46 protein-coding genes and 1 pseudogene (2 of these 47 only partly in view) are annotated in these 57,109 nt (G+C 73.4%); 18 read left to right on the top strand and 29 right to left on the bottom strand.

Features of this window, described 5'->3' with window-relative positions:
• The 3 genes from ACFQZ6_RS28445 to ACFQZ6_RS28435 all read right to left on the bottom strand — a co-directional run.
• Positions 1–1,342, bottom strand: the 5' portion of a protein-coding gene (locus tag ACFQZ6_RS28445; protein WP_381614461.1) for a hypothetical protein. The gene continues 176 nt to the left of window position 1, outside the view; only the first 1,342 of its 1,518 coding nucleotides appear in the window; the start codon lies at positions 1,340–1,342; its stop codon lies beyond the left edge, outside the window.
• Positions 1,339–2,163, bottom strand: coding sequence for a hypothetical protein (locus tag ACFQZ6_RS28440; protein ID WP_381614458.1), 825 nt, complete (start codon positions 2,161–2,163; stop codon positions 1,339–1,341). Before ACFQZ6_RS28440 ends, ACFQZ6_RS28445 begins: the two co-directional genes overlap by 4 nt.
• Positions 2,164–2,247: 84 nt before the next feature.
• On the bottom strand, positions 2,248–3,666 hold the full coding sequence (locus ACFQZ6_RS28435) for a hypothetical protein (RefSeq protein ID WP_381614456.1): 1,419 nt from the start codon (positions 3,664–3,666) through the stop codon (positions 2,248–2,250).
• Positions 3,667–3,791: 125 nt separating this feature from the next.
• On the opposite strand from ACFQZ6_RS28435, the gene ACFQZ6_RS28430 reads away from it, so the two are divergent.
• The gene (locus ACFQZ6_RS28430; RefSeq protein WP_381614453.1) at positions 3,792–5,441 is read left to right on the top strand and encodes a hypothetical protein; all 1,650 of its coding nucleotides are present in this window, start codon (positions 3,792–3,794) and stop codon (positions 5,439–5,441) included.
• Positions 5,442–5,496: 55 nt separating this feature from the next.
• On the opposite strand, the gene ACFQZ6_RS28425 is transcribed toward ACFQZ6_RS28430, so the two are convergent.
• The 5 genes from ACFQZ6_RS28425 to ACFQZ6_RS28405 form a co-directional block, all read right to left on the bottom strand.
• A complete protein-coding gene (locus tag ACFQZ6_RS28425; protein ID WP_381614450.1) occupies positions 5,497–6,648 on the bottom strand; it encodes an XdhC family protein in 1,152 nt (383 codons plus the stop codon).
• Positions 6,649–6,704: 56 nt separating this feature from the next.
• Positions 6,705–8,162: an NCS2 family permease gene (locus ACFQZ6_RS28420; RefSeq protein WP_381614447.1), complete on the bottom strand. Its 1,458-nt coding sequence runs from the start codon at positions 8,160–8,162 to the stop codon at positions 6,705–6,707.
• 111 nt (positions 8,163–8,273) lie between these two features.
• Positions 8,274–10,667: a xanthine dehydrogenase family protein molybdopterin-binding subunit gene (locus ACFQZ6_RS28415; protein WP_381614444.1), complete on the bottom strand. Its 2,394-nt coding sequence runs from the start codon at positions 10,665–10,667 to the stop codon at positions 8,274–8,276.
• Between the two features lie 3 nt (positions 10,668–10,670).
• Positions 10,671–11,192 carry a (2Fe-2S)-binding protein gene (locus ACFQZ6_RS28410; RefSeq protein ID WP_381614441.1) on the bottom strand — a complete coding sequence of 174 codons (522 nt, stop codon included), beginning with the start codon at positions 11,190–11,192 and terminating at the stop codon, positions 10,671–10,673.
• The gene (locus ACFQZ6_RS28405; RefSeq protein ID WP_381614438.1) at positions 11,192–12,082 is read right to left on the bottom strand and encodes an FAD binding domain-containing protein; all 891 of its coding nucleotides are present in this window, start codon (positions 12,080–12,082) and stop codon (positions 11,192–11,194) included. Before ACFQZ6_RS28405 ends, ACFQZ6_RS28410 begins: the two co-directional genes overlap by 1 nt.
• Positions 12,083–12,387: 305 nt before the next feature.
• Between ACFQZ6_RS28405 and ACFQZ6_RS28400 the strand changes: the two genes are divergently transcribed.
• Positions 12,388–14,061: a PucR family transcriptional regulator gene (locus ACFQZ6_RS28400; protein WP_381614435.1), complete on the top strand. Its 1,674-nt coding sequence runs from the start codon at positions 12,388–12,390 to the stop codon at positions 14,059–14,061.
• A gap of 139 nt (positions 14,062–14,200) precedes the next feature.
• Positions 14,201–14,959 carry a hypothetical protein gene (locus ACFQZ6_RS28395; protein ID WP_381614432.1) on the top strand — a complete coding sequence of 253 codons (759 nt, stop codon included), beginning with the start codon at positions 14,201–14,203 and terminating at the stop codon, positions 14,957–14,959.
• 390 nt (positions 14,960–15,349) lie between these two features.
• Here the strand turns inward: ACFQZ6_RS28395 and ACFQZ6_RS28390 are convergent, their stop codons facing one another.
• Positions 15,350–16,066: a GntR family transcriptional regulator gene (locus tag ACFQZ6_RS28390; protein ID WP_381614429.1), complete on the bottom strand. Its 717-nt coding sequence runs from the start codon at positions 16,064–16,066 to the stop codon at positions 15,350–15,352.
• Positions 16,067–16,216: 150 nt separating this feature from the next.
• Here ACFQZ6_RS28390 and ACFQZ6_RS28385 point away from each other — a divergent pair, with 150 nt between their 5' ends.
• Both ACFQZ6_RS28385 and ACFQZ6_RS28380 read left to right on the top strand, forming a co-directional pair.
• Positions 16,217–17,119, top strand: coding sequence for a (2Fe-2S)-binding protein (locus tag ACFQZ6_RS28385; protein WP_381614426.1), 903 nt, complete (start codon positions 16,217–16,219; stop codon positions 17,117–17,119).
• Positions 17,120–17,422: 303 nt separating this feature from the next.
• Positions 17,423–18,478, top strand: coding sequence for a DUF2637 domain-containing protein (locus ACFQZ6_RS28380; protein WP_381614423.1), 1,056 nt, complete (start codon positions 17,423–17,425; stop codon positions 18,476–18,478).
• Between the two features lie 85 nt (positions 18,479–18,563).
• On the opposite strand, the gene ACFQZ6_RS28375 is transcribed toward ACFQZ6_RS28380, so the two are convergent.
• The 3 genes and pseudogenes from ACFQZ6_RS28375 to ACFQZ6_RS28365 all read right to left on the bottom strand — a co-directional run bounded on the left by ACFQZ6_RS28375 (position 18,564) and on the right by ACFQZ6_RS28365 (position 22,409).
• The gene (locus ACFQZ6_RS28375) at positions 18,564–19,034 is read right to left on the bottom strand and encodes an ATP-binding protein (RefSeq protein ID WP_381614420.1); all 471 of its coding nucleotides are present in this window, start codon (positions 19,032–19,034) and stop codon (positions 18,564–18,566) included.
• A gap of 178 nt (positions 19,035–19,212) precedes the next feature.
• Entirely contained in the window at positions 19,213–20,955 is a 1,743-nt protein-coding gene (locus ACFQZ6_RS28370; protein WP_381614418.1) for a pyruvate dehydrogenase, read from the bottom strand.
• A gap of 63 nt (positions 20,956–21,018) precedes the next feature.
• Positions 21,019–22,409 (bottom strand): annotated as a pseudogene (locus ACFQZ6_RS28365) (protein phosphatase 2C domain-containing protein).
• 298 nt (positions 22,410–22,707) lie between these two features.
• Between ACFQZ6_RS28365 and ACFQZ6_RS28360 the strand changes: the two are divergent.
• Both ACFQZ6_RS28360 and ACFQZ6_RS28355 read left to right on the top strand, forming a co-directional pair.
• Positions 22,708–23,691, top strand: a complete 984-nt coding sequence (locus tag ACFQZ6_RS28360) for a helix-turn-helix transcriptional regulator (RefSeq protein WP_381614415.1) — start codon at positions 22,708–22,710, stop codon at positions 23,689–23,691.
• 61 nt (positions 23,692–23,752) lie between these two features.
• Positions 23,753–24,235, top strand: a complete 483-nt coding sequence (locus ACFQZ6_RS28355; protein ID WP_381614412.1) for a DUF456 domain-containing protein — start codon at positions 23,753–23,755, stop codon at positions 24,233–24,235.
• Between the two features lie 5 nt (positions 24,236–24,240).
• Here the strand turns inward: ACFQZ6_RS28355 and ACFQZ6_RS28350 are convergent, their stop codons facing one another.
• The 8 genes from ACFQZ6_RS28350 to ACFQZ6_RS28315 form a co-directional block, all read right to left on the bottom strand.
• Positions 24,241–24,768, bottom strand: coding sequence for a methylated-DNA--[protein]-cysteine S-methyltransferase (locus tag ACFQZ6_RS28350; RefSeq protein ID WP_381614409.1), 528 nt, complete (start codon positions 24,766–24,768; stop codon positions 24,241–24,243).
• Positions 24,759–26,204, bottom strand: a complete 1,446-nt coding sequence (locus ACFQZ6_RS28345; protein ID WP_381618703.1) for a bifunctional transcriptional activator/DNA repair enzyme AdaA — start codon at positions 26,202–26,204, stop codon at positions 24,759–24,761. The genes ACFQZ6_RS28350 and ACFQZ6_RS28345 overlap by 10 nt, the downstream gene beginning before the upstream one ends.
• A gap of 68 nt (positions 26,205–26,272) precedes the next feature.
• The gene (gene rsgA, locus ACFQZ6_RS28340; RefSeq protein WP_381614406.1) at positions 26,273–27,373 is read right to left on the bottom strand and encodes a ribosome small subunit-dependent GTPase A; all 1,101 of its coding nucleotides are present in this window, start codon (positions 27,371–27,373) and stop codon (positions 26,273–26,275) included.
• A gap of 281 nt (positions 27,374–27,654) precedes the next feature.
• Positions 27,655–27,930, bottom strand: a complete 276-nt coding sequence (locus ACFQZ6_RS28335) for a hypothetical protein (protein WP_381614403.1) — start codon at positions 27,928–27,930, stop codon at positions 27,655–27,657.
• Positions 27,931–28,061: 131 nt separating this feature from the next.
• Positions 28,062–29,249: a helix-turn-helix domain-containing protein gene (locus ACFQZ6_RS28330; RefSeq protein WP_381614400.1), complete on the bottom strand. Its 1,188-nt coding sequence runs from the start codon at positions 29,247–29,249 to the stop codon at positions 28,062–28,064.
• Positions 29,250–29,322: 73 nt separating this feature from the next.
• Entirely contained in the window at positions 29,323–29,964 is a 642-nt protein-coding gene (locus tag ACFQZ6_RS28325; RefSeq protein WP_381614397.1) for an HAD family hydrolase, read from the bottom strand.
• Between the two features lie 150 nt (positions 29,965–30,114).
• Positions 30,115–31,608 (bottom strand): cellulose binding domain-containing protein, encoded by a 1,494-nt coding sequence (locus ACFQZ6_RS28320; RefSeq protein WP_381614395.1) that lies wholly within the window; start codon positions 31,606–31,608, stop codon positions 30,115–30,117.
• Positions 31,609–31,781: 173 nt separating this feature from the next.
• Entirely contained in the window at positions 31,782–33,101 is a 1,320-nt protein-coding gene (locus ACFQZ6_RS28315; protein ID WP_381614393.1) for a radical SAM protein, read from the bottom strand.
• Positions 33,102–33,315: 214 nt separating this feature from the next.
• On the opposite strand from ACFQZ6_RS28315, the gene ACFQZ6_RS28310 reads away from it, so the two are divergent.
• From ACFQZ6_RS28310 to ACFQZ6_RS28285, 6 genes are all read left to right on the top strand, one after another.
• Positions 33,316–34,569 carry an FAD-binding protein gene (locus tag ACFQZ6_RS28310; protein WP_381614390.1) on the top strand — a complete coding sequence of 418 codons (1,254 nt, stop codon included), beginning with the start codon at positions 33,316–33,318 and terminating at the stop codon, positions 34,567–34,569.
• 78 nt (positions 34,570–34,647) lie between these two features.
• Entirely contained in the window at positions 34,648–35,901 is a 1,254-nt protein-coding gene (locus tag ACFQZ6_RS28305; protein ID WP_381614388.1) for an ROK family transcriptional regulator, read from the top strand.
• Between the two features lie 263 nt (positions 35,902–36,164).
• A complete protein-coding gene (locus ACFQZ6_RS28300; RefSeq protein WP_381614385.1) occupies positions 36,165–37,445 on the top strand; it encodes an ABC transporter substrate-binding protein in 1,281 nt (426 codons plus the stop codon).
• Between the two features lie 27 nt (positions 37,446–37,472).
• On the top strand, positions 37,473–38,363 hold the full coding sequence (locus ACFQZ6_RS28295) for a carbohydrate ABC transporter permease (protein WP_381614382.1): 891 nt from the start codon (positions 37,473–37,475) through the stop codon (positions 38,361–38,363).
• Positions 38,360–39,193, top strand: coding sequence for a carbohydrate ABC transporter permease (locus ACFQZ6_RS28290; RefSeq protein WP_381614379.1), 834 nt, complete (start codon positions 38,360–38,362; stop codon positions 39,191–39,193). The genes ACFQZ6_RS28295 and ACFQZ6_RS28290 overlap by 4 nt, the downstream gene beginning before the upstream one ends.
• A gap of 12 nt (positions 39,194–39,205) precedes the next feature.
• Positions 39,206–42,082, top strand: coding sequence for a glycoside hydrolase family 2 TIM barrel-domain containing protein (locus ACFQZ6_RS28285; protein WP_381614376.1), 2,877 nt, complete (start codon positions 39,206–39,208; stop codon positions 42,080–42,082).
• 190 nt (positions 42,083–42,272) lie between these two features.
• Here the strand turns inward: ACFQZ6_RS28285 and ACFQZ6_RS28280 are convergent, their stop codons facing one another.
• A complete protein-coding gene (locus ACFQZ6_RS28280) occupies positions 42,273–42,788 on the bottom strand; it encodes a hypothetical protein (protein WP_381614373.1) in 516 nt (171 codons plus the stop codon).
• A complete protein-coding gene (locus ACFQZ6_RS28275) occupies positions 42,785–44,491 on the bottom strand; it encodes a PHP domain-containing protein (RefSeq protein ID WP_381614370.1) in 1,707 nt (568 codons plus the stop codon). Before ACFQZ6_RS28275 ends, ACFQZ6_RS28280 begins: the two co-directional genes overlap by 4 nt.
• A gap of 194 nt (positions 44,492–44,685) precedes the next feature.
• On the opposite strand from ACFQZ6_RS28275, the gene ACFQZ6_RS28270 reads away from it, so the two are divergent.
• From ACFQZ6_RS28270 to ACFQZ6_RS28260, 3 genes are all read left to right on the top strand, one after another.
• Entirely contained in the window at positions 44,686–45,288 is a 603-nt protein-coding gene (locus ACFQZ6_RS28270; protein ID WP_381614367.1) for a TetR/AcrR family transcriptional regulator, read from the top strand.
• Positions 45,289–45,415: 127 nt separating this feature from the next.
• Positions 45,416–46,876, top strand: a complete 1,461-nt coding sequence (locus ACFQZ6_RS28265) for a hypothetical protein (RefSeq protein WP_381614364.1) — start codon at positions 45,416–45,418, stop codon at positions 46,874–46,876.
• Between the two features lie 37 nt (positions 46,877–46,913).
• Entirely contained in the window at positions 46,914–47,648 is a 735-nt protein-coding gene (locus ACFQZ6_RS28260) for a hypothetical protein (RefSeq protein WP_381614361.1), read from the top strand.
• On the opposite strand, the gene ACFQZ6_RS28255 is transcribed toward ACFQZ6_RS28260, so the two are convergent.
• The 6 genes from ACFQZ6_RS28255 to ACFQZ6_RS28230 all read right to left on the bottom strand — a co-directional run bounded on the left by ACFQZ6_RS28255 (position 47,629) and on the right by ACFQZ6_RS28230 (position 54,415).
• Positions 47,629–48,054 (bottom strand): NUDIX hydrolase, encoded by a 426-nt coding sequence (locus ACFQZ6_RS28255; protein ID WP_381618700.1) that lies wholly within the window; start codon positions 48,052–48,054, stop codon positions 47,629–47,631. The genes ACFQZ6_RS28260 and ACFQZ6_RS28255 overlap by 20 nt on opposite strands.
• Before the next feature lie 105 nt (positions 48,055–48,159).
• Positions 48,160–48,924, bottom strand: a complete 765-nt coding sequence (locus tag ACFQZ6_RS28250) for an isocitrate lyase/PEP mutase family protein (RefSeq protein ID WP_381614358.1) — start codon at positions 48,922–48,924, stop codon at positions 48,160–48,162.
• A gap of 10 nt (positions 48,925–48,934) precedes the next feature.
• A complete protein-coding gene (locus ACFQZ6_RS28245) occupies positions 48,935–50,704 on the bottom strand; it encodes a DUF2264 domain-containing protein (RefSeq protein WP_381614355.1) in 1,770 nt (589 codons plus the stop codon).
• Positions 50,705–50,781: 77 nt separating this feature from the next.
• Positions 50,782–51,831, bottom strand: coding sequence for a rhamnogalacturonan acetylesterase (locus ACFQZ6_RS28240; RefSeq protein WP_381614352.1), 1,050 nt, complete (start codon positions 51,829–51,831; stop codon positions 50,782–50,784).
• 83 nt (positions 51,832–51,914) lie between these two features.
• Positions 51,915–53,324 carry an RICIN domain-containing protein gene (locus ACFQZ6_RS28235; protein ID WP_381614349.1) on the bottom strand — a complete coding sequence of 470 codons (1,410 nt, stop codon included), beginning with the start codon at positions 53,322–53,324 and terminating at the stop codon, positions 51,915–51,917.
• Positions 53,321–54,415 carry a glycoside hydrolase family 43 protein gene (locus ACFQZ6_RS28230; RefSeq protein ID WP_381614346.1) on the bottom strand — a complete coding sequence of 365 codons (1,095 nt, stop codon included), beginning with the start codon at positions 54,413–54,415 and terminating at the stop codon, positions 53,321–53,323. Before ACFQZ6_RS28230 ends, ACFQZ6_RS28235 begins: the two co-directional genes overlap by 4 nt.
• 143 nt (positions 54,416–54,558) lie before the next feature.
• On the opposite strand from ACFQZ6_RS28230, the gene mmuM reads away from it, so the two are divergent.
• Together mmuM and ACFQZ6_RS28220 are read left to right on the top strand one after the other, a co-directional pair.
• Positions 54,559–55,509, top strand: coding sequence for a homocysteine S-methyltransferase (gene mmuM, locus ACFQZ6_RS28225; protein WP_381614343.1), 951 nt, complete (start codon positions 54,559–54,561; stop codon positions 55,507–55,509).
• A 65-nt stretch (positions 55,510–55,574) separates the two neighbouring features.
• On the top strand, positions 55,575–56,798 hold the full coding sequence (locus ACFQZ6_RS28220; RefSeq protein ID WP_381614340.1) for a PH domain-containing protein: 1,224 nt from the start codon (positions 55,575–55,577) through the stop codon (positions 56,796–56,798).
• 25 nt (positions 56,799–56,823) lie between these two features.
• On the opposite strand, the gene ACFQZ6_RS28215 is transcribed toward ACFQZ6_RS28220, so the two are convergent.
• Positions 56,824–57,109 carry the final stretch of a helix-turn-helix transcriptional regulator gene (locus ACFQZ6_RS28215; RefSeq protein WP_381614337.1) on the bottom strand. Its footprint extends 695 nt past the window's final position, so only the last 286 of its 981 coding nucleotides appear in the window; its start codon lies beyond the right edge, outside the window — the gene reads right to left on this strand; it ends in the stop codon at positions 56,824–56,826.

Below are 57,109 nucleotides of genomic sequence, written 5' to 3'. Positions count from 1 at the left end.
TCATGACCTGCCGCGCCGTCAGGGGCCGTGGTCCCCGGGGCTGCACGATCCCGAGGTCGGCCTCACTCAGCGGGGGGAACCCGCCCAGCTCCCGCATCCCCTCCTCGAACGCGCGGTAGGCGCCGCTGTCCGTCTCCCACTCCCCCGGCGACTCCCGCAGGGTCAGCAGCATCGTGGAACCAGCGCCGGTGCCGTCGTCCTCGCCCGTGGCCATCCGGCGGCAGGTGGCCGAGGAGGCGCGGACGAGACGGGTCACCGGATGCCCCTCACCGAGCACCCGCCCCGAGCGTGCCGCCTGCCGGGCCAGCGACTCGGCGGTGCGTTCCGCCTTGCCCGGCTCCTGGGCGGCGACCACCGACTCCACCTGCGCGGTGACCAGGTTGGCGAGGGCGGCGACGGACCGGGGATGGGCGGGCCCGAGCCGGGTCTCCAACCGCTCGACCACCGACCGCAGCGCCCCCACCGCCCGCTCCAGCCGCGCCGCCGACCGGGCGGCCCGCGCCGCTTCCACCTGGACGGCGGCCAGATCGGCCCGCACGACGAGCACCTTGGGGTGGTCGGCGCCGAGCAGGGCGGCCAGTCGCTGCACGGCGACCTCCAGGGCCGTCAGGGCCGACTCCAGCGTGTCCTGGTCGCCACTCAGGACGGCACCCTCGGCGCGGGCGACGGCGAGGTGCGCGACGGCGAGGAACGCCTCGGGGCTGTCGCCGCCCCGCTCCTGGATCATCTTCCGGACGACGTAGGCGAGTCCGGTGTACAGCCGCGCCTCGCCGCGCCGTCCGGTCGCCCTGGCGAGCCGCAGGTTGACGGTGGCGAGCACCCGGTGAATCTCCCGTAGCTCGGCGGGGTTGTCCTCCGACAACAACCGCCGGGCGCTGCGGACATGGCGGCTCGCCCACGCCGGTTCGCCTCGGCCCAGCTCCAGCACGGCGAGGTTGGCCAACGTGGTCAGGAGAAGCCCGTCCTCGGCCTCTCCTGCCTGGACGACGGCGTGCAGGAGTGCCCTCGCGTCCGTCAGCCGCCCCAGTGCCGCCCCGACCGCCGCGAGGGCGTTGGCGGGCCCGGCGACATCGGCGGGCGAGGTGATCAGCGAGCGGGCGAGATACCCACGCAGCTCATCGAACAACCGCCCGGCCTCGCCCCGCAGCCCCAGCTCAAGCAGGCGCCGACACAGCCGCACCCCCGCCATGACCTCGTCCGGCCCCCAGTCGGCCGGGGACTCCTCGGCCCGCACCGCGTCCACGAACGCCACCAGACTGGGCAGGTAAGTGAAGCGCAGCCCGCCCGGGTCCCGCAGTGCCTCCTCCGCGGACGCCACCGCGGCGGAGAACGAGTCGATCACGACGCCTCCTCCCCCTGCGCGGTCCGCACCACCCACTCCATCAGCCGGATCTGCATCGGCGACACGAACGCCGGGTCGACCAGGCCCTCGTCGGCCATGTCCTTGAACTCCCGCAGCACATGGCGGGTCGTGCCGAGGGAGTGGTCCACCGCGACCGGCGGCGGCACTGTCGGCACGCGTTCGGCCTCGGCCTCCTGGGGCAGCGCCCCGAGCATCCCCAGCAGGCTCTGAGCCGACAGCGTCTCGAACAGCCCGACCGCGCTGTCGATCGCGCACGCCGCCAGCGGCTCCTCCGCGCCCTCCCGCAGCCGCACGGCGCGTTCGGGGTCGAGGACGACGCCCACGACCGCCGGTTCGGCCCCCGTCGTGCGCCGTTCGACGGGACCGCCCGCGTAGTCGCCGTACTCCACGGCGGGCCCGGCGCTGGCGAGTTCGACGACGCTCACGGCACGGCCGTCACCGTCGCGCCGGTCGTGGACGACCCCGTCCACGGTGCCGCTCAGGAAGCGCGCGGTGATGTCCGGCCGGAAGGGCGCGTGCCAGGGGTCGCCCTTGACGGCGCGGTCGGCGCCCGGGGTGGCGTAGTCCACCCGCGGATCCGGCAGTACGCCGATCAGCGCGAGCCCGACGTCGTCGGCCACCTCGGCCACCCCGGCGCGCAGCAGCACGCCCTCGGCCGTCCGCACGTCGACCGGGGCCCCGCACCCCAGCCCGCGCAGGCGGGCGGCGGAGGTCAGGACGTAGGACCGGGTCACGAAGAACCCGCCGCCGAGCACCTGGTCGCCCTGGGAGAGGACGACCCAGTAGTCCTCGTGTGTCATGGAGTACCTCTGACCCCGTCCGTCACCAACACCCCCTGCCGCGCCCCGCGTTCACGCCCGGGCACACGCGGACGAGCGTACCGCTCACCCCCGCGCCAGCACCCGCCGCGCGCCCGCGATCACCGCGGTGGCCAGTACCCAGCCGGAGACGGTCAGGAAGACGGCGACGGCCTTGTCGGCGCCGACCGGGTCCCAGGCCGCGCGGTGGCCGAGGCTGGCGACGGGGATCAGCAGGTCCAGGCTGTACAGGACGGGGTCCCAGGCCAGCGCGGGCTTGCCGCCCGCCGCGCGGGGCGGGTGCCGGGCGAACCACACCGAGCCCGCCGCGGCGAGCGACACCAGCCACACCAGCGCCCGGCGCGGCACGTAGCCGTACCCGAACAGCGCGTCCTGGACGGCGCCCCACACCCGCCCGGTCAGACTGTCCCGGCGCCGCAGGTGGCGTTCGCGGGCGTGCCGTACGGTGCGGGCGGCGCGGTCGTCCCCGGCGGCCTCGTACGACCTGGCCAGTTGCTCGAAGGTACCGGCGCCCGCGTGCGGGTCCCGGGTCAGCCAGCCGAGCCGGGCCCGTACGCCGACCGGGCGGGCGCTCTCCAGCCGCTGGTAGGTGAGGCCCTCCAGGTGGAGCGCGCCGGGCGCGGCCCAGGTGTCGTCGGAGTCGACGAGGACGTCGACGGTGGCGTCCTGGAGGACGACCTGCCCGTGCGGGGGCTGGCGCAGGTCGACGCGGAGGCGGGGGACGCGTATCCGGCTGAGCAGCAGCGCGCCCGCCGGGGCGGCGAGGACGCTGTCGTGGAAGGTGACCACGCCGCCGACGTCGGCCGACCGCAGCAGCACCTGCCCGGCGCTGCGGAAGCCCCAGTCGGCGTAGAAGCCGCCGCCGCACACCAGGCCGGTGGCGTCGACGCCGCCGACGTCGGCGGCGTGCAGGTTGACGGCGTAGGTGACGCGGGCGTCGCGCACGTACAGCGCGCCGGACGTGGTCAGCTCGCGGGCGTGCACCGAGCCGCCGACGGAGAGCCGGGGCGCGAGCAGCGACCAGGCGCCGCCGCCGGTGACGGTCGCCTCCTCCAGCAGCAGGTTGCCGCCGATCCGGGCGTCGGCGAGCCGCAGCACCCCGCTGGCGGCGCCCTCCCGCAACCGGCGCGGCGCCCGCGCCCCGGCGGCGCCGACGGGCTCGGTCAGCGGGTGCGGGGTGGGGTCGCCGTCGCCCAACCGCGCCCCGGTCAGGCGCAGTTCGCCGTCCAGGGCGAGCTGGTCGGCGTGCAGGGCGGGCAGCCGGGACCCGGAGAGGTCGACCGCCACCCCCGTGAGCCCCGTCAGCTCCACCGGGGAGTCGAACTCACACCCCGTCAGCGCGAGCGGCACCTCCAACCGGCAGTGCGCGAGGTCGAGTCGGCCGGTGACGCGCAGACCGTCGTGGGCGACGGCCGCGGCACCGGAGTCCGCCGCGTCGGTGATCGCGGCGCGCAGGGCGGCGGCGTCGACCGTGCCGCTGAGCACCCTGGGACGGCGTGGACGGTGACGGCGTACGCGAGCTTGCATGTGGTGATCCCCCTTGTCCGGCACGGTCATTGTGACGCGGGCGCGGGACGGGGAGCCGCGCGCGGGCCCCGCATACTGAACCCATGGACCGCCCCGCCGACCGCGCCCCGCGCGTCTCCGCCGCCGAGACCGTCACAGAGCTGCTCGCCGACTGGACGCGGCAGACGCACCGGGAGCTGAGCGCGGTCACCGAGATCGACGCGGGCGGCAGCGGCGGCGTGCTGGTGTCGGCGTACGTGCGGGAGCTGGACCCCGGGCGGCAGGGCGGCCGGATGATCATCAAGGTGCTCGGCCCGTCGGAGGAGACGGTCGGGGAGCCGGGCCAGCACAAGGCGGCGCTGATCGCGCGCACCGAGGGCAACAAGGACTTCGTCGACCAGCATCTGGTGGGCCTCGGTCCGGAGCCGCACAAGGTGGACGGCACCTGGGTGATGTTCCAGCTCCCCGCCGGTGACGAGGACGCTGTGACGCTGGCGGGCGTGGACCGGCGCAGGCTGCCGCACCTGGCCGCGCGGATCGTCGCCGGGGTGCTGGCGGGCTGGAACCCGGAGGACCCGCAGGTGGTGGAGCGGACGGCGGCGGAGTTCGTCGCGGACATCCTCGACCGGCGTCTCGACCCCGAGGGCCCGCTGCTCGGCTGGGTCAGGGGCCGCCTCCTCGCCCGCCCCGCGGAACCCCCGTGGGTCTCCCTGCCCGGCGGCGACCGCCCGGTGCCCAACCCGCTCAACCTGGGCGCGGGCTCCGACCTGGCCCGGTACCAGCTCGACGTCCCCCAGCGCGGCCGGGCGCACGGGGACCTGCACCCCGGCAACATCATGGTGCCGAGGCAACCGGCCGCCGGGGACGACGACTTCGTCCTGATCGACCTGTCCCGCTTCGCCCCCGACGCGCTGCTGGCCCGCGACCCGGCGCACCTGCTGCTCTGCCTGGTCGCGGGCTACCTGCCGCACCTGGACGACGAGGCCCGCGCCGAGCTGATCCCCGGCCTCCTGCGCGCCCCCTGCGACGGCACGCTGGTCCCCCAGGGACTGGCGGCGCTGGTGGCGACGGTCCACGCGGCCTGGCTCGACTGGGGAGTCCGGCACCGCATCCAGCGGGACTGGCGGCGCCAGTGGTACCTGGCCGTCCAGGGGTGCGCGCTGATGTTCCTCGGCCGCAAGGGCTACTCGGACCGCGACCGCTGGTGGTTCTTCCAGTTGGCGGCGGAGGCGTGCGGGGCGTACCTGGACGAGATGGGGGTACGGCGCCCGCACGACGCCCCACTGGTGGCTTTGGACCCGGCGGTGGAGCCGGTGCCGGTGGCACCCGCCGCTCCCGTGGCCCCGGCCACCGCACCGCCCCCGCCGGACCGGCCAGCGGGCGACCCCGACCCGCTGCTGGGTCTGCTCCAGAAGATCGAGCAGACCTACGAGACCCCCATGCGCCAGTTGACGGCGGCGGACCCGGCGCTGATCCCGCTGGAGTCGGCGATGGCCATCCGGCTGCACGCGCTCACGTTCCGCACCGAGCTACGCGCCGCGTCGGCCGCCAACTACCACGCGCTGGACGTCCGCCCCGTGCGGGACGCGCTGCGCGTGGTGGCCATGGAGGCGCAGGTCACGGAGGCGATGCTGGCGCGCGGGGAGACGTTCCGCAGCGGTCCGGTGCTCCGCGACCTCGTCAGCGCGCTGGACGACCTGCTGGACGCGGTGGCCGCCGCACGCCGCGACCTGCTGACCCCGGCACACCCCTGACCTCCTGCCCCCGGCGCACCCCCGCCCGACCCCGGCGCACCTCTGACCACGGCCGCTACGCCACCGACCCGATCCGCCCCACCGCCCCCGACGGCCCGTCATGGTGGATCGGCGTGTGCGCCCCGGTCAGCGACACCCCGCTGCCGCCCCGCCGCGCGGCGACGATCTCCGCCGCGATGGACAGCGCGGTCTCCTCCGGCGTACGGGCGCCCAGGTCCAGCCCGATCGGTGAGCGCAGCCGCGTCAGCTCCAGATCGGTGACGCCGACCTCGCGTAGCCGGGCCTCGCGGTCCAGGTGGGTGCGGCGCGAGCCCATGGCGCCGACGTAGGCGACGGGCAACCGCAGGGCAAGTTGGAGCAGGGGGACGTCGAACTTGGCGTCGTGGGTGAGGACACACAGCACGGTACGGGCGTCGACGGGGGTGCGGGCGAGGTACTCGTGGGGCCACTCGACGACGACCTCGTCGGCGTCGGGGAAGCGGGCCGGGGTGGCGAAGACGGGACGGGCGTCGCACACCGTCACCCGGTAGCCGAGGAAGGCCCCGACCTTCACCAGGGCGGCGGCGAAGTCGATCGCGCCGAAGACGATCATGCGGGGCGCCGGTACCGACGACTCGACCAGCACCGTGAGCGGCGCCCCGCACCGCGACCCCTCCGCCCCGATCTCCAGGGTGCCGGTGCGCCCGGCGTCCAGGAAGGCGCGGGCCTCGGCGGCGACCGTGCGGTCCAGCTCCCGGTGGGCGCCGAAGCCACCGTCGTAGGAGCCGTCGGGCCGCACCAGCAGGGCCCGCCCGCGCAGTTCGGCGGGGCCGGAGACGACCCGGGCCACGGCGGCCGTCTCCCCCGCCGCGGCGGCGGCCACCGCACCGGCGACCACCGCCCGCACCGCGTCCCCGGCCCGCACCGGCGTCACCAGCACGTCGATGACGCCGCCGCAGGTGAGGCCGACCGCGAAGGCGTCGTCGTCGCTGTAGCCGAACCGCTCCAGCACCGTACGACCATCCGCCAACGCCTGTTGGCACAGCTCGTAGACCGCGCCCTCCACACAGCCGCCGGAGACCGAGCCGACCGCCGTGCCGTCGGCGTCCACCGCGAGGGCGGCGCCGACCTGGCGCGGGGCGCTGCCCCCGACCGCGACCACGGTGGCCACGGCGAAGTCACGTCCCTGCCCGGCCCACCGGTGCAACTCCTCGGCGATGTCCAGCATCTCCCGGTCTCCTTACCGCGACTGGTGTACGTGAACGAGTGCCCCGACGGGCGCGGCTACCGCACGCCCAGCCATCCCTCGATCGGGTTGAGGGCGTAGAAGACGACGAAGACCGCCGTCAGCGCCCACATGAACGCGCCGATCTCCCGAGCCTTGCCCTGCGCGGCCTTGATCGCCACATAGGAGATGACCCCGGCGGCGACCCCGGCCGTGATCGAGTAGGTGAACGGCATCACCACCACGGTCAGGAAGACCGGGATCGCGGTCGCGCGGTCGGCCCAGTCCACGTGCCGGGCGTTCATCATCATCAGCGCGCCGATGACGACCAGCGCCGCCGCGGCGACCTCGCCGGGCACGATCGCCGTGACCGGCGTGAAGAAGAGACAGGCGGCGAAGAACAGCCCGGTGACCACCGACGACAGCCCGGTACGGGCGCCTTCCCCGACGCCGGTCGCGGACTCCACGAACACGGTCTGCCCGGAGGCGCCCGAGACACCGCCGATCGCGCCGCCCGCACCGTCGATGAACAGCGCCCTGGACAGCCCCGGCATCCGCCCCCTGTCGTCGGCCAGTCCGGCCTCCGTGCCGACGCCGATGATGGTCGCCATGGCGTCGAAGAACCCGGCGAGCACCAGCGTGAACACGATCATGCCGACGGTCATCGCGCCGACCTCGCCCCAGCCGCCGAACTCGACGGCACCGAAGAGGCCGAAGTCCGGCATGGAGACCGCGCTGCCGTGCAGCTCGGGCGCGCCCCCGGCCCACTGGTCGGGGTCGATGACGCCGAGCGCGTTGAGGGCCACCGCGAGCACGGTGCCGCCGAGGATGCCGATCAGGATGGCGCCGGGAACGCCGCGTGCCTGGAGCATGAAGATGCCGAGCAGCGTGAGGGCGAACAGCAGCACCGGCCACCCGGCCAGCTCACCGCCCGCCCCCAGGGTGACCGGCGTGCCCCGCCCCTGCTGCACGAACCCGGCCTTGTAGAAACCGATGAGGGCGACGAACAGCCCGATGCCCATGGTGATGGCGTGCTTGAGCGCCAGCGGGATCGCGTTCATGATCATCTCGCGCAGGCCGGTGACGACCAGCAGCATGATGACCACGCCGTAGATCACGCACATGCCCATGGCCTGCGGCCAGGTCATCGCGGGCGCGACCTGCGAGGCGAGCACGCCGGAGACGGACAGTCCCGCGGCGAGGGCGAGCGGCACCCGGCCGAGGAACCCCATCAGCAGCGTGCTGAGCGCGGCGGCGAACGCGGTCGCGGTGATCAGGGCCTGCTGCCCCATGGTGTTCCCGGCCGCGTCCTTCCCGGACAGGATCAGCGGGTTGAGCAGGAGGATGTACGCCATCGCCATGAAGGTGGTGACGCCGCCGCGCACCTCACGCGCGAGGGTCGATCCCCGGTGGGATATGTGGAAGTACCGGTCGAGCCAGGAGCGTCCGGCGGGGACGCGGGTGCCCGCACCCGCGTCGTCCGCGGCGGTCGTCGGCTCCAGGGACTGCTGGGCCATGTGCCCTCTCCCAAGTTTCGTAGGGGTTTGGGATGTGCACGACCCGGGGGACGGCCCGGTACGTACGTTCTTCGGTGCCCCGGCGCCGCTCCCGGCGCCGGGGGAACGGCGTCAGGAAGTCGCCGCCGTGCCGGTGAGGTGCTCGGGACGTACCGGCGTCCGGTTCAGTTCAAGACCGGTCGCGTCGCGGATGGCGGCGAGGACGGCCGGGGTGGAGGACAGGGTGGGCGCCTCACCGACGCCGCGCAGCCCGTACGGGGCGTGCTCGTCGGCGAGTTCGAGGACGTCGACGGGAATGGTCGGCGTATCGAGGATGGTCGGAATCAGATAGTCGGTGAACGAGGGATTCCGCACCTTGGCGGTCACGGGATCGACGACGATCTCCTCCATCACCGCGATGCCCAGCCCCTGCGTCGTACCGCCCTGGATCTGTCCGATGACGGAGAGCGGGTTGAGCGCCTTGCCGACGTCCTGGGCGCAGGCCAGCTCGATGACCTTGACGAGCCCCAGCTCGGTGTCGACCTCGACGACGGCGCGGTGCGCGGCGAAGGAGTACTGCACGTGCCCGTTGCCCTGCCCGGTGCGCAGGTCGAAGGGCTCGGTGGGCCGGTGCCGCCACTCCTCCTCGACCTCGACGGCGTCCTCCCCCAGCACGTCCACCAGGTCGGCGAGCACCTCGCCCGCGTCGGTGACGACCTTGCCGCCCTCCAGCAGCAGCTCGGCGGTGGCCCAGGCGGGGTGGTACGACCCGAACTTGCGCCGCCCGATCTCCAGCACCCGCTCCCGCACGCGTTCGCAGGCGTTCTTGACGGCGCCGCCGGTGACGTACGTCTGCCGGGAGGCGGACGTCGAACCGGCGCTGCCGACCTGGGTGTCGGCGGGCTGGATGGTCACCTGGGCGACGCCCAGCTCGGTCCGCGCGATCTGGGCGTGCACGGTGACGCCGCCCTGCCCGACCTCGGCCATGGCGGTGTGCACGGTGGCGACGGGCTCACCGCCGACGACCTCCATCCGTACCCGGGCCGTCGAGTAGTCGTCGAACCCCTCGGAGAAGCCGACGTTCTTGATGCCGACCGCGTACCCGACGCCGCGCACGACGCCTTCCCCGTGGGTGGTGTTGGACAGACCGCCGGGCAACTGCCGTACGTCGGCGCCCTCGCTGCTCTCCCACTGCCGCTCCGGCGGCATCGGCATCGCCTTGACCCGGCGCAGCAGTTCGGCGACCGGCGCCGGGGAGTCGACGCGCTGCCCCGTCGGCATGAGGGTCCCCTGCTCCATGGCGTTGCGCTGCCGGAACTCCACCGGGTCCATACCCAGCCGCTTGGCCACCTTGTCCATCTGCGCCTCGTACGCGAAGCACGCCTGCACGGCGCCGAAGCCGCGCATGGCCCCGCAGGGCGGATTGTTGGTGTAGAGGGCGATGGCCTCGATCTCCACGTCGTCGACGACGTACGGCCCGACGCCGAGCGACGAGGCGTTGCCCACCACCGCCGGGGACGCCGACGCGTAGGCACCGCCGTCCAGCACGATCCGGCACTTCACGTGGGTGAGCTTGCCGTCCCGGGTGGCGCCGTGCTCGTAGGTGAGCTTGGCGGGGTGGCGGTGGACGTGCCCGAAAAAGGACTCGAACCGGTTGTAGACGATCTTCACCGGCTTGCCCGTCCGCAGCGCCAGCAGACAGGCGTGGATCTGCATCGAAAGGTCCTCCCGCCCGCCGAAGGCGCCGCCGACCCCGGAGAGCGTCATCCGCACCTTCTCCTCGGGCAGCCCGAGCACCGGGGCGATCTGCCGCAGGTCGCTGTGCAGCCACTGCGTGGCGACGTACAGGTGCACGCCCCCGTCCTCGTCCGGCACGGCGAGCCCGGACTCCGGCCCGAGGAACGCCTGGTCCTGCATCCCGAAGACGTACTCGCCGCGCACCACGACATCGGCCTTCTCCCTGGCCTGGGCGACATCGCCGCGCACGATGGGCTGCCGGTGCACGATGTTCGGATGCGGCACGTGCCCGGCATGGTGATCGTCACGCCCCTCGTGCACCAGCACGGCACCCGGCGCGACGGCGGAAGCCTCGTCGGTGATGACGGGCAACTCCCGGTACTCCACCCGGATCTTGGCGGCGGCGCGCCGCGCGGTCTCGGGATGGTCGGCGGCGACGATGGCGACGGGCTCCCCGTGGTGCCGCACCTTGCCGTGCGCGAGCACGGGCGTGTCCCGGATCTCCAGCCCGTAGTGCTTCACTTCACTCGGCAGGTCGTCGTACGTCATGACGGCGTACACACCGGGCAGCGCGAGCGCCTCGCTCGTGTCGATCGACAGGATCTCGGCGTGCGCGACGGTGGAGCGCAGGATCTGCCCCCAGAGCATGTCCTCGTGCCACATGTCGGAGGAGTACGCGAACTCGCCGGTGACCTTGAGGGTGCCGTCCGGGCGGAGCGTCGACTCACCGATGCCGCCCCTGGTCCGCGAGCCCTGGGTGATCTTCGTGGGTGCGCCATTGGTCGGCATGGGTCAGACCGCCTCTCCCTGCCGGGCGGCCGCGAGCCGGACCGCGTCCATGATCTTCTCGTAGCCGGTGCACCGGCACAGGTTGCCCGACAGCGCCTCCCGGATGTCCGCGTCGGACGGGTTGGGGTTGCGCTCCAGCATCTCGTCGGCGGCGACGACCAGCCCCGGCGTGCAGAACCCGCACTGCACGGCACCGGCGTCGATGAACGCCTGCTGGACCGGGGAGAGTTCGTCTCCCGCACCGCTCTCGTCGCAGGACTGGGCGCAGTCCCGCTTCCTGGCGTACTCGGCGAGCCCCTCGACGGTGACGACCTCCCGCCCCTCGACCTGCCCGGCGGCCACCAGGCACGCGCACACGGGAACCCCGTCGAGCCGCACGGTGCACGACCCGCACTCCCCTTGCTCACAGGCGTTCTTGGACCCGGGCAGCCCGAGCCGTTCCCGCAGCACGTACAGCAGGGACTCGCCCTCCCACACGTCGTCGGCTTCCTGCGGACGTCCGTTGACCGTGAAATTGACGCGCATCAGGCGACTCCCTCCGTGGCGCGGGCGGTGCCGCGGTAGGACTCCCAGGTCCAGGTCAGGGTCCGGCGGGCCATGACGCCCACCGCGTGACGGCGGTAGCTGGCGGTTCCGCGCACGTCGTCGATGGGGTTGCAGGCGGCGGCGCACAAGGACGCGAACTCCTTGGCGACGGACGGCGTGATGATCTTCCCGTTCTCCCAGAACCCGCCCTCCTCCAGCGCGGCGTTGAGGAACTCCTCGGCGGCGAGGGCGCGCACGGGGGTGGGGGCGGCGGACCCGATCCCGGTCCGCACCCGACGGCTCGCCGGGTGCAGGGCGAGCCCGAAGGCGCAGACGGCGATGACCATGGCGTTCCTGGTCCCCACCTTCGAGTACTGCTGCGGCCCGTCCGCCCTGTCGATGTGCACGGCGCGGATCAGCTCGTCGGGCGCCAGCGCGTTGCGCTTCACGCCGGTGTAGAAGCGGTCGATGGGGATCATGCGCGAGCCGCGCACCGACTCGACCTCGACCTCGGCACCGGCGGCGAGGAGGGCGGGGTGGGCGTCCCCGGCCGGGGAGGCGGTGCCGAGGTTGCCGCCGACGCCGCCGCGGTTGCGGATCTGCGGGGAGGCCACGGTGTGCGAGGCGAGCGCGAGCCCCGGCAGCTCGGCGCGCAGGTGCTCCATGATCCGGCTGTAGGGCACGGAGGCCCCGAGCCGCACCCGCCGCTCCCCCACCTCCCACTCAAAAAGATCACCCACACGATTGAGGTCCATCAGAAAATCAGGCCGCCGATGATCGAAATTGATCTCGACCATCACGTCGGTGCCACCCGCAATCGGCACAGCGGTGGGGTGCTCGGCCTTCGCGGCGAGCGCCTCCTCCCAACTGGCGGGGCGAAGGAAGTCCATGACCGGCTCTCTTCTTCGTCTCGTGGGTCATTCGGATTGAGCCAATCCGTGTGCGGCGGGCGAGGCTCGTTCATGTGCTGTTCACGCGGAGTGGTGCCAGTACACAGCGCCGTCCTCCGCACGGGTCAGTCACGGAAAACATGAAGGAGTTGGCTGGCCAGGCCGGGCATCTTGTAGATTCGTATGAACGGAGGCGACTGGAAACCTCCGCGTTTTCCTGTGGAAACGTGAGACACGCCGAGGGCGCCCCACCGTCACCCCCCGATCCACCCACTTTTTCGAGACACAGAACGGCGGCGACGAGAATGCGGCTGCGCGCACTGCTGGACACCGATGCGCTGGGGCTGCGGCTGCTCGGCGGCGAGGACGAGCTGGACCGCACCGTGCGGGGCGTGATGACGACGGACCTGCGCGACCCCAGCCGCTACCTCTCCGGCGGCGAACTGGTCCTCACGGGCCTCGCCTGGCGCCGGGACGCCGCGGACTCCGACCCTTTCGTGCGCATCCTGACGCAGGCGGGCGTGGCGGCGCTGGCGGCCGGTGAGGCGGAGCTGGGCGACATCCCCGACGACCTGGTCGTGGCCTGCGCCCGCCACCGCCTCCCGCTCTTCGCGGTGCACGAGTCGGTGGCCTTCGCGACGATCACCGAGCACGTCGTACGGCAGGTCTCCGGCGAGCGGGCGGGCGACCTGGCGGCCGTCGTGGACCGGCACCGCCGCATGATGACGGCGGGCCCGGCGGGCGGCGGCCCGGACGTCGTCCTGGACCTGCTCGGCTCCGACCTGGACCTGCGCGCCTGGGTGCTGTCCCCCACCGGCCGACTGATCGCGGGCCCGAAGGCCAGCGCCCCCCAGCTCCCGCCCGAGACGTGCGCGGCCCTGGCGGCGGAACACCTGTCGGCCACGCGCGCGGGCCGCCGCGCCCCGCACCGCGTCCTCCTCGGCACGTCCACCTACTCCCTCTTCCCGATCCGCGGCACCGGCCGCTCCCCCCAGGGCACCCTGGACATCCGGGAGACGGTCCTGTCCGAGTGGCTGCTCGCCGTGGAGGCGGACGCGGGCGACTGGCCGGAGGAACGCCTGGACCTGCTGTACGGCGTCACGCAGCTCATCGCGGTGGAACGGGACCGCCGCGACGCCGCCCGCACGGTCCGCCGCCGCCTCGCCCAGGAGGTACTGGAACTGGTCCAGGCGGGCGCGGCCCCCGCCGAGATCGCCGCCCGCCTGCGGGTGGCGGCCCCCGTCCTGCTCCCCGGCTCCGGCGCGGCCCCGCACTGGCAGGTGGTGGTGGCCAGCGTCGACTGGCGGGGCGACGACCTGGAGACGGGCGGGACGGCGCAGTCCCTCCTTGAGGAGGTCCTCGTCGACCCCCTCGCCACCGGCCCGGAACCCTCCGACCGGATAGCCGTCGCCCACACCGGCGAGGAGGCGATCGCCCTGGTCCCGCTCCCGGCGGTCTCCACCGAGCACGACGGCTCGGAACAGGGCATCCACGCCGACACCCTCCTGGAGGCGATCCGCGCCCCCCTGACGTCCGGCCTGGACGACGACGGCCGGGTCACCCTCGGCGTCAGCGCGCCCGTGCACTCCGCGGAGGGCCTGCGCGGCGCGCTGGAGGAGGCCCGGCACGCCCGCCGGGTGGCCGCGGCCCGCCCCGGCCGGGTCTGCGCCGCGGGCCACCAGGAACTGGCGTCCCACGTCCTCCTCCTGCCCTTCGTCCCGGACGACGTACGCCGCGCCTTCACCGCCCGTCTCCTGGACCCCTTGCGCGAGTACGACGGCCGCCACCGCGCCGAGCTGATCCCGACCCTGGAGGCGTTCCTCGACTGCGACGGCTCCTGGACGCGCTGCGCCTCCCGGCTCCACCTGCACGTCAACACGTTGCGCTACCGGGTGGGCAGGATCGAGCAGTTGACGGGCCGTGACCTGTCGCGCCTGGAGGACAAGCTGGACTTCTTCCTGGCGCTGCGGATGAGCTGAAACCTGATCGACCGAATCTCCCCCCACTTTGTGAATTCTTTCACCCGCCCCCTTGGCCCGGCGCCCTGATCGGTGCTGGAATGCGACCACTCAACAGCTCGATGGCGCGCTCGGGGAGGGCAACGTGGCGCATCCCGCCATGTCTGGTACCGGAACGACCTCAGAGAACGATCCCCTCCAGACCGCGGTATGGCGGCTGCGATCGCGGGCCTGCTGGGCCGACGCGGCAGCCCTGCTCCGCCCGGACACCGCGGACTCGGCACTGCAACGGGCGGCACTCCTCGTCGAGCGCTGCCTGTACACCGAGAAGGGCTGGGAGGACGCCGAGGACGCGCTGCGCACGGCGGAGGCCCTGGCCCACACCGACGAGGAGCGCGGCGCCGCCGCCTGCGAACGCGGCCAGCTCGCGTACGCCGCCACGCTGCACGGCGTACGCGACCGGGCCGACGAGGCGCGGGCCGCGCTGGGCAGGGCGGCGGCGCTGATCCCGCCCGGGACGCCGGGCCGGGCGGTCCTCGACTTCCGGCGCGGCCTCATGGCCGAGAACCTCACGGGCGCGCCCCAGGCGGCCCGCGCGGCCTACCGCCGCGCCCACGCGGGCGCGACGGCGCACCCCGACGCCCTGCTCCTCTCCTTCACCTGGCGCCACCTCGCGGGGCTCGCCCTGCGCGACGGTGACCTGGCGGAGGCGCGGCACGGCTTCTCGGAGTCCCTGCGCATCCGGGAGGAACTGGGCTACCTCGTCGGTACGGCCCCCGCCCTGGTCTCCCTCGCCGCGACCGAGCCCGAACCGGAGGCGTCCCGCCTCCGCGAGGAGGCCCGCCGCCTGTTCCGCCTCCTCGGCGGCGTCCCCACGTGGCTCACCACCCAACTGGCCCCTCCAGCGGCGACGGCGTGACCCTACCGGCGGTAGCCCACTGTTCTCGCCCCTGCGGAGAGGCCACCCGGCGTGGGCGCTGCCGCGGGGGTGGGTCGCGCGGCCCGGCGCAACGGGGTGCCGCTGCGCCCACCCGTGCCGCCCCAGCGGCACGACTGCCCGCAGCTAAGCGAGCAGGTGGGCCCGCAGCTAGGGCGAGAGCCAGCGACGAGCCGCAGACGCCGTACTACGGAAGGGGACGTGTCGGGGGGTGTCCGCCCGCAGTGGTTCGCGCGCAAGACGCCGTCCACCCCACGACCCAGAGCCCGCGCGGTTCCGAGGACGGACACCCCCCGGCGCGGCCCCGCCCCACCCCCCGGCAGACAGCGCTACGCCCGCCACCCACACCACCCGCGCAGGCCGCCGCAGGCGTCACCGCACGCGAAAGTGCTCCCGCACCAGCGACCGCGCCACATCCACATCCCGATCGATCAGCGCGTCCAGCAACGCCACGTGCTCCGCCGCATCCGCCACCAGCCCCGCCACGTCCCGGACCAGCGGCCACTGCGCACGCCGGTGCAGATCCTCCGCGATCCGCACCAGCTCCGCGTTCCCCGCCAGCCCCAGCACCCCCCGATGAAACGCCCGGTCAGCCTCCACGTACGTAGCCCGGCACCCCGCCCCCGCCGCCCGCACCGTCGCCTCCGCCAACGGCCGCAGCTCAGCCCACCGCTCCCCCGGCACCGACCGCGCCAGCCGCAACACCACCGGCACCTCGATCAGCGCCCGCACCTCCGCGAGCTCCGCCAGCTCCCGCTCCCCCCGCCGCACCACCCGGAACCCCCGGTTCGGCACGACCTCGACCGCCCCCTCCAACGCCAACTGCTGCATCGCCTCCCGCACCGGCGTCGCCGACACCCCGAACCGCTCCCCCAGCACCGGCGCCGAGTACACCTCCCCCGGCTCCAGCTCCCCCGCCACCAACGCGGCCCGCAACGCGTCCAGCACCTGCCCCCGCACGGACGCCCGCTGCACCACCCCCCGAGCCCCCGGCACCGCACCGCCCCCGCCGCCGCCGCGCGTGTGCTCCCCGCGAACCCCCTGAGCGCCCACGGAGCCCCACACCCCCTGCTCCACAGGTCCTCCCACAGCTCCGCATTGTCGGCACTTGGGGCAATTAACGACGTCTTGTTACTCACCCGTCAAGCACCTTAGGCGCACACCCGCCCCCTGCAAACTCCACCCAACCGCGGGTAAGGTAAGCCTTACCTACAAGCAGACGTGAATCGGTGGTCACACATGCCCGCACCCCACTCGGCGGTCACGGACGCGTACACCCGCCTCACCCAGGCATACCCCTACCTCACGATCACGGAGCTGCCCCCGGGCACCCCACCCCCCACCGGCGACGACTGGGTCACCGCCGCGGCCCTGGCCACCGACGCCCCCGCCCTGGACCGCTTCCTCGCCTGGGACGACGAACAGACCCAGCGCGACTACGACCACAGGGCCCGCCCCGACGTCATCGCCAGCTTCGGCCTGCACCGCTACATCTGGCCCGCCTGCCTCCTCTTCACCGTCCCCTGGTTCCTGCACCGCCGCGTCCCCCGCTACCCCGTCACCCACGTCTCGTACGACCGCACGGCGGGCCGCATGGCCCTGCACCCCACCACCACGCCCACCCCCTTCGCCTGCCTCCCGGACGACCCGGCGGCGAAGCTCCCCGGCGCCCGGGTGGTCCCCGACGAAGAGGCCCTGCGAGCCGAGGTCCGCACCGCGATAGCCGAACACCTCGAACCGCTCCTCGCCGCCTTCGGCCCCCGCACGCGCCGCCGCGGAAGGGCACTGTGGGGCATGGTGACGGACGACGTCGTCGAGGGCCTGTGGTACATCGCCCAGCAACTCGGCGAAGGCGAAGAGGACAGGGCCACCCGCGAACTGGAGGCACTGCTCCCCGGCACGGCACGCACGAAGCCGTACGTCGGCACCCCACCGTTCCGTGCCCGGCGCACCCCGGACGGCCGCGCCGAGACGACCCGCGACCGGGTGAGCTGCTGCATGTTCTACACGGTGGCCCCGGAGGACACCTGCGACACCTGCCCCCGCACCTGCGCCCGCCCCACCCAGCGCACCCAAGCCCCCACCCTTGCCCCCGCCCCCACCCCCACCCCCACGCCCACCCCCAGCCCCACCCCCGCCTGACACGACGTCAACAAGCACCACACCGCACATCGAGTAAGATCACCCGCGAGCGTGACACCCGTACGGTTACAGCCGATTCACAATTCCCTCACGCCCCCCGGGAACTTTCCGCGGAACCACCCGTACGGGTAGTCTTATTCGAACTCAACTCCCGCCCGTCAAGCGGCAGTTCGAGCAGAACGCCGCCCTGGACTCCCCTCTCCCCCACCTTGGCGGCCTCTTGCCCCGAAACCCCCTGAGGCGCGGTGGGTTTGGGCCACCATGGCGGGCGTTACGCCCTATCCCAGTTGCAAGGGACCCCAGATGAGACTGACCGACATATCGCTGAACTGGCTGCTTCCGGGCGCCGTACTGCTCCTGGGCATGTTGGCGGCGGTAGCGGTGCTCGCGCGCGGCAAGCGCACCCTGGCCAAGGAGGCGAGCGCGGACGACTCGTGGGAGCGCGCCGAGGAGCGCCGCAGACGCAAGGAGGCCCTCTACGGCACCGTCTCCTACATCCTCCTCTTCTGCTGCGCGGCGGTCGCCGCCGCCCTCTCCTTCCACGGCCTGGTCGGCTTCGGCGAGCAGAACCTCGGCCTGAGCGACGGCTGGCAGTACCTCGTCCCGTTCGGCCTGGACGGCGCGGCGATGTTCTGCTCCGTGCTCGCGGTGCGCGAGGCCAGCCACGGTGACGCGGCGCTCGGCTCCCGGATACTCGTATGGACGTTCGCGTTCGCCGCGGCCTGGTTCAACTGGGTGCACGCGCCCCGCGGCACCGGCCACGCTGGCGCCCCGCACTTCTTCGCGGGCATGTCCCTGTCCGCGGCCGTCCTCTTCGACCGCGCCCTGAAGCAGACCCGCCGCGCCGCGCTGCGCGAACAGGGCCTGGTGCCGCGCCCGCTGCCGCAGATCCGCATCGTCCGCTGGCTGCGGGCGCCCCGCGAGACCTACAAGGCCTGGTCGCTGATGCTCCTGGAGAACGTGCGCAGCCTGGACGAGGCGGTCGAGGAGGTCCGCGAGGACAAGCGCCAGAAGGAGGAGTCGCGCCTGCGCCGCCGGGACCAGCAGCGCCTGGAGCGCGCCCAGTTGAAGGCGATCAGCCGGGGCCACCGCGGCTTCGTCGGCCGGGGCGGTGGACGCCAGGTGGAACTGCCCACCGTGGAGCGCGCCGACATGACGACCACCGCGGAGCCTGCCATAGCGGCGTCACCGACGCCCGAACAGCTCCCGGTCCGCACCCGCCCGTCGCTCCAGCCGGTCCGCACCGCCACTTCTGACCCGGTCAAAGTAGACCTGACCGCGGAGGACGACACGATGGCCCTGCCGCGCCTGGACTCCCTGGAGCGCAAGCTCAAGGACCTGGAGCAGCAGTTCGGCTGATACGGCCACCCCCCGCAGACGAAGGGGCGGGAGCGCGACGGGCAACGTCACGCTCCCGCCCCTTTCCAGCACCTGAACGACTTGCCTACACGCCCATCTCGAACCACACGGCCTTCCCCACCCCGTGCGCCCGCACCCCCCACGCGTCAGCGAGCGCCTGCACCAGCACCAGCCCCCGCCCATGCGTACCGTCGCCACCGCCCCCCTCGCCGCCACCCTCACCGCCGCCGTCCGCCGGAAGCAGCCGGGGCGGCCGGGCCACGAAGTCCCGCACCTCCACCCGCACTCCCCGCTCCCCCACGACGGCCGTCAGGAAGGCTTCGCCGTCGGTGTGCACGAGCGCGTTGGTGACCAGCTCGCTGGTGAGCAGCTCCGCGACCTCGCGCCGCTCGGGCAGGCCCCGGTCCCGCAACAGTTCCCGCAGCGCCCGCCTGGCCTCGGGCACCGCCCGCAGATCGGCCCGCCCCAGCCTGCGCCAGAGTCGTGACGCCTCCGCGGACCCCTGCGCGTCGGTCCCGATGGCCACGGGACCGCCCCCTCGTACCTGCCTCTTCATGACCCCCGCCTGCGTGCCGATGTCGGTTCCCCTCCTGCTCGAACACGTTCACGGAATCCATGCCCCGTGGGTACGGCCCCAGACATGAAGAGCCGTCAACGACCAACGCAAGCCAAAACTGGCCGAAATGCAGAGGCCAGCGACCCACCACCGGCCACCCTCCCTCTCCCTCCCCCCGCTATGGCCGAGGCACGTTCCGCAGGTTGGACCGCGCCATCTGCACCATCCGCCCCACTCCCCCGTCCAGCACGATCTTCGACGCGGAGAGCGCGAACCCGGTCACCATCTCCGCGCTGATCCGTGGCGGAATGGACAACGCGTTGGGGTCGGTGACGACGTCCACGAGCGCGGGCCCCTGGTGCTTGAAGGCGGCCTTCAGCGCACCGGCGAGCTGCTTGGGCTTCTCCACCCGCACCCCGTAGGCCCCGCAGGCACGGGCGACGGCGGCGAAGTCGGGGTTCTTGTTGGTGGTGCCGTAGGAGGGCAGCCCGGCGACGAGCATTTCCAACTCCACCATGCCCAGCGAGGAGTTGTTGAACAGCACGACCTTCACGGGCAGGTCGTACTGCACCAGCGTCAGGAAGTCCCCCATCAGCATGGAGAAGCCGCCGTCCCCCGACATCGACACGACCTGCCGCCCCCGGTCGGTGAACTGCGCGCCGATCGCCATGGGCAGCGCGTTCGCCATCGACCCGTGGGAGAAGGACCCGATGATGCGGCGCCGCCCGTTGGGCGAGATGTACCGAGCCGCCCAGACGTTGCACATCCCGGTGTCCACGGTGAAGACGGCGTCCTCGTCGGCGATCTCGTCGAGCACCGAGGCGACGTACTCGGGATGGATGGGAACGTGCTTGTCGACCTTCCACGTATACGCCTTGACGACCCCCTCCAGCGCGTCGGCGTGACGTTTCAGCATCTTGTCGAGGAACCGCCGGTTCTCCTTCACCTTCACCCGCGGGATCAGACAGCGCAGGGTCTCCTTCACGTCCCCCCACACGGCGAGGTCGAGTTTCGAGCGTCGGCCGAGGTGTTCGGGCCGTACGTCGACCTGCGCGATGGTCACGTCATCGGGCAGAAAGGCGTTGTAAGGAAAGTCGGTGCCCAGCAGAATCAACAAGTCACACTCATGAGTGGCCTCGTAGGCGGCCCCGTACCCCAGCAGCCCACTCATGCCGACATCGAATTCATTGTCGTACTGAATCCACTCCTTTCCCCGAAGCGCGTGCCCCACCGGCGACTTGATCCGTCCGGCGAGTTCCATGACCTCGGCGTGCGCGCCCGCCGTGCCGCTGCCGCAGAACAGGGTGACCTTGTTGGCCCGGTCGATCAGCTCGACGAGCCGGTCGATCTCGGCGTCCCCGGGGCGGACGGTGGGCCGGGAGGTGACGAGGGCGGTCTCGGCGGCCTTCTCGGGCGCGGGCTGCGAGGCGATGTCCCCGGGCAGCGAGACCACGCTGACACCGCTGCGCCCGACGGCGTTCTGGATGGCGGTCTGCACCAGCCGCGGCATCTGCTTCGGACTGGAGATCAGCTCGCTGTAGTGGCTGCACTCACGGAACAACTGGTCCGGGTGGGTCTCCTGGAAGTAGCCGAGCCCGATCTCGCTGGACGGGATGTGCGAGGCGAGGGCGAGCACGGGCGCCATGGAGCGGTGGGCGTCGTACAGCCCGTTGATGAGGTGCAGGTTGCCGGGCCCGCAGGAACCGGCGCAGGCGGTGAGCTGCCCGGTGATCTGCGCCTCCGCCCCGGCGGCGAACGCGGCGGTCTCCTCGTGGCGTACGTGGATCCAGTCGATGCCGGAGTTGCGGCGGATCGCGTCGACGACCGGGTTGAGGCTGTCCCCGACGACGCCGTAGAGCCGTTTGACTCCGGCGCGGACGAGGATGTCGACGAACTGCTCGGCGACGTTCTGCTTGGCCATGGTCCCAGCACCCCTTCACGCCCTGTGGGTCTCTTTGGGTCCATCAATCCACACCCGTCGCGGTTACGCCTCCCAAACGGCGGCGGCCGTACGGTCGTCGGAGTACCCCTTGACCCGCACCTGGGCGTCGGCGAGGAACTCCGCGACGCCGGGCGGCTCGGGCGCGGACCAGCGCCCGGTCAGATGGGCGGCGAGGTCCGGCTCCCCGCGCAGCGGCTCGGCCAGGCCCGCGGTGCAGACCAGCAGGGTGTCGCCCGGCCGGGCGACGGAGGCCCGGAACCGGAAGGGCTCGCGGGGTGGGGCAGGGGCGGGCTCGTAGGGGCTGGGCGGGGTCGGTATGCCGAGGCCATGGTGAGCCGGTCGCCCTCGGGGGTCTCGGACGGCGGCGAGCCGAAGCCGACGACGGGGGCGCCGGTGACGTCCGCGACCGGCGGCTCGATGTCCTGCCACTCGCCGTCCCGCAGCCGGAAGAGTCCGCCCGGTCCGACGCCGAAGAAGACCCGGGTACGGCACTCGGGGTCGGCGGGCAGCAGCAGGCAGCGCAGGCTGGCGGAGTACTCCTCGGGCCGCAGCCCCTGTTCGGCGGCGCCCGCGCGGAGCCTGCCGAGGCTGCGGTCGGTCAGCCGGTGCAGGCCCGACTTCAGGTCGCCGCGCCGCCCGGCCCGGATGTCCTCGGCGAGCCGGGCGTGACTGCGCCCCACGGCCTCGCCTATCCACCGGCACACGTCGGCCGCCGCGCGGTGCGCGCCGGGGGTGGCGCGGGCACCGGTCGCCATCGCCACCAGCACCAGCGCCTGTTCGCCGGTGCCGAACCGGGCGGTGAGCAGGGCGTCGCGGCGGGGTTCGCCCCGGTAGCGCGCGGAGTCCCCGCGCATCGACACGGCCCGCAGGGTGCAGGCGCCGTACCGGGCGCCGTCGAGCACGGTGTCGGCCACGAGGCCGTCGAGATCGTCGGGGTCGGCGGGCGGCAGGTGGGTGGGCTCGGGCTCGTAGGTGGGCGGGCCGGAGCCGACGTAGGCGAGAGCGGGGCCGGGCGGCCGGGGGGCGGCGGTGCCGGTCACCACCGGGTCGGACGGCGGTATGGTCCCGGAACCGGTGGTGGCCGCGGTGGGTCCCTGGGGTTCAAGAGGTCCCCCCTGGGGTTCAAGAGGTCCCTGGGGCTCAGGAGGTTCCCCCGGGGGCTCCGGAGGTCCCCCCTGGCCCTCCCCGGCCCCCCGCTGCCGGAAGATCCCACCGCGCCGCGGCCCCCCGCCCCGCCGGGCGTCCGCGGACACGCCGCCGGAAGCGGACCCGGAACCCTCCCCGGGTAACGCCACCGCCCCGGAAGCCGACTCGAACCGGTCGTCCAGTGAGTCCGGCGCGGCCGTCGGACCGGTGTCCTCGGTGGAGTCGTCGTACAGCTCCCCCCACCAGTCGTCGGACTGACCGGCGGGCCTTCCCCCTTGCTGGCTCATGCCCCCAATTGTCCACCGCCAGGCCGATATGAAAACGGGTCACCGGAAATTCGGGGGTCGCCGGGCGGCTCCACCCCCCACGGGAGAACCGCCCGGCGACGTGGGGTGACCCGGGCCCGGCCCCTGCGCGCCACAACGCGTCACGGACCCGGGTCACGCTCGTGGAGCCCCCGCTGGCACGCGCTGTCCACCCTGGCAGAGCGCGCCTCGCTGCCGTGATGATGTTGCACGGCGGGTTCCCGCCGCGGCAGTTTCCCGCCACCCGGGAACCACGGACCACAGGAGGGACGACGACCTGATGCTGGCGGCGATAGGTCTCGACGGCACCCACGAGACGGCGTACCGCACGCTGGTGGCGGTCGGCGCCGCCGACGTGGCCGATCTGGCGCGGCGGCTGACGCTGGGCGAGCGGGCCACCGAACGCGCGCTGCGCGAGCTGGAGCGGCACGGGCTCGCCGCGCAGTCCTCCACGCGTCCCGGCCGCTGGGTCGCCGCCCCGCCCGCGGTGGCGCTGGGCGCCCTGCTCACCCAGCGGCGGCACGAGCTGGAGCAGGCGGAGCTGGCGGCGGCGCTGCTCGCCGAGGAGTACCGGGCGGCGGCGGCCGAACCGGCGGTGCACGACCTGGTCGAGGTGGTGCTCGGCTCGGCCGCGGTGACGCAGCGGTTCCTCCAGTTGCAGCTCGGCGCGGTCGACGAGGTGTGCGCGCTGGTCACGGGTGACCCGGTCGCCGTCACCGGCATGGAGAACGACGCCGAGGAGCAGGCGGCCGGGCGCGGGGTGCGCTACCGGGTGGTGGTGGAGCGGGCGGTGCTGGACCAGCCGCACGGCGTCACCGAGCTGACGGCGGCGCTCGGCCGGGACGAGGAGGTACGGGTGATCGACCGGGTGCCGACCAAGCTGGTGGTGGCCGACCGTACGACGGCGCTGGTGCCGCTCGGCGCACCGGCCACCGGTCCCGCCGCGCTGGTGGTGCACGCGAGCGGGCTGCTGGAACTGCTGTCGGGCCTGTTCGAGGCGGTGTGGCGGGAGGCGCTGCCGCTGCGCGTCGGCGACCGCGGGGTGCGCGAGCAGGGCCCGGACGCCCCCGACGCCACGGACCTGGAGGTCCTCTCCCTGCTGTTGGCCGGGCTGACCGACGCGAGCGTGGCCAAACAGCTCGACCTGGGCCTGCGGACCGTGCAGCGCCGGGTGAAGCACCTGATGGAGCTGACGGGCGCGACGACCCGACTGCAACTGGGCTGGCACGCCTACGAACGCGGCTGGGTGTCCCGCGACCGGTGACGGGCGAGGCCGGGTGACCGGCCGACCTGCGCGCTCCCGCCCCCTCCTGCACCCTGGGCAGATGGGAGTGTGGGACCTCCTGCTGGCCGGGCTGGTCATCCTGTTCGGCCTGTGCGGAGTGCTGGTGCCCGGTGTGCCAGGGTCGTGGCTGGTGTGGGCCGCGGTGATGTGGTGGGCGCTGAAGGACCCGCGGGCGGTGTCCTGGTTCGTGCTCGTCGGCGCCACGGTCGCGCTGCTGCTGTGCCAGGTGGTGCGCTGGTGCCTGCCGCCCAGACGGCTGCGGATGCGCCGCGCCGACCGTCGGCTGGCGGTCTACGCCGGGTGCGGGGCGCTACTCGGCTTCTTCCTGATCCCCGTACTCGGCGCGATCCCCGGCTTCGTCGGCGGCGTCTACCTCGCCGAACGGCTCCGCCTCGGCCGCCACCGGGAAGCCCGCGCGGCGCTGCGCACGGCGATGCGGTCGGGCGGCTGGAGCGTGCTGGCGGAGCTGTTCACCTGCCTGCTGATCATGGGAGCGTGGCTGGGCGCGGTGCTGTGGGGCTGAGAGGGCTAAGCGCCTGGCGAGGACGGCGAGGACTCAAGGACCCCCTCCAGCCCGAGCAGCCGCCGCTTCCGCTCCAGCCCGCCCGCGTACCCGGTGAGCGTGCCGTCCGCGCCGACCACCCGGTGGCAGGGCCGCAGCACCAGCAGCGGATTGGCGCCGATGGCCCCGCCGACGGCGCGTACGGCGGCCCGGGGCGCCCCGATCCGCGCCGCGATCTCGCCGTACGAGACGGTCGCCCCGTACGGCACCGAGTCCAGGGCGTCCCACACCCGCTCCCGGAACGCGGTCCCGTGCGCGCGCAGCGGCAGCCGGAACTCCTCCAGCTCCCCGGCGAAGTAGGCCCCGAGTTGCTCCTCGGCGTCCCGGAAGAACTCGGGATCATGCCGCCACCCGTCTTCCACCCCGCCCACTTCCCGCCCGCCCTTCTGCCCGCCCATGGACAGCGAGGTCAGCGCGCCATCGGGATCGGCGGTGAGCAGCAGGGGCCCCAGGGGACTGTCCAGCCTGGTCCAGTGCACGGTCGTCACACCCATGTCATCTCCTTCTCCATCACGTTCTCCGTCTCCACCCACCCGGCGACCCGCAGGTGCTGTACGGCGTAGGACCGCCAGGGCCGCCAGGCCCGTCCGGCGTCGGGGACGCCGGTGCCGGGCGGGGCGACGTCGGGGTCGCCGAGCGCGCGGGAGCGGATCACGGCGACGGTACGGGCGTCCAGGCCGGGCAGGCTGAGCAGCGCCGCCTCGGCGTCGTCCCGGTCGGCGCCGGGGTCCAGTCGTACGGTGCCGTCCGCGAGGGCGGCGATGAGCGCGCCGAGGGTGCCGTGCGGCTCGGCCGCGGCGAGGACGGCGGGCTCGGGGAACAGGTGGGTGAGGGTGCCGCAGGGCGCGTCGAGGGCCGTGCCGTACCGCCGTACCAGGCGCTCGGCCTCCGCCCGTCCGGCCGCCACCCGTACCGCCAGCTCGTCCGGGTCGGCGGCGCCGGGGGCGCGGAGTCCGGGGCGGGCGGCGACGAGGGGGGCGAGGCGGGGGTCGGCGGCGAGCCGCTCGTCGACGGCGTACGGGTCGGCGTCGAGGTCGAACAGCCGCCGCAGCCGCTGGACGGCGGTCGTGAGGTCGCGTGGGTCGGTGAGGTGCAGCAGGGCGTCGAGCCAGCCGCCGGGGTGGGCGCCGGAGGACGGCCGCCGGTTGCCGGGGCGTTCGTCGACGGCGGCGATGCCGGTGCCGTAGGGCAGTCGGAGGGTACGGCGGTAGGTGCGGCGGCCTGGTGCGCCGGTCACCTCCTCCACGCCTGGTACGGCCTCGCTGGCCAGCAGGTCGAAGACAGGTCCGGCCTGGTAGGGGCCGCGGTGGGCGAGCCGCAGCGGGATCCCGGCGGTGGGGGTGGCGCGGCGGGCCGCCCGGGCGCCCCTGCCGCCGGGGGCGAGGGCGCGCAGCTCGCTCGGGGTGCGGGCGTACACCTCGCGGATGGTGTCGTTGAACTGCCGGACGCTGGCGAACCCGGACGCGAAGGCGACGTCGGTGACCGGCAGTCCGGTGGTCTGGAGCAGGGTGCGCGCGGTGTGGGCGCGCTGGGCGCGGGCCAGGGCGACCGGTCCGGCGCCCAGCTCGGCGGTGAGCTGCCGCTGTACCTGCCGAGGGCTGTAGCCGAGCCGGGCGGCGAGCCCGGTGACGCCCTCGCGGTCGACGACGCCGTCACCGATCAGCCGCATCGCCCGGCCGACGACGTCGGCGCGCACGTTCCACTCGGCGGACCCGGGCACCGCGTCCGGCCGACACCGCCGACAGGCGCGGAACCCGGAGCCCTGGGCGGCGGCGGCCGTGGCGAAGAAGCGCACGTTCCGCCGCCGCGGGGTGACGGCCGGGCAGCTTGGACGGCAGTAGACCCCGGTGGTGGTCACACCGAAGAAGAAGACGCCGTCAAAGCGCCCGTCGCGGCTGCGCACGGCCTCGTACCTGGTGTCCTCGTCCATCACGCCACCAAGTGTCGACGCCGCGCGCACCCCTCGCTAGCGGAAAACGGACACGGCGCTCAGCACCGTCACCGCCTACGGCCGCCGCCACGCTTGGCCTCCATGGCGGCCCGCCCCTCCGCCATCTTCCGCTTCCAGTCCTTCCTGAGGTCGGCCCGCACCCGGGCGTCGGTCTTGGCGACGATGCGCTGGTTCTCGCGGAGCAGCTTGCGGTAGCTCTCCAGCCGCCGTACCGGAAGGTCACCGGAGTCGATGGCGGCGAGGACGGCGCACCCGGGCTCGGCGTCGTGGGCGCAGTCGTGGAACCGGCAGTCCCGGGCCAGCTCCTCGATCTCGGCGAAGACCTGCCCGACCCCGCTCCCGGCGTCCCACAGGCCGACACCCCGCAGCCCCGGCGTGTCGATGAGCACCCCGCCCCCCGGCAGGGCGAGGAGATTGCGGGTGGTGGTGGTGTGCCGCCCCTTGCCATCCACGTCCCGGGTGGTCTGGACGTCCATGACGTCCTCCCCGAGCAGCGCGTTGGCGAGGGTGGACTTGCCCGCGCCGGACTGCCCGAGCAGCACGGACGTCCCGCCGGAGACCAGGCTGACGAGCACGTCGAGCCCTTCCCCGTGCAGCGCGCTGACGGTGAGCACGGGCACGCCGGGCGCGCTGGTCTCGACGTCCTGGACGAGGTACGCCAGCGTCGTGGGGTCCGGCACGAGGTCGGCCTTGGTCAGCACGACCACGGGCTGCGCCCCGGACTCCCAGGCGAGCGCGAGGAACCGCTCGACGCGGGCGAGGTCCAGCTCGACGGCCAGCGACACGGCGACGACGGCGTGATCGACGTTGGCGGCGAGGATCTGTCCCTCGGACCGCTTGGAGGAGGTGGACCGCACGAACGCGGTACGCCGCGGCAGATAGGCCCGCACGTACCGCGGGCTGCCGCCCTCGGGGTCGAGGACGGCCCAGTCCCCGGTGCACAGCACGCGCAGCGGGTCGTGCGGGGTGACGAACGCGGTGTCGGCACGCAGCACACCGTCGGCGGTGACGACGTCACACTGCCCCCGGTCCACCCGCAGGACCCGCCCGGGAACCAGCCCTTGCGCGTCATACGGGGCGAACTGCCGTGCCCATGCCTCGTCCCAGCCGTAGGGAGCGAGAGCGGAAGAAACAGAAGTGGAAGTCAACGGGTGACCCTTCACATGGGTGACCCCGGCGAAAGCGCGCACACAGGCACGCGAAGAAGGTGGGAGTGTCAGCCGGTGGCCACGGAGGTGGACTTGACGGTCTCACGGAAGCGGGCAGCGCCCATCACAATGACAGCCATCGGTCGACACCTCCTCCTCAGCACGCGGCCAACAACGACGCCCAACAGGTCGCCGCAGGAACAGCCCTCACCTTAGAAGCCCACCGCGTACCCGCGCTACTGCATTTCCGCGTGGAGGCAGCCATGCAGGCAAGAGGGCCGTCACAGCAGTTCCCCTCGGGATCGGGCATTGGCCTTCGACACCTCGGCGCTCAAAGCCTCCGCGCGGGTGGCAGGCCGAAGTCGTCCCGGTTTCGCGTCCCACTCGATACCACCGCCGATGGGGCGCAACTGCACGTACGGATCAATGAAGTCCATCACCTCGCCGATCCTGCGGGCTTCGCTGTCCCATACCGCGTCACCGAGTCTGGGCTTGTAGCTGGCCGGGGTCTGCTCCCCTCGTGTGGGCTCCTGCGGGTAGGTGGCTGCAGCGTTCACGGTGTCCATACTCCCTCGCGGCGTTGACCACGCTCCGGGCATTCCGGTTCCCTCTGCTGGTTCCGGCGTGCGCAACAGATGGTGGAGGCCCGGAAGTGCAACAAGTACCCCAGCTCGGGGTACTTCGGGGTTCACGTTGCGGCACACCACTCGGCGAAGTTGGTGAGACCTTCGGAGTCGGCACGCTTCAGCCGACGCAGTCTTGCCACGTCCTCCCGCACCCACGGGTGCTGGCGGGTGTGCTGAGGGGCGATGCTTCGGGCGACCTTCAGAGACTCGAAAGCGTCATCCGCGAGGCTCGACCATAGCTGAGCGCGGGCGAGCTCGATGTAGAACCCAGAGCGGCGTTCGGCGGGGAGTTCCTTCGGCGGCTTCCACTCCCTGGCGATGGCGAGAGCGCGGCCTACGTGCTCGTCTCCGAGGCTGATTGCGACAGACACCTCATGTGCCTTGACGGAGTCGGGGCCAAAGGCGGTGCCGCAGTACACGTCCTCGGCCACCCGGTTGGCCATGGCACCGGCCTCCCTCAAGTGCGCGCCAGCCGCTACGGCATCGCGTGCCCGACCCGCGATGACTGCGGCCCGCATGTGCAGAGCTCCCTTCATCGCGGCGTGCTCCGGCGTCACGGGCGCGGGAACGGTATCAAGGGCCTGTTCAAGGACACGCAGCCCGGCCGCGTGGGCGCGGGCGGCAAGAAAGGTCTCCGTGCGCACGTAGGCCACGGACGCGGACAGGACTGGATCGTCAGCCTCGGGGACAGCCCATCGCATCAGTTCGATGAGACGCGCGGACAGGTCGTGGGCACCGACCTTGAAGGCGACGGCGTCCGCCGAGCGGTACGCCCGCACCAGCAGGGCAGCGAGTTCAAGCCGCTCTGCGCCGCGAGCCGCGTGGTAGGCGCGGGCCAGTTCCGCGAGGAGTTCAGGCATTCGGCGGGCGATGCGGGTGTACTGGGCTGCCAGCCGCCAGTCGACAGCCTGTTCCACAGCGGCGCGCAGCTCGGGCAGAGGTCGAACCGGCCCGTCGACGGGGGTCTCATACGTAGCGAGCGCGGCGGAGAGCGCGGGTAGTGCCTCATGGACGCGGGTACGAAACGGGGCGCGGTCGGCGGTCAGGTGAGCGGCGTCCACACCGAGGGCCTCCGCGATGGCCTCCAGGGTCGCCTCGGTGGCTCCGCGCTCACCCCGCTCGATCTTGCGGATGGTCCCGAGCGACACGCAGGCCGCGTCGGCGAGTTGTTGTTGGGTCATCCTGGGACGAGCGGCGCTGCGATAGTAGGCGATCCGCCGCCCCACGCCGTCCTCGGCACGTGCGGGCATACAGTCTCCGGTCCGGTGTTGTCCCCACCGAACCGTACCCGTGTCGATACGCCCTGTGCACGGTTCCTCGCGCTCAGCCCCTGACGATCTCGGTGAGGTGAGCGAGGGAGTCGATCCGCCAGTCGGCCACCGCCTCCACCTTCGGATCGTCCGCCCAGAGGTGCCCCCAAGGGCCGCGACGCAGATGCGCCACCCGCAGGCCAGCCGCCTTCGCCGGGAAGATGTCGTTGGCGGGGTGGTCGCCGACGTACAGGGTCCGCTCAGGCGCCGCCCGCGCGATTTCAGTGACCCGGTGGAAGAAGGCCGGGGCTGGCTTCGCGACGCCCCACTCTCCCGAGGTGACGATGAGATCGGCGGGGAGGGCGAGGGCGCGAAGCAGGTCCGCGGCGCCGACCGTCTGATTGCCTGCGATGACGACCCGGATGCCGAGTGCGCGGAGCTGCGTCAGCGCTGGCCGGACATCGTCGTACACGTCGCTCTCGTCGAGGTACTCGCCACGGCCCGCCCGTTCCCTGGCCTCGTACTCCGCGGCCACGTCGATGCCGGGGCGCAGGAGGCGGAGCGCGTCAGCGTTGTCACGTCCTTGAGCGACGACCGCTCCGACGAGCGCGGACAAGGTGTGTCGGGGGACGTTCAGCCACTCGGCCCACGACGCCCAGTAGCGGTCATCCCTGACAATCGTCTCCCCGACATCGAGCACGACGGTCTCAATCATCCTCGGAGACTACGGCTACGAGCCGCGATCAGCGGACCTGGGTGGCGGAGTCGCCGCGCGCCTCGGGGCAACGGGCAGCATCCCCGTGCCCACCGGAATATAGAAGTGCAGTTCTCTTAACTGCACCCCTACATCCCGTAGGGAGCGCGCTCACACCGTCACACACGCCCGCCCGTTCAGCTCGAAGCCGTACGCCGGTGTGTTCGCCCCCTGCCAGGCGGCGATGAAGCCGAGGGAGAGGGTGCCGTCGGCGGGGATCTTGGCGTTGTAGGGGGCGGCGGTGGTGGTGACGTGGGGGCCCTGTTGGACGTAGCCCGCGTCCCACATCTGGGTCACGTGCTGGCCGTCGCGGAAGGTCCAGGTCAGGCGCCAGTCGTCGAGGGCGTGGGCGGTGGTGACGGTGACGGCGGCCTGGAAGCCGTCGGGCCACTGGCCGGTGATGTCGTAGTCGACGCGGCAGGTGGGGGTGGTGGAGGGGGAAGGGGAGGGTTTTGGGGTGGGGGGTGCCGTGGTCTGGGGTTCGGGGTGGGGGTTCCGCGTTGGGGGGGTGGAGGGGTGCGGGGGGTGGTGGGTCTTGGGGGTGGGCGTGGGGGTGGGGGATGGGGGTGCTGTGGTGGGGGTGGGCGTGAAGGAGGGTGGGGACGGGCGGGGGTCGGCTACCGGGCGGCCGTCGCCGGGGTCGGGGGCGTTGTCCTCGCCGGTGGGCAGGAGGGTGACGCCGAGGGCGAGGAGGGAGACCAGGACGGCGGCGACGAGGAGGCCGTTGCGCAGGACGCGGGCCTTCGTCGCGCCGGTGCGTGGGGGCTGCGGGTCGGCCGGGGCGGAGGGCGCGGCGCCGAGGCGGACGTCGGCGGCGCGGCGGCGGCGTTCCAGGTAGGCGAGGCCGCCCCAGCCGATCACGCCACCGGCGAGGGCCGCGGGCAGTCCGCCGCCGTGCAGTCGGAGGCAGGCGGCGGCCTCGGCGCAGCGCACGCAGTGCGTGAGGTGCTGGGAGAGGTCCTCGGGGGTCTCGGGGGCGTCCGTGCCGGGGGCGCGGGTCAGCGCGTCGAGCATCCGGGCGTAGCCACGGCAGGGCGCCGCGAGCTGGCCGTCGAGGTGGTTGCGCAGGCAGCGGTCCCGGAACAGGGCCCGCGCCTCGGCGAGTGCCGCGCCGACCGTCGCGGGGTCGAGGCGGAGTCGGCGGGCCACGACGGCCAGCGGCAGCGACTCGACCTCCGCCAGCCACAGCAGTTCCGCGTCGGCGGGCTGCATGTCGCGCAGGGTGCGCAGGGCGAGCGGGCGGCCGAGGGGCGGGCCGGTGTGGCGGGCGGCGTGCTCGGAGCTGAGCCACAGCCGCAGGTCGGGGTCGAGGCGGTGGCCCTGGCCCTGTTCCTCCCAGGCCGCGGCGGTGCGCCGGACGGCGGTCAGCATCCGTGCTATGCGGGGCAGTTGGGCCGTACGTCGGCTGGTGTCCCGTACGGCGTCGGTGCCGGGGGCCGTCGTACGGGCCGTCTCGCGCATCCCGTCGGCGAACGCCTCCCGGGCCAGCCGGGCGGCCGACTCGGAGCCGCAGGTGCACAGGTCGGCGTAGGACAGGACCGTGTCCCAGCACTCGGAGAACAGCGCTGCCTCGGCGGCGTCCTTGGGGGTCGGCAGGTCGGGCATGGGTCTCCTGCATCCGCATGTGAGGTCAACTCACCAGGGTTACAGGGGAGTTGTGAGGAACCCTCGGGGCAGACACCGAGCCTTTCACGGCTCCCGCACAACTGACAAGCCGCCTCTTCAAACCCACGGGAGGGGGAACCCGGACCGGTCGGTGGCCGGTCCGGGCCCGCGTCTCAGACCTGCACCGGCTCCTGCGCCGGGAGGCTGTCCATGAACGAGCTGACCGAGAACACCGCGCGGCCGGGGCCGGGCGGGCCGTAGCCGGGGGGCGAGGAGAGGCCGAAGTCGTCCATGGTGGCGCGGTACGCCTCCAGCAGGCGGATGTGGTACTCCAGCGGCGCGCCCTGCGGGTTGGCCTTGCCGAGCGGGGTGGTGGGCTCGGGGCACCAGGTGGTGAAGCGGGGCGTGATGCCGTGCGACATGAAGAAGCGCAGGCCCTCGGTGGTGGAGGCGATGGCCTCGTCGACCGTCTTGAAGCCGAAGGGCTCCGCCATCTCCACCCCCGCGACGAAGTTCGGGATCACGTTGCGCGCGCCGAAGACGTCGGCGGAGTCGAGGACGCGGCGGTGCCACTCGTCGCGGCCGACGTAGCGCTCCTTGCCGGGGCAGTACATCTTGAACAGGTACTCGTCCCACACCTCGTAGTTGGGGTGGTAGATCTGCACGCCGTAGTCCTTGAACCGCTGGACGTCGGCGCGGGGCAGGGCCTGGGCGACGACCTTGCCGATCCAGCGGCCGGGGAAGCGCTCCTCGATGGCCTTGGCGTAGTGGCCGTAGAAGTCGGCCTCGTCGCGGCCGGAGACGGTCTTGGTGATGGCGCCGCCGGTGAGGGTGTAGGCGGTGGAGGTGCGGGCGGTGTCGTAGCGGTCGATGATCTCCAGGGCCTCCAGCACCTCCTCGACGTCCTTGACACCGGTGTAGGGGCGTCCGGCGGCCTTGTGCTGGCGCCAGTTGTGGTTGATGTCGCAGTACTGGCACTCCTCCTTGGCGCCGAAGTACTGGCAGACCCGGAAGACCGTGAGGTAGATCAGGTAGCCCCACTGGATCGTCGGGGCGACCTCCATCACCGACTTCCCGTTGGAGAGGGTGTGCCGGTAGTACTCCGGCATCGGGGGCACGCCGACGTCGGCGATGCGCTTGCCGTCGAGGTAGAGGCCGAGGACGCCCTCGTCGTTCGCGGCGACGCGGTACGGCGACGACGGGTTGACGCGGACCGAGACGACCGTGCGGCGCAGGTCGTAGGGGCCGCCGGTGAGGATGATCTCCTCCGGCGGGCGGCGCAGCGCGGCCTCCCCCAGCTCGGGGAGGGTGCCGTGGTCGAAGGAGAAGATGAAGTACGACTTCGGCTTCACCTCCCCGCTCTCGTTGTCGCTGAGCGCGGACGCGTCGAAGGCGACACCGCCGCGGAGCAGGTCCTCCTTGAAGACGGCTTCCCGCGGCACGTGCGGGAAGCGCTCCATCAGATCCTCGACCAGCGCGGTGCGGCTGCCCATCCCGTGATCTCCTCCCTGCGGTGACGTTCGACTCCTCACGGTATGCCCCCGCGCGGCGGAGGTGTGCAGGCGGGTCCCGGAAGCGGGCCGAAGGGCCCTGGACAGTGACGTTCGCAACCCTTCGCGTCGGCGCCGGGCACGGCAGTGGTGTGATGGGCGCCAGCGCACCGCGCCGGAGCGCACCGCGCCGACGTTTCTCCTGGGAGGGCCCCGCATGACCGACACCGTGACCAACTGGGCGGGCAACATCACGTACACCGCGAAGGAGCTGCACCGCCCGCGCTCCGTGGACGCGCTGCGCTCGCTCGTCGCGGACGGGGCGCGGGTGCGGGTGCTGGGCAGCGGGCACTCCTTCAACGAGATCGCCGACCCGGGGGCGGAGGGCGTCCTGCTCTCCCTGGACGCGCTGCCGCCGGTGATCGACGTGGACACGGCGGCGCGTACGGTCCGGGTCGGGGGCGGCGTGCGGTACGCCGAGCTGGCCCGTACCGTGCACGCCCACGGGCTGGCCCTGCCGAACATGGCCTCGCTGCCGCACATCTCGGTGGCCGGTTCGGTGGCGACCGGCACCCATGGCTCGGGGGTGGGCAACGGTCCGCTGTCGGCCGCGGTGCGGGCGGTGGAGCTGGTCACCGGCGACGGTACGACGGTGACGGTCACGCGCGAGGAGGAACGCTTCGGCGGCGCGGTCACCGCGCTCGGCGCGCTCGGCGTGGTGACGGCGCTCACCCTGGACCTGGAGCCCGCCTACGAGGTGGCGCAGCACGTCTTCACCGAGCTGCCGCTCGCCGGGCTCGACCAGGCGGCGTTCGAGACGGTGATGTCGGCGGCGTACAGCGTGAGCCTGTTCACGGACTGGCGGGCGCCGGGCTTCCGGCAGGTGTGGCTGAAGCGGCGGACGGACCAGCCGCTGGCGGACTTCCCGTTCGCCGCCCCGGCGACGGAGAAGATGCACCCGGTGCCGGGGATGCCCGCCGTGAACTGCACCGAGCAGTTCGGGGTGCCGGGGCCCTGGCACGAGCGGCTGCCGCACTTCCGGGCGGAGTTCACGCCGAGCAGCGGGGCGGAGCTGCAGTCGGAGTACCTGCTGCCGCGCCGGTACGCCGTCGAGATGCTGGCCGCGGTCGACGGGATACGGGACGTCGTCGCGCCCGTGCTCCAGACCTGCGAGATCCGCACCGTCGCCGCCGACGACCAGTGGCTGAGCCCGGCGTACGGGCGGGACACCGTGGCGGCGCACTTCACCTGGGTCGAGGACACCGCCGCCGTGCTGCCGGTGGTACGGCGGCTTGAGGCGGCGCTCAGCCCGTTCGAGCCCCGCCCGCACTGGGGGAAGGTGTTCACCACTCCGGCGGCGGTGCTCGGCGAGCGGTATCCGCGGCTCGGTGACTTCCGGGCACTGGCGGCCGAGCTGGACCCGTCCGGGACCTTCGCCAACGCCTTCGTGCGGGGCGTGCTCGGCGGGTGACCGCAGGAGGGCCGTACTTGCCACACCCCTTTCCACATCCCTTGTAGAAAGGGGTTGCGGGACCCTAGCCTCCCCAGCGTGCGCACATCACGGGACATCCGCACCGCCAACCGCTACGGCGTGCTCCGGCAGATCATCGCCTCCTCCCCCACCTCCCGGCAGGAGCTGGCCGCCGCCACCGGACTGAGCCTCGCCACGGTCGCCACGCTCGTCGGTGAGCTGCTGGACCTGGGGATGATCACCGAGGTCGGCTTCGAGGAGTCGGCGGGCGGGCGCCCCCGGGACCTGGTCGCCGTCCACGCCTCCGGTGGCGCGCTGGTCGGCGTGGACATCGCGGAGACGTACGTCCACGTCGAGCTGTTCGACCTGGCGCTGAACGTGCTCGCGCGCGCCGAGGAGGACGTCCGGCCCGGCGAGAACCGCCCCGAGCGGCTCGTCGGGCACGTCGCCGCCGCCGTCGGCTCGGTGGTCGCGCAGGCCGGGTCCGGGGCGGCCCGGGTGCTCGGCGTCGGGGTGAGTATGCCGGGGCAGGTGGACCGCGGCACCGGCGTCTCCGAGTACGCCCCGAACTGGGACCACTGGCACGACGTACCCCTGCGCGACCTGCTCGCCGAGCACATCGCCTATCCGCTGCACCTGGACAACCCGCTGCGGGCCTGCGCGGTGGCCGAGCTGTGGTTCGGGGCGGCGCGCGGGCGCACGGACGCCGTGGTGGTCAACCTCGGCACCGGGGTGGGCGCCGGGCTGGTGCTGGGCGGCGGGGTGCACCGCGGGGTGAGCAACAGCGCGGGCGAGTGGGGGCACACCACCCTCGTGCTCGACGGACGGCCCTGCCACTGCGGCAACCACGGCTGCGTGGAGACATACGTCGGGGCGCCCGGCATCATGCGGCACCTGCGGGAGCTGAGCCCGGGCAGCGCCCTGCTGCACCCCGACGACCAGACCGCCACCGTCAACGCGCTGGCGCGCGGGGTGGCGGCGGGCGATCCGGTGGCCGTGCAGGTGGTCCGGGACACCGCCCGCTATCTCGCCGCGGGGATCGCGGACCTGGTCAACCTGCTCAACCCGGAGGTGGTCGTGCTCAGTAGCTGGGTCGCGGCGACCCTCGGGGAACCGCTGCTCGCGGGGGTGCGGGAGGCGGTGGCCCGGCACGCGCTGCGGCGTCCGCTGACCGCCACCGAGATCGTGCTGTCCCCGATCCCCACCGACCCGGTCTGTCTGGGCGCGGCGACGTTCGCGCTGGAGGGCGCGCTGGGGTCGGCCGGGCAGCGGACCGCCGCCGTACGCCGTCCCGGCGCGCCCGCGCGGAGCCGTACCGCGCCGCCTGAGTAGCGTCGGCCATCGAGCCGTACCGCGCGCCGCCCACCTAGCGTCGGCCGCCGCGCCGTACCGCGCCGCCGCCTGACCGTCGCGCGTCCGGCATCCCGAACGCGGTGCCCCCGTTTCACGCGGGCTTCGTCCAACCCCTTGCCGAAGTGTTAGCGGAAGGTTAGCGTCCCGCACCGCAAGCCGAACTGAGCCACCGGGTCACTGAGTCACCTGGCGCCGAGCCGCCCAGCCGCAGCCGCAGCCGCACTCAAGACAAGGACGTCACCATGTCGGCACCGAGCAACCGAGCACTGACCACCAGAGACTGGAACCGCCGCTCCGTACTGCGGGCCGCCCTCGGCCTGACCGCCGCCGGGTCGCTGGCGGCGTGCGGGGGCGACAACGGCCGGGGCGGCGGCTCCGGTTCGGGCACCCGCCTGACGCAGTACTTCCACGCGTACGGCGAGGCGGGCACCGAGCAGGCCGTCAAGCGGTACGCGAAGGCGTACGACGGGGCGGACGTGTCCACGCAGTGGATCACCGGCACCAACTTCGAGAGCAAGCTGTTCTCCGCGCTGCTCACCGAGAACGCCCCGGACGTCTTCGAGTTCCACCCGCAGATACAGCTCGTGAAGAGCGGTCAGGTGGCCGATCTGACCGAGCTGGTGGAGCCGGTGAAGGACGACTTCAACCCGGCGGACATCGCCTCGCACACCATCGACGGCAAGATCTGGGGCGTCCGCATGATCGACGACCCGCAGTTCTTCTACTACCGCAAGTCCCTCCTCGCGGACGCGGGCGTCGAGCCCCCGGCCACCCTGGACGAGCTGGTGGAGGCGGCGGCCAAGCTCACCACCGACAAGGTCAGGGGCGTCTTCCTCGGCAACTCGGTGACACCGGTGATGAACCCCCTGATCTGGTCGACGGGCGCGGACACCCTCACCGACGGCAACGAGATCGCGTACCACACGGACGCGGTCGCACAGGGGCTGACCAAGCTGCGGTCGATGTTCGCGGACGGGCACCTGCTGCTGGACGCGCCCGCCGACTGGTGGGACCCGTCGGCGCTCACCCAGGGCCTGGTCGCCATGCAGTGGTGCGGGATGTGGGCGATGCCGGTGATCGAGGAGGCGCTCGGCGACGACGTCGGCATCATCCCCTTCCCCGCCTCGGCGGACGGCGGGCGGCCCGCGGTGGTCAACGGCGGCTGGTCGATGTTCGTCAACGCTAAGTCCGACCACCTGGACGAGGCGAAGGAGTACGTCAAGTGGCTGTGGATCGACCAGAAGGAGCACCAGGAGGACTGGGCGCTCTCCTACGGCTTCCACATCCCGCCGCGCACCTCGCTGGCGGAGTCCGCGGAGAAGCTGAGGACGGGGCTGGCGGCCGAGGGCGTACGGCTGTTCAACGAGTTCGGGCACTTCGACAACCCGGCGTGGACGCAGGCGATGATCGTCGCCCTGGAGGGCGTGGTCGCCGACGCGGTCCGCAAGGGCGGCGACCCGGAGGCGGCGCTCGACAAGGCGGACCGGACGGTCGGCCGCGAGCTGAAGAAGCTGTTCGGCTAGGCCGCGGCGGACGGACGGACTGACGCCGTGATCCGTGGCCGTACCCTCTCCTTCTGGCTGTTCACCGGCCCCTTCCTGATCGGGCTGGTGGTCTTCGTCTACGTGCCGATCGGCTGGAGCGCGTACCTGTCGTTCTTCGAGGCGCGGTACACCGTCACACCCAACACGTTCGTCGGTTTCGACAACTACCGGTACATGCTGACGAACGACCGGTTCACCGACGCGCTGGTCACGTTCACCGTGTTCGCTGCGATCGTCGTGCCCGTCACCTGGGCGCTGTCGCTGGGCCTGGCGCTGCTGGTGAACCGGATCCGCTTCATGCGGGCGTTCTTCCGGTCGGTGTTCTTCCTGCCGACGGCGGTCAGCTTCGTCGCCGCGTCGCTGATCTGGAAGATGTCGGTGTTCAGCGGCGTCCGCTTCGGGCTGGCGAACACCGTGCTCGGCTGGTTCGGCGTCGGGAACGTCGCCTGGCTGGCCGACCCCAACCCGCCCTGGTACTGGCTGGTCATCGTCACCGTGCGGCTGTGGCTCCAGTCCGGCTTCTACATGATCCTGTTCCTCGCCGCGCTCCAGAACATCCCGCGCGAGCTGTACGAGGCCGCCGCGATCGACGGCGCGAAGCCCGGCTGGCAGACCTTCCGCCACGTCACGCTGCCGCAGTTGCGGGCCACCTCCACGGCGGTGGTCCTGCTGCTCCTGATCGCGGCGTACCAGGCGTTCGACGAGTTCTTCAACCTGCTCGCCAAGACCACCTGGGGCCGCCCGCCGCTGGTCGAGCTGTACTACACCGCGCTGGGCGAGAACCAGGACTACGGCGCGGGCAGCGCGGGCGCGATGATCCTGACCGTGCTGATCTGCGCCGTCACCCTGCTCCAGGGCAGGGTCATGGGCTTCGGGAGGGGTGAGGAGACCAAGTGAGCGCCCGACGAGCGACGACCCACACCGGCCTGTACATCGGCGCGGGCATCGCCGCGTTCCTCTTCCTCGTCCCCTTCTACCTGATCGTCCGCAACGCCCTGTCCACGGACGCCGAGATCACCGGCGAGGAGTGGCGGTTCCTCCCCACGGACATCCAGTGGGGCAACGTCACCGAACTGTTCGACGACCCGACGGTGCCGTTCGCCCGGTCGCTGTGGAACTCGACGGTCGTCGGTGTGCTGCACACGCTCGGCACGCTGCTGGTGTGCTCCCTCGCCGGGTACGGGCTGGCCCGCATCCCCTACCGGCACGCCAACAAGGTCTTCTACGCCGTCCTGGTGACCCTGATGGTGCCGACCGCGGTCACCTTCGTGCCCAGCTTCGTGCTGGTGTCGTCCCTCGGCTGGGTGTCCAGTCTGCGCGGACTGGTCGTCCCGGGCCTGTTCAGCGGTTTCACCTGCTTCCTGTTCCGGCAGTACTTCCTGGGGTTCCCCAAGGAGCTGGAGGAGGCGGCGCGCGTGGACGGACTCGGCTACTGGGGCGCGTACTGGCGTGTCGTCGTGCCGAACTCGCTGAACTTCTTCGCCGCCATCGCCACCATCACCTTCATCAGCGGCTGGAACGCCTTCCTGTGGCCCCTGGTCATCGGACAGGACGAACAGGCGTGGACGGTGCAGGTGGCGCTCTCCTCCTACATGACCAACCAGACCGTCAACTTCCACCTGATCTTCATGGCCACCGCCATTTCCATCCTGCCCCTGGTGTTCGTGTTCCTCTTCCTCCAGCGCTGGCTGGTCCAGGGCATCGCACAGACCGGCATCAAGGGCTGACCGAGGAGACCGATGTACCCACGCACCACCGCCACCACCACCGACTACGTCGAGGACGTCAGCCCCGGCACGGGCACCCTGCCGCCCCGTGCCTGGTACCGCGCCTCCGACGCGAAGTCCCTCTTGCTCAACGGCGACTGGCGCTTCCGCCTCTCCCCGACGGCCGACGCCGAGGACGACGCGTTCGCAGCCCCCGGGTACGACGCCGGGGGGTGGGCGGAGGTGACCGTGCCCGGCCACTGGGTGCTCCAGGGCGACGACGGCGCCTTCGGCTCGCCCGTCTACACCAACCACCTCTACCCGTTCCCGGTGGACCCGCCGCACGTCCCCACCGAGAACCCGACCGGGGACCACCTGCGCCACTTCGACCTGCCCGCCGACTGGCCCGCCGACGGGGACGCGGTGCTGCGCTTCGACGGCGTGGAGTCCTGCGCCCGGGTGTGGCTGAACGGCACGGAGGTCGGCACGTTCAAGGGGTCGCGGCTGCCGCACGAGTTCGCGGTGGGCGCCCTGCTCAGGCCGACCGGGAACGTCCTCGCGGTCCGCGTCCACCAGTGGTCGGCGGGCTCGTACCTGGAGGACCAGGACCAGTGGTGGCTGCCGGGCATCTTCCGCGACGTCACCCTGCTGCACCGGCCCGAAAGGGCCGCCGGGGACTTCTTCGTGCACGCCGCCTACGACCACCGCACCGGCGAGGGCACCCTGCGCGTCGACTCCGAGGTCCCCGGCCGGGTCACCGTGCCCGGCCTCGGCCTCGACCTCGCCACCGGCGAGACGGCGACCGTCCCGGTCGAGCCGTGGACCGCCGAGACGCCGACGCTGTACGACGCCGTCCTGGCCACCCCGGGCGAACGGGTGCCGCTGCGCGTCGGCTTCCGCACCGTCGCCGTCGAGGACGGCCTGCTCAAGGTCAACGGCCGACCGCTGCTCTTCCGGGGCGTCAACCGGCACGAGTGGCACCCGGAGCGCGGACGCGCCCTGGACCTGGAGACCATGCGCCAGGACGTGCTGCTGATGAAGCGGCACAACGTCAACGCGGTCCGCACCTCGCACTACCCGCCGCACCCGGCCTTCCTCGACCTGTGCGACGAGTACGGCCTGTGGGTGATCGACGAGTGCGACCTGGAGACCCACGGCTTCGTCGAGCACGACTGGCGGGACAACCCCGTCGACGACGACCGCTGGACCCCCGCCCTCCTGGACCGCGCCGCCCGCATGGTGGAACGGGACAAGAACCACCCGTCGGTGGTCATGTGGTCCCTCGGCAACGAGGCGGGCACCGGGCGCGGGCTGACCGCGATGGCCGAGTGGATCCACGCCCGGGACACCTCCCGGCTTGTCCACTACGAGGGCGACGCCACCTGCCGCGACACCGACGTGTACTCGCGGATGTACCCCTTCCACGAGGAGACCGAGCTGATCGGCCGCGGCCTGGACGGCGGCACCCACAAGCGCCGCGGACTGCCGCTGATCCTGTGCGAGTACGGCCACGCCATGGGCAACGGGCCCGGCGGACTGGCCGACTACCAGCGGCTGTTCGAGCGGTACGACCGTCTCCAGGGCGGCTTCGTCTGGGAGTGGATCGACCACGGCGTCCGCCACCCGGGGCTCGGCTACGCCTACGGCGGTGACTTCGGGGAGGAGCTGCACGACGGCAACTTCGTCTGCGACGGACTGCTGTTCCCGGACCGCACCCCGTCACCGGGCCTGCTGGAGTACCGGAAGGTCATCGAGCCGGTCCGCATCGAGGGCGGCGGCGACGGCAGCGTCCGCGTCACCAACGGCCATGACTTCGCGGACCTGTCCGCGCTGGCCTTCACCTGGTCGTACGAGGTGGACGGCGAGACGGCGGCGACGGGCACTCTCGCCCTCCCGCCGCTCGCGCCCGGCGAGTCGGCGGAGGTGAAGCTGCCGGAGCCGCCCGACGCCCCCGCCGGGCGGGAGACCCTGTGGACGGTCCGCGCCGTCCTGGCCGAGGACACCCCCTGGGCGCCCAAGGACCACGTGGTGGCGTGGACCCAGCTCCCCCGCACCCCGCACCCGGCCCCCACCCTCACGCCCACCGCCCGCCCCGCACCCGCCGCCGACGACCGTATCCACCTCGGCCCGGCCACCTTCGACGCCCGCACCGGCGCCCTGCTGACCCTCTCCGGCACCGAGCTGACCGGCCCGCGCCTGGACGTCTGGCGGGCCCCCACCGACAACGACGAGGGCGCCCCCTGGCAGCCGGACGCCCGCTACGGCACCCTGTGGCGGGAACTCGGCCTGCACCGGATGCGGCACCGGCTGGACGGCGTACGGCTGACGGACGACGCGCTGACGGTCCACACCCGCGTCGCCCCCGCCGCCGCGGACGTCGGCCTTCGCACCACCTACCGCTGGGAGGCGGACGGCGAGCGGCTGCGCCTGACGGTCGCCGTCACCCCGGAGGGCCACTGGACGCTGCCCCTGCCACGGCTCGGCGTCCGGCTGGCGCTGCCCGAGGTCGACCGGGTGCGCTGGTACGGCGGCGGGCCGGGCGAGGCGTACCCCGACACCAGGTCCGCGTCCCGGCTGTCCCGCTGGGAGTCCTCGGTGGACGGCCTCCAGACCCCCTACGTCCGCCCCCAGGAGAACGGCGCCCGCGCCGACGTCCGCTGGGTGGAACTGGGCGGCCTGCGGATCGAGGGCGACCCGGCGTTCTGGTTCACGGCCCGCCGCTGGACGACGGAACACCTGGACGCCGCCGCCCACCTGACCGACCTCGCCCCGGGTGACCGGGTCTGGGTCAACCTGGACCACGCCCAGCACGGCATCGGCTCCCAGTCCTGCGGACCGGGCGTCCTGCCCCGCTATGAACTGCGCGCCGCACCGGCCGAGTTCTCGTTCGTGTTCGCGCGGCGCGGCTGACCGCCGGTGATCGCGCCCCGCGCCCGACACCCCGGATCGGCGCTCTGATAACCTCACCGCCACCTGCCGTACACGGGCCGTTCCGGCCCTCGCGTCACGGCGGACGAGGACCAGGCCATCGCGCACTCCCCCGGGTCAACTGCCCGTTCACCGGGGGAGCCGTGCGATGGCCTGTCTTTCGCGTGTCACGTCAGTGGTCGGCGCAGCACGGCGTCGGCTCCGGGACCTCGAAGGGGACCAGGGTGCCGCCGCGCGCGGGCTGGACGGTGAGGACGAGTTCGCCCCGCTGCCACTGCGGCCGGACGTGGTCCGCCGTCACCACGGGGGTGCCGGGGTCCGGCGCGCCGGAAGCGCCCAGCACCGTCACGCGGGTGATCGCCGAGCGGGTGAGCAGGTCGGCCACGGTCAGCGTGCCGGTGAGGGCGGAGGACCCCGGGTAGCGGACCGCGCGGCCGGTGTCGTCGGGCACGCCGTCCGTCACCTCGTACCCCCGGGCGGTGAGCCGGTCGCGTACGGCGTCCAGCGCGGCCCCGGCGGGGAAGGTGAACGACACCGCCACGCGCGGCCGGTCGCCCCGGATCAGATGCGTGCAGCCGAACACGTCCTCGGGCAGCGCGAGTTCGTCGGCGAGCGTCCGGACGAGGTGGTCGGCCGCGCGCAGGTCCCGCAGACCGGCGTCGACGGTGAGGGCGTGAACCGTCGTCACGACGGCAGGACCCACACGGGGTTGGAGTAGAACCACAGGTCCTGCCACGGGTCGGCGTCACCGACGACGTCGAGCGCCGGACCCGCCGGGTCCACCGCCGCGCCCAGCGCGCCGACGGCGCCGCGCTTGCCGTCGGTGCCGCGCAGCCGGACGTACACGGGCCGGTCGACGCGCCCGAGTTCGTAGCTGAGGCGGACCGTGCCGGTGGACTTGTTGACCTCGTAGGACCTGACGACCTTGGCGGTCGGCGCGGTGAAGGTGTCCTTGTCCGCGACCTCGCCGGTGACGTCGCCCTGGATGACGTCGACGCGGGCCAGCTCCGGCACGAAACCCGCCCAGTTGGGGCCGCCCGCGAGGGCCACGTCGACGGTCAGGGTGACCTTGGTGCCCTTCTTCACGTGCAGGGCGCCGCCCAGGGTGGCCCAGCGGCTGCCGCCGGAGACCCGGACGTCGAGGCCGCTGATGAGCTGGCCGTGGTCGACCCAGACGCGGCCCGCGCGGATGCCGTCCATGACGGCGGCGTAACCGAAGCCGTCGGCGCCGACATGGGTGCGGCTGTAGTAGCCGGGCCAGTAGTCGCCCTGGGTGATGTCGATCCTGCCCGCGTAGACGGGGTCGTCGTACCGGCCGTTGGCGTTGAAGTCGCCGCCGCCGCGCGCCGCGGTGTCGGCGTAGACCTGGTGGGAGTCGGAGTTGGCGGTGATCCACCAGGGCTTGCCCTCGGCGAGGAGGCTGTCCCAGAGGCCGCCGACGGTGGCGGTCATCCAGTCGAAGCCGCCCCAGGTGCGGTAGGACTCCGGCGGGTAGCCCGCGAAGGAGTTGGCGCTCGGGTTGTTGTCGTAGATGCCGCGGGCTCGGCCCATGCCGAGCGGGGCGGGCAGTCCCGCGGCCTGGTGGCCGGGGGCGCCCTCGAAGCCGACGGCGATCTGGCGTTCGGCGCCGGTGGCGTCGCGCCAGCCGCGGATCTCGTGCGGGGAGTCGACACCGCGGCGCGCCGGGTGGTTGGCGAGCATCAGCGCGTCCTTGACCTTGCGCCGCCGCACCTGCTCCGCGAGGAAGTTCAGGCCCGCGATGGCGAGGGCCTCGTTGGCGGGGGTGGAGTCGGAGGCGCCCTTGACGCTGCCGTCGTAGTCGGTCTCGAACTGCTTGAGGACGGACACCTCGTTCTTGCCGGGGTGCACGAAGACCGTGCCGTGCTCGGCGGCGGGGATGTTCCACTCCAGGCCCTGGAAGACGAGGGTGTCCGCGTAGGCGGCGCGGGCCGCGTTGATGTCCGGGTTGACCTTCTCCACGCCGATCCTGGCGTGGGTGGCGCTGCCGTGGTCGGTGATGACCAGCCAGTCCATGCCGTGCCGGGCGCCCTGGCGGACCTGGTCGACGACGCGGTACTTGCCGTCGCTGCTGTACTGGGTGTGGATGTGGTGGTCACCGGCCAGCCACAGGAAGCCCTTGCGGCGGCTGCCGGAGGCGGGGGCGGCGTAGGCGGGGGCGGCGTAGGCGGGGGCGGCGGCCGAGCTGAGCACGCTGGAGGCGGCGAGGCCCGCGCCGAGGAGTCCGGCGCGGCGCAGCAGGGAGCGGCGGGACCGCTGCTCGGGGGTCAGGGCCTCGTCCGGCACGGAGGTGTCGAAGGCGGCGGGCAGCGGCGCCGGGTGGCCGTGCTCGTGGTCGTGTCCGTGGTGGTGGTGTCCGTGTCCGTGACCCATGAATGTGCCTCCTGGATGCCGCCGACTGCCGCGGCTGCCTGCTGCGGCGCTCACTGCGCCGCGTGAGGAGGATCAAGGCGGAAGATGAATGTCGTACGACCCCGGGGTGAGCGTCAGACGTCCCGCACACGGCCGCTCGCCCAGCCCCGCTCGACTAGGCTTCCGCCCGAGGTCAGCAGGGGAGGAGGTCGTCCATGGGGCGTGCGGGGATCACCGCCGAGCGGCTCGTCGGCGCCGCCGCCGAGCTGGCCGACGAGGTCGGGTTCGAGAACGTCACGCTCTCCGCGCTGGCCCGCCGCTTCGGGGTCCGGGACGCCAGCCTGTACTCCCACGTGCGGAACCTGCGGGAGCTGCGGGCCCGGCTGGCGCTGCTGGCCGGGGGCGAGCTGATCGACCGGATCGCCGACGCGGTCGCGGGCCGCGCGGGCAAGGACGCGCTGACCGCGTTCGCGGACGCCTACCGCGCCTACGCGCTGGCCCACCCCGGCCGGTACGCGGCCACCCAGGCCCGGGTCGACCCGGACGCGCTCGCGCCGGAGCTGCTGGCCGACTCCCCCGCCGTGCGCCGCACCGCCGACATCACCTACGGGATGCTCCGCGGCTACGGCCTCGACGAACCCGACCTCACCGACGCCGTACGGCTGCTGCGCGCCACCTTCCACGGCTACTGCGTGCTGGAGGCCGCCGGGGCCTTCGCGCACCCCCGCGCGGTCCAGGCGTCCTGGGACAGGGCCGTGGACGCCCTGCACGCCGCGCTGGAGCACTGGCCGCGCGAGACACCCCGCCGACCGGACTGAACGGCCCGGTGTGCGGAGGGGAAAACAGCGGTACGAACGTGGAGTCGGAGACGGTTTCCCTAGACTGGGATCTTCACCAGCCCCGCGGCCCGGTCCGCGCGGGTGACCACGGGGGAGGGAGCGCGGCGTGTCCCAACAGCAGCTAGGACGCGGCCCGTTGCGCGCGGCAGGCCCCGACCCCGACCCGTCCGCCGGACCGGACGGCGACGGTTCGCCGCCCGCCCGGTTCGTCGGCTGGCTGGGCAGCCTCGGCTGTCTGGCCGCCGGGTACGCGGTGTTCCAGTTCCTCTTCGGCGTCCTGCCGGACACCCTCGGCGGCGCGACCGCCCGCTACCTCGTCTCCGGCGTCAGCGGGCTGGGCACCGGCGCCGCGGCCTGGCTGGCGGCGGCCCTGCTGCGCGCCCGCACCGCCGCCCACACCGGCGCCGGACGACCCGATCCGGCCACCCTCGGCACCGGCGCCCTCGCCCCCGGGCCCGGCCCGCTGCCCGAGGTGTTCAGCGCCGCCCACGAGACCCTCGTCAGCCAGGTGTCCGTCGTCGACGACCCCGACGCCGGACGGCTGACGGGCTGGTCGCACTCCCTGGCCGACCCCGGCCACCCCGGCGCGGGCCGCGCCGACCCCGCCCTGACCCGTCCCACCCCCGTCGGCACCGCCTACGGCCTGCACACCATGCTCGACCTCGGCATCCCCGACGGCCGCCTCAGCACCGGCGACCTGGTGGAGACGCTGTGGCGGCTGCGGCTGCCCGGCGGCGGCTGGTCGGCGCGCTCGCAGGGCGCCGAGGCCCGGCCGGAGGTCACCGCGCTGGTGCTGGGCGCGCTCGCCCGCGCGGGCGCCTCCAGCGACCTGCTCACCGCCGAGGTGGAGCGCTGCACCACCGGCTTCACCAGCGAACTCGACCGCGCGGGCCGGGAGTCCACGCACGTGGTGACGACGGTCCTGCGCGGCCTGCTGCGCGCCGCGCCCCGCCACCCGGTCCTGCCCCGGCTGCACGAGGCCCTCGTCGACGGCGCGATCAGCGACGACCGCCGCGACCACCTGCGCTGCTGGAGCTACCGCCTCGCCCCGCCCTACGGCCCCGCGTCCCCGCTGCACACCGCGCTCGCCGTGGTCGCCCTGGACCGCGCCGCCCGGGTCCTCGACGAGACCGCCGCCGCCCGCGCCGCCCGCGAGGACGGCGTGCGCTGGCTGCTGGCCTGCCGCGACGCGCCCCACCACGCCTGTCTGGACCTGGAGAACCTCCGCGAGGAGGTGCGCCGTCCCCGCCCCGACGACCCGGCACGCCACGAGGTGCTGAACGTACGGCACTTCACCGCCTCCTGGGTGGCCCGCGCCCTGCTCACCCCCGGCGCCCGCGAGGTCGCCCGGCGCGACGGCCTCCTCGACACGTGGACGGAGCGGCTGGACGGCGCGATCGCCGCGGTGTGGGCCGCGCAGAGCGACGGCATCTGGGTCTGGGGGCGCGGCGACAGCACCGAGCTGCGCCGCCCGATGTGGATGACGTACCAGGGGCTGTCGGCGCTGCGCGCCCATGCCGTATGGATGTACCAGCCGGTCCAGCCGGTCGTCCCGCACCAGCACTGAACCGGGCCCGGGAGGGCCGGAGGGGGAGGAAGACCACATGGGTGGTGGGCACGTCGAGGCGGCCAGGCGGCTGCTGGCCGCGGAACTCGCCGCGGAACTGCCCGAGCACGAACTGGCGCTCGCCGCCCGTGACCTGGTCGCCCGGCTCGGGGAGCCCGAACGGCTGCTGGAGCTGGTCACCGAACTCGCCGCCGGTGCGGGCGACCCGGAGCACTGCGCGCGCCTGTCGTACCGTCACGTCCTCGGCTTCGACAAGCTGCTGCTGATCGACGGCGGCCCGCGCCATATGCTCCGCGCCCACTTGTGGCACCCGGGGCGGGGCGGGATCGGCAAGGAGGACATCCACAACCACCGCTCCCCGCTGGCGTCCTGCGTGGTCCGGGGGCGGCTCGCGATGGAGCTGTACGAGACGGCGGACGGCGACGGCGACCTCACCACCGCCCGCTACCAGGAGTCCCTGGCGGCGGGGTCGGCGCACTGGCGGCTGGCCCCCGCGGGCCCGGCCCGGCTGCGGCTGACGCACGCGGCGCGGATCGCGGCGGGCAGCGCCTACGCCCTGCCCGCGCACACCCTGCACCGGGCCTGGTGCGACACGGAGGGTCCGACGGTGACGCTGTTCCTGGAGACGGGCTCCGAACGGCGCCGCCACACCGACGTGTTCACCGCGGCGGGCCCGCACCCGGACGCGGTGCCGAAGGTGCCGCTGGCGGTGCCGGAGTACCTGGACGCGCTGGACGGCCTGGGCGAGCTGCTCAGGGCTGGGACGGGGTGAGGGCCTGGCGGACGACGTCCAGGTTGTAGTCGTCGATGTCGACGCCGGACAGCTCCGCCGGGGCCAGCCAGGCGTACGCCTGGTCCCGCTCGGGCAGGGAGACCTGCCAGGTGACGGGCCTGACCAGGAAGTTCTCCTGCCAGTTCTTGATCTCGTGGCCGCGGTAGTCGCTGACGAAGGACGACTCGCCGACCTTGCGGACGACCTCGCCGAGCAGCCCCGTCTCCTCCTTCAGCTCCCGCAGCGCCCCGTCCGCGGCGCTCTCGCCGGGCTCCAGCTTGCCGCAGGGGACGCCCCAGACGCGGGGCAGGAAACGCTCACGCTCACTGCGGCGCACCAGGAGCACCCGGCCCGCGGCGTCCATCACGACGGCGGACGCCAGCCGCCTGTCCGAGGGGGTGTCCATGCTCATCGGTGCTCGGCCCTTCGCCGGTGACGAGTCCAAAGGGTCTGATACCCGCGAAAGCCTCAACGCTACCAGGATCGCCCCCACATGGCAGTGGCACGCGTCTCAGCCCCCGCTCAACTCCTGTACGTCGGCGTACGCCGGTGTGGGGCCCACGGGCGCACGCCCCTCCCTGATCCCGGTGAGCGCCTCCACGGCGGCGCCCAGCGCGCGCCGGTAGAGCAGCGAGCCGAGGCTGATCCGGCGCACGCCGAGGGCGGTGAGGTCGGGGACCGTGGGTCCGGTGGGCGAGTAGAGGACGTTGAGGGGGACGTCACCGAGGGCGCGGACCAGCGCGGCGATGGCGGCGGGGTCGGTCAGTCCGGGCACGAAGGCACCGTCGGCGCCCGCCTCGCGGTAGGCGCGCAGCCGGGCCAGCGTGTCGTCGGCGCCGTCCCCGCCTCCGCCGAGCCAGTGCGTGTCCGTGCGGGCGTTGACGAAGAGGCCCGGCGCGGCGGCCTTCACGGCGGCGATCTTCTCGGCGTGCCGCTCTGCGGGCCCGAGCCGGTCCTCCAGGTTGACCCCGGCCACCCCCACGGCCCACAGCTCGCGGGCGAAGGCGGCGACTTGGGCGGGGTCGTCGCTGAAGCCGTCCTCGGCGTCGACGGACAGCGCGAAGGGCGCCGAGCCGAGGCTCAGGGCCAGCCGCAGGGTCTCGTCGCGGGTGGCGGCGGCCCCGTCGGGCAGTCCGGCCGCCGCGGCGACGCCGAGGCTGGTGGTGCCGACCGCCGCGAACCCCTGGGCGGCGAGGAGCCGGGCGGAGGCGTGGTCCCAGGCGTTCGGCAGCAGCAGCGGGGCGCCGGTGCGGTGGAGTCGGGCGAAGTCGGTCATGGTGGGGACGTTAGGGGTGGGAGGGTTCGGTACCGGCCGAACTGTCCTGACCCGGAAGGGGCGACACGGCCGGGGCGCCGGGCTCGGCGTGGAACCGGAAGCGGGCGGGTGGGCCGTCCGCCCACCGCACGCACAGCCCCGTGCCCTCCTCCACGACCACCGACACCAGCTCCGCGAGCGGCGACGGCTCCGGCTCGGCGGTGAGCCGGACGACGGCGACGAAGGGGCCCGGCGCGGTGGTGAGGGTGCCGGTGAGGGTGTCGTCGAGAAGGTGCGCGGGGAGGATCTCGGCCCGCACCGTCGCCGCCGTCCCCTCCGTCCCCGCTACCTCCGCCGTCCCCGTGTCCCATCCCGTCACCCGGATGGCCGTCCCCGAGGGTGCCCCGGTCACCCAGAAGGCCCGTACCTCCACCGCGCCCCGGGCCACCACCAGGCTGACCACCCGCGCCCCGTCGCCCGCGCGGTGCCGGGAGGCCGCCCAACCCTCCCCCACGCCCAGCGGCTCGATGCCGGTGCGGCTGGCGTCGCCGCCGACGGCCACGCTGTTGTCGTACGACGGTGTCGGCGTGGTGGTGGTCGAGTAGGCGAGGCGGGTGTAGTGGGGGTCGTAGCGGACGTCCTCGCTGCCGTGGTTGTGGAGGCGGACGACGCCGTCGGAACGGGTGGACTGGAGCAGCCAGTTGGGGGCGCGCAGGGGCGTGACCGCGTCGGCGCGCTCGCTGGGGCCGGGCTGTTCGGGGGCCGTCCAGACCTCGTGCTCGGGGGGCAGGAGGAGTCCGAGGAAGCCCTTGCTGGCCCAGTAGGGGGAGGCGGGTCCCGAGTAGCCCTGGAGGACGCTCGGGTCGGGGCCGTGCCAGCCGAGGGTGAGCAGGCCGCGGTCGTCGACGGCGCCCCGGTCGAGGAAGTACCTGAGGGCGCCGGACGCCAGGCGGCGGGTCTCGCCGGGCGGCAGCGGGGTGTGGCCGGTGAGCGCGCCGAGCCAGAGGGGGGCGGTGGTGGCGAACCGGTAGGTGAGGGAGCGGCCCTGGTGCAGGGGGGCGCCGTCGCCGCCGAACAGGCGGGCGTGGTCGGCCAGGTGACGGGCGAGGCGGTGGCCGTAGCGGTCGAGGAGGGCGGGGTCGTCGGAGAGCCAGGCGTGCAGGACCGGGTAGAGGTGCAGCGCCCAGCCGTTGTAGTAGTCGAACTTGCGGCCGTCGCCGTCGGTGTACCAGCCGTCGCCGACGTACCACCGCTCGACGCGGTCGAGGCCGCGGTCGACGGCGGCCTGGGCGGCGTCCGTCTCGTGGCCGACGGAGTGCAGGAAGCCGCCGACGGTGACGGGGAACAACTCCCAGTTGCAGGGCCACGGTTCGGCCGTGAGCGCGTCGGCCAGCCAGTGCGCCGTCCGCTGCCGCACCGCGTCCGGCAGGCGGTCCCAGAGCAGGGGGCGGGTGAGGCGCAGGGCGAGGGCGATGGACGCGGCCTCGACGAGGGGCTGGCCACGGTCCTCGATGCGGGGCCAGACGCCGAAGACCCCGGCGGCGAGGCCGTCCGCGTACCGGGCGAGGGCCTTCTCGTCCTGGCGGAAGGCGGCCAGCAGCAGCGTGCGGGCGTAGCCCTCCAGGCCGTCGGAGAGGCGCCCTGACCAGCTCGTGTGGTCGCCGGGCAGGTGGTAGAGGGCGCGGTCGGGGGTGGCGTACGGCTCGACGGCGGCGAGCAGGGCGTCCGCGGCGGCCTCCCAGTGGGCGCGGGTGTAGCCGGTGCGGGGGCTGAGGGCGCGGTCGTCGGGGGGCAGGTCCATCGGGGGGTTCCTTCCGGCAGCCGGGTCCGTGTGGTGGGCCTGGGGCGCCCCGGTTCCGGACGGGGCGCCCCAGGGGCTCATCCCAGCCGTACCAGACCCGGGGGCACCAGTCCCAGGGCGAGGAGTTCGTCCCGGACGATGCTCGCGTACACGGTGGCGCCGTGCCGGGAGGTGTGGGTGTTGTCGCGCTTCTCGTTGGAGAGGTAGAGGGACTTGGAGCCCTCGACGCCGAGGGACTCGACGACGTCCTTGGTGCGGGCGGTGAGGTCGATCAGGGGCACGTCCAGGTCGGCGGCGACGGAGCGGACGACCGCCGGGTGGTCGACGCCGAGGCCGTTGACGAGCAGGGCGGTGCCGTTGTCGAGGGTGCCGTCGGAGTTGAACCAGCGGCGCACGATGGGGGTGACGAGGACGGGTTCGCCGCCCTGTTCCCGTACGCCCGCGACGAGGGCTTCGAGGTTGGCGCGGTAGGTCGGCCCGTCGGTGGTCTTGTCGTTGTGGGCGAGCTGGATGAGGACGAGGTCCCCGGGGTGGATGCGCGGCTGGACGGTGGCCCACAGCCGGGGGTCGGCGAGGTAGCTGACGGTGCTCTCGCCGGAGTCGGCGTGGTTGGCGACGGAGAGCCCTTTGCGGAGGTACTGCGGGAGCTGCTGGCCCCAGCCGTAGTACGGGTCGCCGGGCTGGTCGCAGACGGTGGAGTCGCCGACGAGGAGGAGCTGCCGGGCGTGCCGGGCGGGGGTGACGGCGATGTCCGCGAGGGCGGGCGCGGCGCCGCCGAGCACGAGGTCGAGGCCGGGGGTGCCGTCGGCGCCGGTGGGTTCGCCCTCGGGGGTGCGGACGTCGACGGTGAAGTGGCGGGCGACGCGCTCGCCCGCGGCCACGGCGGTCTCGGGGAGCAGGGCGCGCCGGGTCTCGCCGGTGACGCTGGTGCTGGAGGCGTCGGCGCCGCCGAGGAGGACGCGGACGTCGTAGGTGCCGAGCGGGACGTCGAAGTGGCAGGCGGTGGCGGTGCAGTGGTCGGCGCCGGGCACCGGACCGGCCTCCTGCTGTGCGTGGGCCGGTACGGCGCCCAGCGCGGCGGTCAGGGCGGCGACCGCCGCGGGTACGGCGAGGCGGGCACGTCTCATGGGCGACTCCTCCGACAGGGCTGATCTCCTGGCGGCTGGACCGTACCGCGCGGCGGCAAGCGCTTTCTAGAGGTGTGACGGACTCAAGTGCCGCGGGTCCACTGCTGGTTGGCGCCGCCATTGCAGGCATACGTGATCAATGCGGCGGAGTTGGCGGTGGAACCCCCGGAGACGTCCAGGCACTCGCCGCTCCCCCGGGCCCTGACCAGCCAGTAGCCGCCGGAGGACGACACGCTCCACTGCTGGGCGACGGCACCGTCGGCGCAGTTCTCCTGCCGGACGTCGGCGGCGTACTCCTGGAGGCACAGCGAGCTGCCCCGCCCGACCAACTGGTAGTAACCGCTTCCCGCCGGCTTGAACCAGAACCGCTGGTTGCCGCCGCCGTTGCAGGTGTACTGGGTGAGCGCCACCCCTTGCCACAGCGACTGGTCGGGCACGTCGGCGCACTTGCCGGAGTGCCGCGCGACCAGCGTCTCGTAAGCGGCGCTCACACCGCTGACCGTCCCGGCGGCGATGTCGACGGTGACCTCCGGGGACCAGGACATCGCCATCGAGGTGGCCGTCGGGAAGGCCAGCGGCAGCCACACGTACCGCGAGTCGTTGACGCTCCCGCCGAAGGAGTTGCCCCACCGGTCGCCCAGGTAGAGGTAGGAGGTGCCCTGGGTGCCCTGCACGGGCAGCACGTACGCCGTCTGCGAGCCGTAGGCCGTCGCGTCACCGACGTTGGTCATCGCCGTCCAGGGACCGGCGAGGCTGCTGGCGGTGGCGTAGCGCTGCTGGTTGGGGCTCCAGCCGGTGGCGCCGGAGGTCAGCATGAAGTAGACGCCGTTCCGCCTGAACAGCGCCGGGGCCTCGCGGTGGCCGCCCGGCCAGGGGTTGGCGACGAGGCTGGCGATGCCGGTGTAGTCGGCGGTGAGCCGGTAGATGTGCAGGTCGTAGTTGTCGCGGGCGGCGGAGACCATGTACCCGGCGCCGTCGGAGTCGACGAACACGGTGATGTCCCGGGACATGTGACCCAGCGGGCGGAAGCTGCCCCGCCAGGTGTAGTCGCCGTCCACGGTGTCGGAGACGGCGACGGCGGCGCGGGCCTCGCCGTAGTCGGAGCCGTTCTCCTTGTGCGCCCACAGCACGAACTTGCCGGTGGCCGCGTTGTACATGACCTTGGGGCGCTCGATGTTGGCGGAGGCGAGTTCGGGGTGGCTGGACTGGGTCAGCACATGGTTGCGGAACTCCCAGTTCTTCAGGTCCGTGGAGCGGTAGGCGTCGACGTACCGGAAGGTGTTGTCGGCGTTGCGGTGCTCACCGAACCAGTAGTAGAAGGAGCCGACCTTGAGGACCCCGCCGCCGTGCGCGTGCACGGGGGCGCCCGCGGTGGTGGTGAACTGCACGCCGCTTCGGACGGTCTGGGGCGCGGCGTGGGCGGGCCCGGCGGTGGCGAGGGCGCCGAGGAGGGCGAGGCAGAGGGCGAGCAGGGCGGCGTACGCGCGTCTCATCGGAGGGCCTCCGCTCGCAGCGGACCGTCGGCGACGGGGACGCCGAAGTCGGGGGTGCCGTCGGCGCGCCAGCCGAAGGGCTGGACGCGGGTGTGCCGGTTGGGGTCGTCCAGCGGGTCGCCGGTGATCTCCTTGTACGGGCGGGCGTGGTAGACGAGGAGGTCGGTGCGGCCGTCCTCGGCGACGGTGAAGCAGTTGTGGCCGGGCCCGTACTGCCCGTTGGCGTCGCTGCTGGCGAAGACGGGCGTGGGCGACTTGCGCCAGTTGCCGGGGTTCATCAGGTCGCTGTCGTCGCGGGCGGTGAGCAGGCCGACGCGGTAGTGGTGGTCGGTGGCGCTTGCGGAGTAGGTCAGGAAGACGCGTCCGTCGCGTCGCAGCACGTACGGCCCCTCGTTGACCTTGAACCCGACGCACTCCCAGTCGTACTCGGGTGTCGTCAGCCGTACCTGCGGTCCGGTGAGGGTCCACGGGTTGGCCATCCGGGACAGCCACACGGCGGTGTTGTTGTCCATGCCGGGTTCGTGCTGTGCCCAGGCGAGGTAGCGGGTGCCGCGGTGGGCGAAGGTGGTGGCGTCCAGGGAGAAGGTCTCCCAGGCGGTCCTGATCTGGCCCTTCTCCACCCAGCTCCCCTGGAACGGGTCGGGGTGGGCGTTCTCCAGCACCCACATCCGGATGCGCCAGACGTCCTCGCGGGGCGCGGCGGCGAAGTACACGTACCACTTGCCGTCGACGCGGTGCAGCTCGGGCGCCCAGATGTGCGCGCCCATGTCGCCGCTGGGGTGGGCCCGCCAGATCACCGTCTCGGGGGCGGTCGTGAGGCCGCTCAGGGTGCGGGAGCGGCGCAGGATGATCCGGTCGTACTCCGGGACGGTGGCCGTGAAGTAGTAGGAGCCGTCGGAGTGCCGGGTGAGGTGCGGGTCGGCGCGGTTGCGGACGAGCGGGTTGGTCAGGGAGCTGGCCTGCGGGTCCATGGGCGGGGCTGCTTTCGGTGCGGCGGCCGCGGCGGGCCGGGCGGCGCCCAGGGACACGGCGGCGAGGGCGGCGCCTTTGAGGAGGTGGCGGCGTGGGGGTTCCGGGGCGGGGGTCGGCATGGGGGGCTGCCTCTCGGAGGGTCGAGGGTCGATCGGTTCGACATTTCGTACGTGATCTGTCATTCCGAACGCCGAAAAGGTAGAGGCGTGTTACGTGGAGGTCAACGGGTCCGGTACGACCGCCTCCGGCTACGGTCGGGGACATGACCGGCGACACCCCCACCGCTCCTCCCCTGGCGGACGCCCTCGCGGCCGGGACGGTCGTGCTCGACGGGGGCATGTCCAGCCAGTTGACGGCGCAGGGCCACGACCTGACCGACGGGCTGTGGTCGGCGCGGCTGCTGCTGACGGAGCCCGAGGCGGTGACGCGGGCACACCTCGCCTACTACGAGGCGGGCGCGGACGTGGCGATCACCGCCAGCTACCAGGCGACGTTCGAGGGCTTCGCCCGGCGCGGCATCGGCCGCGAGCGCGCCGCGGAGCTGCTCACGCTGAGCGTGGCGGCGGCCCGGGAGGCGGCCCGGCGGGCACGGCTGCGGGGTGCCGTCCGCCCGCTGTGGGTGGCGGCGTCGGCGGGCCCCTACGGGGCGATGCTCGCGGACGGCTCCGAGTACCGCGGCCGGTACGGGCTCAGCGTCACCGAGCTGGAGCGCTTCCACCGACCGCGCCTTGAGGTGCTGGCCGCCGCCGCGCCCGACGTGCTGGCACTGGAGACGGTCCCCGACACCGACGAGGCCACGGCCCTCCTGCGCGCGGTACGCGGCCTCGGGGTCCCGGCCTGGCTGTCGTACACCATCGACGGCGACCACACCCGCGCCGGTCAGCCCCTGGAGGACGCCTTCGCACTGGCGGCGGACGCCGACGAGGTCATCGCGGTCGGCGTCAACTGCTGCGCCCCCGACGACGCGGCCCACGCCGTCACCACGGCGTCCCGGCTGACGGGCAAGCCGGTCGTCGTCTACCCCAACAGCGGCGAGACCTGGAACCCCACGACCCACACCTGGCAGGGCCCGACCACCTTCACGCCGGGACGGGTACTGGGGTGGCGGGACGCGGGGGCGCGGTTGATCGGGGGGTGCTGCCGGGTGGGGCCGGGGGCGATCGGGGAGGTGGCGGGGGTGTTGGCGGGGCGGGGGCGGGAGTCGGCAACCTGAGGCGTGCGAAAGCTGCCGCACCCGCCACAAGTGCCCCGTGACCGGCCGGTGGCAGCATCGCCGGTGTGGATGACGTGCGGGAAGTGAGCTGCCGTCCCCGTTACCGCCGGGCGTTGTGGGCGTGGTTCGGGGTGGCTGTGGTGGCGACGGTGGCCGGTGGCGCCGCGGGGCTGGTGTTGGGGGGCCCGGCGCTGCTGGGCGTGGGCGTGGTGCCCGCGGTGGGGGCGGTGGCCGCGCTGCGGGGCGCGACCGTGCGGATGGCCGCCGACGGGCGTGGGGTGCGGGTCTGGGGGCCGGGGCGTCGGCGGCGCGCTGTCGCGTGGAGTGAGGTCGTCGAGGTCGGGGTGCGGCTGCGGGTCGTGCACTCGTCCGGGGGGACCGGGGAGTACCGCAGGGTCGTCCTCGGGCTCCGCAGCGGGCGGAAGTGGGCGCTCCCGCTACCGCGTGGCTGGGAGTCCGTGGACCCGGCCTTCACCGCCGACCTGGCCGCCCTGCGGGCGCTGCACCGGCGGTACGGGAGGCGGGAGTCGGGCCGGGGCGGGCAGTCGGAGCAGGCGCCCGTCGTCACCTCGTACACCGGCGCGGGGCGCGGGTGGGTCGGGGCGGTGCTGCTGAGTCTGCTGTTCCTGGGCGCCGCGGGGCTGTTCGCCTCGTGGATGCCGGACGTGACCGCGAACGAGCGGGCGTGGCGGGCGGCCGTGCCGTGCACCGCCGAGACGCCCGCGGCGGAGCGCCAGGAGTGCCTCCGTGGGATGTCGGCGGTGATCGAGCGGACCGAACCGCACCGTCCGAAGAAGGACAGTTGGCTGTACTTCGTGGACGGTCGGCCGTTGAGCAGGCTCCGGGTCTCGTGGGAGGCGGCCGAGGCGTTCCAGCCCGGCGACCGGGTCCGGCTGACCGTCTGGCGGGAGCAGGTCATGAAGGTGTCCGGGGAGCGTTACGTGTGGCACGAGCACGTCGTCACGTCACGGTCGACGACCGTCGTGATCGCGCTGCTCGTGCTCACCGCGGGCTACCCCGCCGCCGTCGCCCTGACCCGGCTGCGCGGACGGCGGCTCCCCGCCGACGCGGCCCTCCCCTCCACCCTGCCCTTCGCCGCGGCGCTCGCCGCCACCGCCGTCTGGCTGCTGCCGCTCTGCTACCGCCACCCCACGTCCCCGCCCACCTCGCCGGGCGCGCTGGCCTGGGCGGCGGGCGGCGCGGTGGTGACGGTGGTGCTGCTGGTGTGGGCCTGGCGGGTGACCCGGGCCGCGAGGGCCAGGGGCGTACAACTGCGCCCGCTTGCTTGAGCGCACCGGCGCCAGCCCGCGCGGCTCAGTCGGAGCGGGCGTAGATCCGGGCGAGTTCGGCTGCCGTCGCCTCCATGGCCCGGCGCAGTTCGGGGGGTGCGACCGCCTCCACGTCGGGGCCGAGGCGGAGGAGTTCGCCGCAGGCGTGGGGGGTGCTCTCGGTGGGGATGACCGCCTCGACCCAGCCCTCGTCGCCGACCGGGACCGCGGTGGCGTCGACCGCCCGGACGACCTCCGGGGCGGCGTTGTCGGGCAGGCGGCGTCGGCCGCGTGGGGAGAGCCGGACGGTGGCGGTGCCGGTGTAGCGGCGG

The sequence above is a fragment of the Streptomyces flavalbus genome, from assembly GCF_042674625.1.
Lineage (GTDB): Bacteria > Actinomycetota > Actinomycetes > Streptomycetales > Streptomycetaceae > Streptomyces > Streptomyces flavalbus.
Note: the sequence above shows the minus strand (reverse complement) of the source record. Positions and strands in the feature narration are given on the sequence as shown.

Excerpts from the sequence above, each read along its gene's own strand:
- ACFQZ6_RS28440 (WP_381614458.1), bottom strand. The coding sequence starts at position 2,163 with ATGACACACGAGGACTACTGGGTCGTCCTCTCCCAGGGCGACCAGGTG.
- ACFQZ6_RS28430 (WP_381614453.1), top strand. The coding sequence starts at position 3,792 with ATGGACCGCCCCGCCGACCGCGCCCCGCGCGTCTCCGCCGCCGAGACC.
- ACFQZ6_RS28425 (WP_381614450.1), bottom strand. The coding sequence starts at position 6,648 with ATGCTGGACATCGCCGAGGAGTTGCACCGGTGGGCCGGGCAGGGACGT.
- ACFQZ6_RS28420 (WP_381614447.1), bottom strand. The coding sequence starts at position 8,162 with ATGGCCCAGCAGTCCCTGGAGCCGACGACCGCCGCGGACGACGCGGGT.
- ACFQZ6_RS28415 (WP_381614444.1), bottom strand. The coding sequence starts at position 10,667 with ATGCCGACCAATGGCGCACCCACGAAGATCACCCAGGGCTCGCGGACC.
- ACFQZ6_RS28410 (WP_381614441.1), bottom strand. The coding sequence starts at position 11,192 with ATGCGCGTCAATTTCACGGTCAACGGACGTCCGCAGGAAGCCGACGAC.
- ACFQZ6_RS28405 (WP_381614438.1), bottom strand. The coding sequence starts at position 12,082 with ATGGACTTCCTTCGCCCCGCCAGTTGGGAGGAGGCGCTCGCCGCGAAG.
- ACFQZ6_RS28400 (WP_381614435.1), top strand. The coding sequence starts at position 12,388 with ATGCGGCTGCGCGCACTGCTGGACACCGATGCGCTGGGGCTGCGGCTG.
- ACFQZ6_RS28395 (WP_381614432.1), top strand. The coding sequence starts at position 14,201 with ATGTCTGGTACCGGAACGACCTCAGAGAACGATCCCCTCCAGACCGCG.
- ACFQZ6_RS28385 (WP_381614426.1), top strand. The coding sequence starts at position 16,217 with ATGCCCGCACCCCACTCGGCGGTCACGGACGCGTACACCCGCCTCACC.
- ACFQZ6_RS28380 (WP_381614423.1), top strand. The coding sequence starts at position 17,423 with ATGAGACTGACCGACATATCGCTGAACTGGCTGCTTCCGGGCGCCGTA.
- ACFQZ6_RS28375 (WP_381614420.1), bottom strand. The coding sequence starts at position 19,034 with ATGAAGAGGCAGGTACGAGGGGGCGGTCCCGTGGCCATCGGGACCGAC.
- ACFQZ6_RS28370 (WP_381614418.1), bottom strand. The coding sequence starts at position 20,955 with ATGGCCAAGCAGAACGTCGCCGAGCAGTTCGTCGACATCCTCGTCCGC.
- ACFQZ6_RS28360 (WP_381614415.1), top strand. The coding sequence starts at position 22,708 with ATGCTGGCGGCGATAGGTCTCGACGGCACCCACGAGACGGCGTACCGC.
- ACFQZ6_RS28355 (WP_381614412.1), top strand. The coding sequence starts at position 23,753 with ATGGGAGTGTGGGACCTCCTGCTGGCCGGGCTGGTCATCCTGTTCGGC.
- ACFQZ6_RS28350 (WP_381614409.1), bottom strand. The coding sequence starts at position 24,768 with ATGGGTGTGACGACCGTGCACTGGACCAGGCTGGACAGTCCCCTGGGG.
- ACFQZ6_RS28345 (WP_381618703.1), bottom strand. The coding sequence starts at position 26,204 with ATGGACGAGGACACCAGGTACGAGGCCGTGCGCAGCCGCGACGGGCGC.
- ACFQZ6_RS28330 (WP_381614400.1), bottom strand. The coding sequence starts at position 29,249 with ATGCCCGCACGTGCCGAGGACGGCGTGGGGCGGCGGATCGCCTACTAT.
- ACFQZ6_RS28325 (WP_381614397.1), bottom strand. The coding sequence starts at position 29,964 with ATGATTGAGACCGTCGTGCTCGATGTCGGGGAGACGATTGTCAGGGAT.
- ACFQZ6_RS28320 (WP_381614395.1), bottom strand. The coding sequence starts at position 31,608 with ATGCCCGACCTGCCGACCCCCAAGGACGCCGCCGAGGCAGCGCTGTTC.
- ACFQZ6_RS28315 (WP_381614393.1), bottom strand. The coding sequence starts at position 33,101 with ATGGGCAGCCGCACCGCGCTGGTCGAGGATCTGATGGAGCGCTTCCCG.
- ACFQZ6_RS28310 (WP_381614390.1), top strand. The coding sequence starts at position 33,316 with ATGACCGACACCGTGACCAACTGGGCGGGCAACATCACGTACACCGCG.
- ACFQZ6_RS28300 (WP_381614385.1), top strand. The coding sequence starts at position 36,165 with ATGTCGGCACCGAGCAACCGAGCACTGACCACCAGAGACTGGAACCGC.
- ACFQZ6_RS28285 (WP_381614376.1), top strand. The coding sequence starts at position 39,206 with ATGTACCCACGCACCACCGCCACCACCACCGACTACGTCGAGGACGTC.
- ACFQZ6_RS28275 (WP_381614370.1), bottom strand. The coding sequence starts at position 44,491 with ATGGGTCACGGACACGGACACCACCACCACGGACACGACCACGAGCAC.
- ACFQZ6_RS28270 (WP_381614367.1), top strand. The coding sequence starts at position 44,686 with ATGGGGCGTGCGGGGATCACCGCCGAGCGGCTCGTCGGCGCCGCCGCC.
- ACFQZ6_RS28260 (WP_381614361.1), top strand. The coding sequence starts at position 46,914 with ATGGGTGGTGGGCACGTCGAGGCGGCCAGGCGGCTGCTGGCCGCGGAA.
- ACFQZ6_RS28255 (WP_381618700.1), bottom strand. The coding sequence starts at position 48,054 with ATGGACACCCCCTCGGACAGGCGGCTGGCGTCCGCCGTCGTGATGGAC.
- ACFQZ6_RS28250 (WP_381614358.1), bottom strand. The coding sequence starts at position 48,924 with ATGACCGACTTCGCCCGACTCCACCGCACCGGCGCCCCGCTGCTGCTG.
- ACFQZ6_RS28245 (WP_381614355.1), bottom strand. The coding sequence starts at position 50,704 with ATGGACCTGCCCCCCGACGACCGCGCCCTCAGCCCCCGCACCGGCTAC.
- ACFQZ6_RS28240 (WP_381614352.1), bottom strand. The coding sequence starts at position 51,831 with ATGAGACGTGCCCGCCTCGCCGTACCCGCGGCGGTCGCCGCCCTGACC.
- ACFQZ6_RS28235 (WP_381614349.1), bottom strand. The coding sequence starts at position 53,324 with ATGAGACGCGCGTACGCCGCCCTGCTCGCCCTCTGCCTCGCCCTCCTC.
- ACFQZ6_RS28230 (WP_381614346.1), bottom strand. The coding sequence starts at position 54,415 with ATGCCGACCCCCGCCCCGGAACCCCCACGCCGCCACCTCCTCAAAGGC.
- mmuM (WP_381614343.1), top strand. The coding sequence starts at position 54,559 with ATGACCGGCGACACCCCCACCGCTCCTCCCCTGGCGGACGCCCTCGCG.